This is a genomic window from Blastococcus aurantiacus, assembly GCF_900102425.1.
Classification (GTDB): domain Bacteria; phylum Actinomycetota; class Actinomycetes; order Mycobacteriales; family Geodermatophilaceae; genus Blastococcus; species Blastococcus aurantiacus.
Window position 1 is genome coordinate 448,315 of sequence record NZ_FNBT01000002.1, and the last position, 57,671, is coordinate 505,985.

Here is a 57,671-nt window from a genome sequence, read left to right on the forward strand (position 1 = left end):
GGTTGTCGCGCTGGGCGACGTCGTGGGTGAGCACCACCCGCGAGCCGGCACCCAGCCTGGACAGCACGGTCAGCAGCACGCCGCGCTCCAGGGACTGCGCCTCGTCGACGATGACGAAGGAGTCGTGCAGCGACCGCCCCCGGATGTGCGTGAGCGGCAGCACCTCGATGAGCCCGCGGTCGGCGATCTCGTCCAGCACGGCGGGCGAGACCAGCGCGCCCAGGGTGTCGTAGACCGCCTGCGCCCAAGGCGACATCTTCTCGTTCTCGCTGCCGGGCAGGTAGCCCAGCTCCTGGCCACCGACGGCGTACAGCGGCCGGAAGATGACCACCTTCTTGTGCGCCCGGCGCTCCATCACCGACTCCAGCCCCGCGCAGAGGGCCAGCGCCGACTTGCCGGTGCCCGCGCGCCCGCCGAGGGAGACGATGCCGATCTCCGGGTCGAGGAGGAGGTCGAGGGCCACCCGCTGCTCGGCGGAGCGGCCGTGCAGCCCGAACGCCTCGCGGTCGCCGCGCACCAGCCGCACGTGCTTGTCCGGCAGCACCCGGCCCAGCGCCGACCCGCGCGAGGACAGCAGCACCAGCCCGGTGTGGGTGGGCAGCTCCGCGGCCGCAGGCAGGAAGGCCTGGCCGCTCTCGTACAGCTCGTCGATCTCGGCGTCGTCGACCGAGATCTCCGCCATCCCGGTCCAGCCGGTGTCGACGGCGTCGTGCACCCGGTACTCGTCGGTCGCCAGTCCGACCGCGGCCGCCTTCACCCGCAGCGGCACGTCCTTGGTGATGAGGCAGACGTCCCGGCCCTCGGCGCGGAGGTTGAGCGCGACGACCATGATCCGGCTGTCGTTGCTGTCGTTGCGGAAGCCGGCCGGCAGGACCGACGGGTCACTGTGGTTGAGCTCCACGTGCAGGGTGCCGCCGGCCTCCCCCACCGGCACCGGGGCGTCGAGCCGGCCGTGGCGGACGCGCAGGTCGTCGAGCATGCGCAGCGACTGTCGGGCGAACCAGCCCAGTTCGGGGTGGTCCCGCTTGCCCTCGAGCTCACCGATGACGACGAGCGGGAGCACCACGTCGGAGTCGCCGAACCGCAGCAGGGCGCCGGGGTCCGACAGCAGGACGGAGGTGTCGAGGACGTACGTGCGGCGAGGATTCACGTGTCGGCTCCCGTGGGGCGCACAGCGCGCCCCGTCTCAGTGGCGGCCGGGCCCCGGCTCGGAGGCCGGGTGCCGGCCCCCCTGGTCGACGAACTCGTCAGCACCAACCGGGCCTCCCGTGCACGGCCCGGGCAACTCCGGGCCGAACACCTGCGACGGTAGGACCGACCTACGACGAAAGCTCCGCGACCACCCCGAAGGGAACACAACGTTCACCTGGAGGGGTCACATCTGCCACGCCCATCCCACCCTCCGGAGCGGGGTGGTCGGCCCGCCCCGGTCAGCCGCGCCGGCGGCCGTCCCACTCGTCGTACCCGGAGGGACGGCGCAGCGCGGGGCGTTCCACGGTGTCGGTGCGTTCCGCCGGGCGGGGACCGGGTGGCGCGTCCCGATGAGGGGGCGCGGCATCGTCGTCGGCCCAGTCGTCGTCGTCCCAGTAACCGGGCTCCTCGTCGTACCCGTCGTCGACGGTCGCCCCGCGCCGCCGCGGACGGAGGGCGAGCAGCGCCCACAGCAGGGGTACGGCCAGCACCGGCCACTGCACCGACGGCTCCCCCAGCCACAGCATGCCGACGACGAGGAAGACGGCCAGCCAGCCCGCCGTCCACAGCCCGAGCACCCGGGCGCGCTGCGGGTCGCGGCGGGGCACGGCGCTCAGGCCGCCGCGAGCTCGCCGGCGACGGCGGCCGGGGTCAGCGGCTCGTCGAGCAGCCGGAGGAAGCGGTCGGCGACGGGCTGGTCGGCCGGCCGGGCGTCCAGCCACCGCGACAGCAGCCCGTAGCCCTCGACGTAGGTCGAGATGTACGCGCGCCACAGCGGGTCGGTGAGGAAGCGGATCTGCTGGCGGGCGCGGTCGCCGGCGACCAGCGACCAGCGCTGCAGGTAGGCGGCCACCTCGTCGGCGTCGGCACCGCGGTCGTGCAGCAGGATGGCCGCGTCCTGCCGCACGCGGTTGAGCGGCGCCGCCGCGGCGGCGATCCGCTCGGCCAGGTCACCGTCGAACCGGAGCCCGAGGTCCCCGAGGATCTCCGCCCCCCACGACCCCCACCCGTCGCCGATCGCGGCCTCCACGCCGAGGTCGGCCAGCCCCTCGGCCATGAGGCACTCGGGGGTGTTGACGAGGAAGACGGTGTGCTCGGCCCGGCCGGACCGCTCGACCAGCCCGCGTTCCTTGCGGCAGTGCTCGGTGTGGTGGCCCGGGTAGGACTCGTGCGCGACGAGGTGCGCCAGCTGGGAGAGCCGGTGCGGGAGGTCGGCGTTGATCGCGACGCGCGACCGGTAGCCGCCCTCGTAGTAGTTGAAGCCCGACCACGGCTTGTCGGTGACCACCTCGTAGCGGACGGTCTCCACCTCCGGCAGCCCGTACTGCCCCCGCACCCGGTCGCGCAGTGCGCTGGACAGCGCGTGGACGGCGGCCTCGAGCCGGTCCGGCGGGCACTCCTCCCGGCGCCGGTGGGCGGCGTACCGCTCGGTCAGCGACCCACCCCCGGGCAGCAGCGCGTCCAGTTCGGCGTGCGCTGCGGCGTAGTCGGCCTCGTCGCCCAGCGTCACGCCCACCTGGAAGTAGCAGGACACCTCCTCGACGAAACCCACCGGCTCGCCGCTCAGCTTCCGGGCGCTGCACTCCAGGCCGGTCAGCTGACCGCGCAGGAACTCCGTCCGGTCGGCGGCGAGACCGGCGGCGTCGAGCTCGCGGAGGAGGTCGCGGGCGCGGTCGCGCAACTGCTGCGGGGTGGGTGCGGGCTCGTCCTGCACCTGCGCTCGGGTCCGCGGATCACCGGTGTAGGCATCGACGAAACCGGGCTCGAGCCGGTCGAAGCGCAGTCCCAGCCGCACGTACTCGGCGGGGAGGTCGAGGGCTCCGGCGGTCATGCGCGCAGTCTTCCAGCCGCCGGCTACTCGCCGAAGCGGCGGTGCCGGGCGGAGTAGTCGCGCAGCGCGCGCAGGAAATCGACCCGGCGGAAGTCGGGCCAGTAGACGTCGGTGAAGTGGAACTCGGCGTTCGCCGTCTGCCACAGCAGGAAGCCGGACATGCGCTGCTCGCCGCTGGTGCGGATCACCAGGTCACAGTCGGGCTGGCCCCGGGTGTAGAGGTGCTCCGCGATGTGCTCGACCTCCAGCACCTCGACGAGGTCTTCCAGGGAGGTGCCGCGGGCGGCGTGCTCGGCCAGCAGAGAGCGCACCGCGTCGGCGATCTCCCGCCGTCCGCCGTACCCGACGGCCAGGTTCACCGTCGCCCCCGGGCGGTCCCGGGTGTCCTCCTCGGCCTGCTTGAGGACGGCGACGGTCTCCGGCGGGAGCACCTCGGACGCCCCCATGGAGTTGACCTTCCACCGGCGGCCGGGGCCGGACAGGTCGACGGCGACGTCCTCGATGATCCGCAGCAGCGCGCTGAGCTCGGGCTCGGGACGGCGCAGGTTGTCCGTGGACAGCATGAACAGGGTGACCACCTGCACGCCGGCGTCGTCGCACCAGCCCAGCAGGTCGACGATCTTGCTGGCGCCCCGACGGTGGCCGTGCGCGACGTCCTCCAGCCCGATCGAGCGGGCCCAGCGCCGGTTGCCGTCCATGATCACGCCGACGTGGCGCGGCACGTCGGCCCCGACCAGGGCACGGGCCAGCCGGCGTTCGTAGACGCGGGTCAGTGCCTCCCGGACACTCCGCCGCACCCCCACGGGCGTCACCCTAGGCCCCGCCCGTGCGCCCGGCAGAAGCCGGCACCGCGTGCCTGGCAGGAAGCTCACAGGCGGTGCGGATGACGCCGAAGCCACGGCTCCTTAACCTCGGGGCATGAGCCTTCCCGACCGATCCGCACGCGAGCCCGTCCGGGTGGAGGTCGACAGCGCCGAGATCGAGGCACCGCGCCAGGAGGCCGTCACCGCCGTCCTCGAGGAGGGCGAGCACGTCGACCGCGCGTGGACCGCCGAGGACTTCGCCGACAAGGACTGGACCCACCCCGACACCCGTCCGCGCATGCGCGGCTGGCTGCACCTGTTCTCGTTCTTCGGCGCCATCGTCGCCGGGGCCGTGCTGGTCCCGCTCGCCTACGTGGAGAGCGTGCGCGCCGGCCTGTCGGTCACCGTCTACTGCCTGACCATCTGCGGGCTGTTCGGCGTGAGCGCTCTCTACCACCGCCGCCGCTGGTCACCGCGCGGCTGGCGGATCATGAAGCGGCTCGACCACTCGATGATCTTCCTGTTCATCGCCGGTACCTACACGCCGTTCGCGTTGCTCGCCGTCGACGAAGTCACGGGCTTCTGGGTGCTGGCCGTCGTCTGGATCGGCGCGCTCGCCGGGGTGACGCTGAAGATGACCTGGCCGACGGCGCCGCGCTGGGTCGGTGTGCCGCTCTACATCGCCCTGGGCTGGGTCGCGGTCTTCGTCCTGACCGACATCCTGCACTTCGCCGGCGTCACCTCCCTGGTGCTGCTGGCGGTCGGCGGCGTGCTGTACACCCTCGGCGGGGTCGCGTACGGCATCAAGAAGCCCAACCCCTGGCCGGGCACCTTCGGCTACCACGAGGTCTTCCACGCGATGACCGTCGTCGCGGCGATCTGCCACTACATCGCCGTCTACTTCGCGATGTACAACTCCCCGTTCACCTGACCGGCGCCCCTCACGGGGCGGGCTCCACCGCCGGACCGGGGAACGGCTCGGGCGCCGGACCCGGGAGCGGCGGGACCGAGGGTCCCGGGAACGGCTCCACCGGGGCCCCGGGCACCGGGCTCGGCGATGTGGACGGCGCCGCGGGCGCCGACGGCTCGGCGGGCGTGGAGGGGATGTCGGGAGTCGGCGTCTCCGTACCCGGGGTGGTCCACACCGGATTGCCCGAGTCGTCGTAGGTGAGGACCCGCTGCTCCTGCGGGAACGCGTTGGCCGGTGCCGGCGGGTCCGTGTCGAGCCGCTGGACCTCCCTGCCCTCGGACGGGTACGGGCCGTCGGTCGTGTACGTGGCCAGGTTGTCGATCGGCCGGCCGTCCTGGTCGTAGAGCAGCACACCCTCCAGCGGCTCCCCGGCCGAGGAGTACGGGTGGATGTTGGTGATCGGCGCCCCGTCGTCGTGCGCCAGCGACGTGGGGCCCGGCTCGGAGTAGGAGTACGCGATGGCCGGATCCGGCTGGTTGCCGATCGCGACGAGGGCGACGAGCGCGAGCACCGCGAGCGCCCCGTTCACCGCGACCGACAGGCGCGGGTCGGCGAGAGCCGGGTCGCGGCGCACGCGCAGACCACGCCGTACCGACCAGGTGATCGCCGCCCCGGTGAGCACCAGCCCGACGAGCGGGCTGAGGCCCAGCGAGGGCACCGGGAACGACGTACCGCCGAAGAGGACGGCGTCGACGGCGACCAACGGTGCCCAGGCGCGCAGCACCCACCAGGCCGGGCGCAGCTCGGGCAGGAAGTCGCGCACCGCCGCGTACTGCGGGGACGCGTACACCGCGTCCAGGCGGGAGGAGAGATCGGTGCGCCAGGAGGGCTCGACCGGGGATGCCTGCCCCTGCGGCTCGGCAAGACCGGCCGCGTGGCGCAGCTCGGCGGCGTACTCCGCCGGCGGGCCCAGGCGGACGGCGAGGGGCTCACCCCCCTCGGCGGCCACCTCCACCAGGTGCTCCTCCAGGTCGTCGAGCAGCTCGGTCAGCCGCTCGGCGGGGACGTCGGCCAGCGCGGCGCGCACCTGGCGGGCGTAGGCCCGCACCTCGACGTCCGGCTCGGCCTGCTGCGGAGCGGTCATGCCGCCACCTCCTTCCGAGCGGCCAGGAGGGCCGCCATCGTGTCGGCGAACCCCGACCAGGTCTTCGTCGAGCTCTCGAGCTCGGCGCGCCCCGATGCGTTCAGGCCGTAGTACTTGCGGTGCGGACCCTCCACGGACGGGAGGACGTAGGACGTCAGGTGCCCGGCGGCGAACAGCCGGCGCAGAGTGCCGTAGACCGAGGCGTCCGCCACGTCGTCGAGCCCCGCAGCGCGCAGCCGACGGACCACGTCGTAGCCGTAGCCGTCCTCGTCGTCGAGGACGGCCAGGACGGCGAGGTCCAGCACGCCTTTGAGCAGCTGCGTCGTGTCCATGCACACCTCCGGGTCGGTGGCGTGCACAGTACTGCTCATTGCGCAGTAGTGCACGTACACCGGCACCGGCCGTGTCGCGCGGTGGGGTTCAGCTGAAGGGCGGGCGGTCGTCCAGCCGCACCGAGAGCCGGCCGGCGGTCCGCCACAGCCGGGCGGTGAGGTCGCGGTCGGAGTCGGTGACCAGGTTCCCCATCACGCGCAGCGCCACCGTCATCAACGGCCGGGAGCGCATCCCCACCGGTCCGGCGGCGGGCAGGAAGCGCGGGATCGTGAGCAGCCCCGCCAGCCGCCGGGCGATGGAGAACGCCTCGCCGTAGTGCCGCCGCAGGGTGGCCGGCCACGCCGTCGACCAGTCGGGTTCGTCGAGCAGCGCCGCGACGGACCGCCCGGTCTCCAGGCCGTAGTCGATCCCCTCGCCGTTGAGCGGGTTCACGCAGCCGGCCGCGTCACCGATCAGCGCCCAGTTGCGCCCGGCCACGCCCGACACCGCACCGCCCATCGGGAGCAGCGCCGAGGCCGGCAGCCGGACGTCGCCCTCGATCCCCCACTCGCCGCGGCGGGCGTCGGTGTAGTTCTCCAGCAGCGGCTTGAGCTGCACCCCCGCGGGCCGGCGGGCCGTCGCCAGCGTGCCGACGCCGATGTTCACCTCACCGGCCTCTGCCCCGAGCGGGAAGATCCAGCCGTAGCCGGAGAGCAGGTCGCCCTCGACCCCGCGCAGCTCCAGGTGCGAGGAGATCCACTCGTCGTCGCTGCGGCTCGAGCGCACGTAGCCGCGGGCGGCCACCCCGTAGGCGGTGTCGCGGTGCCACTCGCGGCCGAGGACCCGGCCCAGCGGGGACCGGACGCCGTCGGCGACGACGAGCCGCCGGCAGGTGACCGTCGACCGTTCGCCGTCGGGGTGCTCGAAGACGACGGCCCGCACCCGGTCGCCGTCCCGTTCGACGTCGATGGCCCGGGCGCTGTCCACCGCGGTCGCGCCGGCGTCCAGGGCCACCTGCCGGATCCGCGCGTCCAGCTCGGTGCGCGGCACCGCGCTGCCGTGGTCGGGGAGGTCGCCACCGGGCCAGGGCAGCTGCCACTCGCGCCCGAAGCCGGCCGCCCGCAGGCCGCGGTTGCGGGCCCGGCTGCGCGACCAGTCCCCCAGCCCGAGCCGGTCGAGCTCGGCGATGGCGCGCGGCGTCAAGCCGTCACCGCAGGTCTTGTCGCGGGGGAAGAAGGCGGCGTCGGCGAGGACGACGTCGCGCCCGGCGCGTGCGGCCCAGGCCGCGGCCGCGGAGCCGGCCGGGCCCGCCCCCACCACCAGGACGTCGGTCGCGGCGGGGACGGAGCTGGCAGGCACGGGGCCCAGTGTCCCTGGTCGGCGCGAGCGGCCGGTGACCACGCTCAGCCGAACAGCGGGAACGCCTCCGCCGCGGCGCCGAGCTGGCGGAGGTCGGCCTCGTCCAGCGGCTCCCGGCCGGTGCCGCGCCGGGCCGCCGTGACGTCGTCCCAACGGGCGGGCAGCGGCCCTCCGAGCAGGCCCTGCAGCACCCGCCGGACCTCCGCCAGCGGTCCCGCACCCGGGCCCGGGCGGTCCAGGTGCGCCACGAGGTCGAGATGGTGGACGGCCGCCTCGACCACGAGCGTGGAGAGCACGTGGTCGACCTCCATCACCCGGTCCTGCGTACGGACCAGCTGCCCCGCGGGCACGCGCGCAGCGGTCACGAGCACCGCCGCGGTGCTCTCGGCGTAGGCGGAGGCCAGGTCGGCGGACGCGATGGCGGTACTGGCCACCGCGCGGGTGCGGCGCAGCGCCTCGTCGTCCCCGGGGCCGGGCGGGCGCCACCCGCGCCAGTACGTCACGGCGTCGTGGTCCGCAGGGCCGGGCGCCGGGGTGTTGAGGCCGACGAGGGCCCGGCGGGTGTCGCCGAGCAGGTGGAACCCGAGGTCCAGCACCGTCCACCCGCGGCACGCGGTCGGCGACCACTCCTCGCCGGCCGCGGCGACCTCGTGCAGCAGCTCGACGAGGTCGCCGTAGGCGGTGCGCAACAGCAGCAGGCGCGCGGTCACCAGCGCAGCCTGGCAGATCAGCCGGCCTGCGGCCCCCGGGCCCGGATCTCCTCCACCGATGCCATCGCGGCCCGGAGCTCGGCCAGCCAGTCCTCGGCGTTGCGGCCCACGAGGCGTACCGCCCAGACCAGCGCCTCCGACCGGGACCGCGCGACCCCGGCGTCCACGAGGGTGTCCAGCACCAGCCGCTCGGGCTGCCGCAGCCGGGTCATGACCGGGATCGACACGGTGGTGAACAGCTCGCGCGTGCCCCCGCAGGCGGCACCCCAGGCCACCGAACGGTTGTAGCGCTGCTGAGCGGCGTCCGCGATCGCCATCCGCTCGCGCCGGGTGTCCTCGCGGAAACGCGCGATGCGCCCCGCCTGCGCGGCTGCAGGGTCGCCCTCACCGGCGGCGGGCTCGGTCAGCGTGCCCACCACGGTGATCTCGTCCCGGTCGATGACCAGCTCGACCGGTCCGGTGAACCAGCCGTCGGGCAGCCGCCCGGCGAACCAGCCGGCGACCTCGCTGCGCTCCACGGGCGGCGGGACGTCCTGGCCACGGCCCCCGGGGCCCCGGCCCCGGCCCCGGCCGCGACGGAAGCCGGCTCCCAGATCTGCGTCGGCGAATCGGTGTGCGTGCATGGCAGCCTCCCGGGTTGCGGTGATTACACGCTTACACCGTATGCCTGTGTCAGGCCGTCGGACAGCTCCCGCCGTGCGCCCTCAGCGGACAACCGACCCACGGTGAGTCGACGACTCCGTTGGCGACACGAGCCAGGAGCCGCGCCGTCGAGCGTGGTGGGGCGGGTCAACAGTTGCCGATCGACACGCCGATGGTTCGACAATGCTGGGCATAGCTGACCCATGGTGCTAGCGGGCGTGTCGGCGGGACTCTTCAGGCGGCCACAACACCCACCAGGAGGCCCGTCATGTCCCGTCACTGGATCCGTCGACTCACCCTCACCGCGACGGTGGCGCTCGCCGCCTCCGCCCTCCCCGCCACCGCGCAGGCCGCGCCGTACTGCGGCCTCGCGTGGGGATCCCTGCCCGAAGTCGGCGCGGGGGCCGCCGACACGGACATGGTCGTGGACGTGCGCTCCGGTCGGCACGCCTGCTACGACCGGCTGGTGGTCGACCTGCTCGGCCAGGACACCACCTTCGGCTCCTACGACGTCCGCTACGTGCCCCGCGTCGTCGAGGACGGCTCTGGCCGGACGGTGCCCGTGCGCGGCGCGGCCGATCTGCAGATCACCCTGCAGGCGCAGGCCTACGACGGCGACGGCAACGCCACGTTCACCCCCGCCGACCGTCGCGAGGTCGTCGGCGTGGGCGGCTACCGGACCTTCCGGCAGGTCGCCTGGGCCGGCTCGTACGAGGGCTCGACCACGCTGGCCCTCGGTGTCCGGGCGCGACTGCCGTTCCGGGTGATGGTGCTGCCGGGCGTCGCGCAGTCCGACTTCGGTCCACGACTGGTCATCGACGTGGCGCACCGCTGGTAGGCGCACCGGCCGGCCGGGGTCAGCCCTGCGCTGCAGGGCCCTCCGGCCGGCTCCCGTCGTTCCGGGGTGGCTCGATGGCCAGTGGCCGCCGGCGCAGGCTGTCGAGCAATTCCTCCCCGGGTGCGGGATCGACCAGCTCGGCCGGGGTGTCCGGCACCTCGGGCACGGCGTCGTGGGGGTCGAAGCTGCGGGGCACCTTCTTCAGGTGGCCCGCCATCGACTTCACCAGCAGGGCCACGGCGATGAGGAGGACGACGATCAGGAGCAGGCCCAGAGGGCCGGCCTTGCCGATGTCCTCCGGCAGCTCCTGCTCCGCGGCGGCGAGAACGGTGACGACGTCGGTGCTCATCGGACCCCCACCTCGCTGCGCAGCCCGGCGAACAGGTCGTCCTCGGGCGTCGGGGCGTCGATCAGCGAGCGGGCGAGCTCGTAGTCCTCGGTCGGCCAGATCTCCCGCTGGGTGTCGATCGGGCAGGCGAACCAGCGGCCCAGCGGGTCGATCTGGGTGGCGTGCGCGATCAGGGCGGCGTCGCGGACCTCGAAGTACTCACCGCACGGCACCCGCGTGGTCACCCGGTGGCTCAGGTCGCGGGCGGGGTCCCAGTTGGCCAGCCACTCGGTGTAGGGCGACTCGGCGCCGGTGGCCAGGATCGCCTCGTGCAGCGCCTTCGTCCGGGGCAGCGTGAAGCTCATGTGGTAGTAGAGCTTGCTCGGCTGCCACGGCTCGCCGAGCTCCGGGTACCGGTCCGGGTCACCGGCGGCCTCGAAAGCGTGCACCGAGATCTCGTGCGTCTTGATGTGGTCGGGGTGGGGGTAGCCGCCACGCTCGTCGTAGGTGGTGATCACCTGCGGCTTGAACCGGCGGATGAGCTCCACGAGGGGCGCGGCCGCCTCCTCGAGCGGCACGAGCGCGAAGCACCCCTCCGGCAGCGGCGGCAGCGGGTCGCCCTCGGGCAGCCCGGAGTCGACGAAGCCGAGGAACTCCTGCTCGATCCCGAGGATCTCGCGGGCCCTGGCCATCTCTTCCACGCGGATCTGGGGCAGCCGCTCCCAGACCTCGGGACGGTCCATCGCGGGGTTGAGCACGGAGCCGCGCTCACCGCCGGTGCAGGTGGCCACCATGACGCGCACGCCTTCGGCGACGTACTTGGCCATGGTGGCGGCGCCCTTGCTCGACTCGTCGTCCGGATGGGCGTGCACGGCGAGCAGGCGCAGCTGGTCGGGTCGGGTCACCGGTGCATTGTCCCCCGTCCCCGGCGGGAGCCGCCGGGCCCCGCCGACGGCCGTGGCGCAACGGTGCAGGTCGGTGCCCCCGGACGGGGGACATGTGTGCCTCGTCACTCCGGGGCCGCTACGGTTCCGTATCCCGGGGAGCGTGTTCGGCTCGTGCACGCGGCCCGGCCGCGGTGTTAGCTTGGCCGTTCGACCAGCGGCCGTCCCCGATCGGGGGCGGCCTCCCGAATTTTCAGGAGTAGTCGTGTCCACCCCCACTGACCAGCAGGACCAGGGCGTCTGGCTGACCCAGGACGCCTACGACCGGCTCAAGGGCGAGCTCGACCAGCTGGTGGCGAACCGCCCCGCGATGTCCGCCGAGATCAACGCCCGCCGCGAGGAGGGCGACCTCAAGGAGAACGGTGGCTACCACGCCGCCAAGGACGAGCAGGGCAAGCAGGAGGGGCGGATCCGCCAGCTCACCGATCTGCTGCGCAAGGCGCGGGTCGGCGAGCCGCCGGCGACGGCGACCAACGCCGCGCTGGGCACCGTCATCACCATCAAGTTCGCCGGCGACGACGAGACCGAGAAGTTCCTGCTGGGCTCCCGCGAGATCGCCGGCACCACGGACCTGGCCGTCTACTCCCCCGAGTCGGCGCTGGGCGCGGCGATCATGGGCGCCGCTCCCGGAGCCACGGTCACCTACCAGGCCCCCAACGGCCGCGACATGACCGTCGAGGTCGTGGGCGTCGAGCCGTTCGTCCCCTGACCCCTCGGTGACCCGCTCCCGTCAGGCAGAGAACACCGGGTTCGCCTGCGTCCACTGCGCCTTCCCGGTGCCCGCCAACACCGACGGGCACTACCGCAACCACTGCCCCTACTGCCTGTGGTCGCTGCACGTCGACGAGCTCCCGGGCGACCGGGCCAGCGAGTGCCGGCAGCCCATGGAGCCCATCGGGCTGGTGGAGAAGTCGGGCAAGGGCTGGCAGGTGGTGCACCGCTGCACGGCGTGCGGCCACCGCCAGCCCAACCGGCTGGTCCGCGACGGCCACGCCCCCGACGACCTGGACCTGGTGCTCGCCCTTCCCTGGCTGTGACGGACGCGGGCCGTCTCTCGAGCACGCGGGCGGAGATGGTCCCCGCGCGAGCGCGGACGCGGGTCGCCGAACTGCTCCAGGACGCCGTGGGGAGTGCATCCCCGGTGGCAGCACATGACCTCGTGGCGTCCGTACCCGCTGTGGTCCTGTACATCGACGACGAACCGGTTGCTGCAGCGATCGGGCGCGAGACCGTGGACGGCTTCGTCATCAAGGCGATCGCGGTGGCGGCGCCGCTGCGCGGCCACGGGCTCGGGCGCCGATTGCTCGAGGAGGTCTCGCGCATCGGGAGAGACGTCCTAGCCTGCGCGCATGCCTGCGCTCGTCCCGCCCGTGCTCTCCGGACTTCCCGAGCAGCAGCCCACGCTGCCGGCCGGCGACCTGGTCCTCCGTCCGTGGCGCGACGACGACGCGCCGGCCCTGCTCGACGTCTACGCCGACGAAGCGGTCCAGCGCTGGCACTGCGAGTCCCTCGATGCCGATGAAGCCGAGGGATACGCCCGGCGATGGGCGGACCTCTGGCGCACGGGTTCGCGGGCCGGTTGGGCGGTCGTGCGGGACGACGTGCTGGTCGGTCGCGTCACGCTGAGCCGGCTGGTGCTCGAAGGCGGTCAGGGCGAGATCACCTACTGGACGGCTCCCTGGGCGCGCGGTACCGGTGTGGCGCCGGACGCCGTCCAGGCGGTGTCAGCCTGGGCCTTCGACCTCGGTTTCCAGCGCCTCGAACTCCAGCATTCGACCCACAACCACGCCTCGTGCCGGGTGGCCCAGAAGGCCGGTTTCGCGCTCGAGGGCACGAAGCGGCGAGCCGGACTGCACCAGGACGGCTGGCACGACATGCATCTCCACGCCCGCCTGGCCTGACCGATGCCGGCGCGCGACATCCGTAGGTTGGACGCCGTGCCGAGGACCGTGGTGACCGTGCTCGCCCTCGCGGCGGCGCTCGGCGCGAGCGGCTGCTCCCCGCAGGAACGGGTCTGCAGCTCCGGCGAGTACCCGGTCCGCACGGTGGAGTCCACCGACGGCGGTATGGCGTGCGTCCCGGACGGCGAGGAGCCACCGGCCGGCTACGAGCGCTTCCCCGCCGGAGAGGTCCCGGAGTTCGTCGACGACGTCTACCCCGACTGAGGGCGCTCCGCCCGGACCCGGCTCAGGCCGGGGCCAGGCCTCGGCGGCGGAGCAACGGAGCCGGGTCGGCGTCCCGACCGCGGACGGCGCGGAACGCCGCCAGCGGATCGACCGAGCCCCCGACGGCGAGCAGCTTCTGCCGGAAGGCGTCACCGTTGGCCCGGCTCAGCCCACCGTTCTCCTTGAACCACTCCACCGTGTCGGCGTCGAGCACCTCCGACCAGATGTAGGAGTAGTAGCCGGCCGAGTAGCCGCCCGCGAAGACGTGGTTGAAGTACGTCGTCCGGTAGCGGGGCGGCACGAGGTCCGACGCGACACCGGCTTTCTCCAGGGCGGCCCGCTCGAACTCCGCCGGGTCGGTGATCGAGGCGTCGGGCGTCACCCGGTGCCAGGCCTGGTCGAGCAGCGTCGCGGCCAGGTACTCCAGGGTCGCGAACCCCTCGCCCCAGAGGCGGGCGGCGTCGACCGCCGCGACGACCTCGGCTCGCAGCGGCTCACCGGTGTCGACGTGCCGCGCGTAGTGGCTCAGGACCTCCGGCCACATCGCCCACATCTCGTTGACCTGGCTCGGGAACTCGACGAAGTCGCGCGGCACGCTGGTCCCGGCGAAGCGCGGGTAGGTGACCGACGAGCTCAGCCCGTGCAGCGCGTGCCCGAACTCGTGGAACAGCGTGTCGACCTCGTCGAGGGTCAGCAGGGCCGGCTGACCGTCCGGCGGACGGGACACGTTGAGGTTGTTGACGACGACGGGCGAGGTGCCGAGCAGCCGCGACTGCGTCACGAAGGAGTTCATCCAGGCGCCGCCGCGCTTGCCCTCGCGGGCGAAGTAGTCGCCCAGGTACAGGCCCAGCGCCGTCCCGTCGGCGTCGGTGACCTCCCACACCCGCACCTCGGGGTGGTAGCCGGCCAGGTCGGGGCGCAGGGTGAACCGGAAGCCGTAGAGCAGCTCGGCGGCGTGGAAGACCCCGTCGACCAGGACCCGGTCCAGCTCGAACCAGGGGCGCAGCGCGGCGGTGTCGACGGAGTAGCGCTCGGCCCGCACCTGCTCGCTGTAGAAGGACCAGTCCCACGGCGCCAGCTCGACGCCGTCCCGCGCGGCGTACTCCGCGAGCACCGCCGCCTCGGCCTCGGCGTTGGCCACCGACGCCGGCACCATCGAGGCGAGCATCGCGTCGACGGCCTCGGTGGTGCGGGCGGTCTGGTCGGCCAGCACGACGTCGGCGTGGGTGTCGAAGCCGAGCAGCCGGGCCCGCTCGGCGCGCAGGGTCGCGATGCGCAGCGCCACCGGCCCGTTGTCGTGCTCGCCGGAGGCCGCGCGGTTCACCGACGCCTCGTGCACCCGGCGGCGCAGGTCCCGGTTGCGCAGCTTGGTCAGCACCGGCTGGCGGGTGGGCAGCAGCAGCGGGAGCAGCCAGCCCTCGAGTCCGCGGTCGGCCGCGGCGGTCCGCGCCGCGGCGACCTCCTCGGCGCCCAGCCCGTCGAGCTCCGCGACGTCGTCGACGTGCACGGCCGCGGCCTCCATGGCCAGCTGGACGTTCTGCCCGAACGTCGTCGTCAGCCCGGAGAGCTCCTGGTTGAGCTCGGTGAGCCGGCCACGACCCGCGTCGTCGAGCTGCGCGCCCGACAGCAGGAAGTCCAGGTGGTAGCGCTCCACCAGCCGCACCGACTCCTCGTCCAGGCCGAGCTCGTGGCGCTGGGCGTGCACGTCGGCGATGCGCCCGAAGAGCGCCGGGTCCAGCCGGAGCGCGTCGGAGTGGGCGGCCGCCAGCGGTGCGATCTCGCGCTCGATCTCCCGCAAGCGCGGCGAGGACACCGAGGAGGTCAGGTTGCCGAAGACGCTCCAGGCACGTGCCAGCAGCCGCCCCGAGCGCTCCAGGGCGACGACGGTGTTCTCGAAGCCGGGCGGAACGTCTGCGCCCACGATGCTCGCCACCTCGGCGCGCTGCTCGGACATCCCCGCCAGCAGAGCCTCACGGCAGTGCTCGGGCGTGATGTCGCCGAACGCCGGCAGCCCGAAGGGCAGCGGCGAGGGCACGAACAGCGGGTTGGCAGGGGTCACCGGCGAGCTCTCAACGGCACTCATCGCCGCCCATCCTGCGCCATGCCGCTCCGACCCACCGGGCGTCGGTCAGTGGCCGGCCGTGCGGCGGTAGGTCCGTACCGACAGCGGGACGAACACCGCCAGGATCCCCACCACCCAGATCAGGGTGTAGACCACCGGGTTCTGCAAGGACCAGGCCTCCGGAGCCGGAGCGAGCGGGGAGGTGTTCCCGAACAGCTCGCGCGCCGCCTGCACCACCGAGGAGACCGGGTTCCACTCCGCGAAGGTGCGCAGCACGGTGGGGAGGCTCTCCAGCGGGACGAACGTGTTGGCCACGAACGTCAGCGGGAAGATGACGATGAAGCTGGCGTTGTTCACCACCTCCGGCGTCCGGACCAGCAGCCCGACCATGGCCATGAGCCAGGAGATCGCGAAGGCGAAGGCGAGCAGGATCAGGAAGCCGGCGACGGCCTCGCCGAACGACGAGTTGATCCGCCAGCCGACGACCAGCCCGGTCAGCGCCATCACGGTGATCGAGATGACGTTGAGGCCGGCGTCGGCGACCGTCCGGCCGATGAGCACCGCCGACCGGGACATCGGCAGCGAGCGGAACCGGTCGATCAGCCCCTTCTGCAGGTCCTCGGCGAGGCTGGCGCCGGTCGTGGTGCTGCCCAGAACGATCGTCTGGGCGAAGATCCCCGGCAGCAGGAACTCCCCGTAGCTCGTGCCTTCGGGCAGCGCGATCGCGCCGCCGAAGACGTACCGGAACAGCAGCACGAACATGATCGGCGACAGGGTCGCGAACACGACGATGTCCGGCACGCGCTTGACCTTGATCAGGTTCCGCTTGGCGATGACCGCGCTGTCGGACAGCGTCGCGGCGATGCTGCTCATCGGGCTCCTCCGGTGGGAACCGGCTCGGCCGGCTGCTCGTCGTCGGTCGGGACGTCGTCGGCCACGCGCCCGGTCAGGGCGAGGAAGACGTCGTCCAGGTCCGGCCGGCGCAGGCCGACGTCGAAGATCTGGTGGATCGAGCCGTCGAGCCGGCGCAGCGCCTCGGCGAGCACCTCGGCGCCGCCGCTCACCGGGAGCGAGAGCCGCTTGGCCTGGACGTCGACCAGCGGCTCGTCGACCGCCAGCGGGCGCAGCGCCTCCACCATCGCCGGGAGCACCGCCGCGTCGGTGACCGTGAGCTCCAGCCGCTGGCCGCCGACCTGCGCCTTGAGCTCGTCGGCGGTGCCGCGGGCGATGACCTGCCCGCGGTCGATGACCACCATCCGGTCGGCCAGCCGGTCGGCCTCCTCGAGGTACTGGGTGGTCAGCAGGATCGTCGTGCCGCCGTCGGCGAGCTCGGCGATGAAGTCCCACATCGCCAGCCGGCTGCGCGGGTCGAGACCCGTGGTCGGCTCGTCGAGGAACAGCACGCGCGGCCGGTTGATCAGCGAGGCGGCGATGTCCAGCCGGCGGCGCATGCCACCGGAGTAGGTCTTGGCCGGGCGGCCGGCCGCGGCGGCCAGGTCGAACCGCTCCAGCAGCTCGCCGGCCCGGCTCCGCGCCTCGGCCTTGGAGAGCCGGTAGAGGCGGCCGACCATCTCCAGGTTCTCGTAGCCGGTCAGGTACTCGTCGACCGCGGCGTACTGGCCGGTGAGCCCGATGGCGGCACGCACGGCGTCGTCGTCGCGGACCACGTCGAGCCCGACCACCTCGGCCCGGCCCTCGTCGGGCACCAGCAGGGTGCTGAGAATGCGCACCACCGTGGTCTTCCCCGCGCCGTTGGGGCCCAGCAGCCCGAGCACGGACCCCTCGGCCACGGTCAGGTCCACCCCGGCGAGTGCGGTGGTCGCGCCGTAGCGCTTCACCAGCCCCTCGACCACGATCGCGTCGCTCATGCCGGCCACGCTAGGACCGGGTACCGACAGTTCGGGGACGGCCGGCGCGGCCGGCGCGGGCTCGGAGGCGGGGCGGTGCGCTGCGGTTGCATGCCGACCACGACCGGGACCGGACCCGGGAGTCATCGGTGCCCTTGTCCGGGCAGGGCGGTGAGCAGCTCGAGCCTCCCGTTGCCGCCGTGGTCGTCGTACCGTTCCTGGGGTGACGGACACCGCCGGCGTCGCAGCCGGACCGACCACCCCTTCCCCCGCTGCCACGACGTTGGGCGAGCTGCGCGCGAGCGGCGCCGTGCCCCGCCCCGTCAAGGCCGAGATCCGCGCCAACCTGCTCGCCCGCCTCGGCCGCGGCGAGCCCAGCCTGCCCGGCATGGTGGGCTTCGAGGACACCGTGCTGCCCGAGGTCGAGCGGGCCCTCATCGCCGGCCACGACCTCGTGCTCCTCGGCGAGCGCGGCCAGGGCAAGACCCGCCTGATCCGCACGCTCGTGGGGCTGCTCGACGAGTGGACGCCCGTGCTGACCGGCAGCGAGCTCAACGAGCACCCGCTGGCGCCGATCAGCGTCTGGGCCCACCGGCAGATCGCCGAGCACGGCGACGCGACCCCCGTCGGCTGGCTGCACCGCAGCGAGCGCTTCGGGGAGAAGCTGGCCACCCCCGACACGAGCGTCGGCGACCTCATCGGCGACGTCGACCCGATCAAGGTGGCCGAGGGCCGCACGCTCGGCGACCCGGAGACCGTCCACTACGGCCTGGTCCCCCGCACCAACCGCGGCATCTTCAGCGTCAACGAGCTGCCCGACCTGGCCGAGCGGATCCAGGTCGCGCTGCTCAACGTGCTCGAGGAGCGCGACATCCAGATCCGTGGTTACCGCGTCCGGCTGCCGCTGGACCTGCTGCTGGTCGCCAGCGCCAACCCCGAGGACTACACCAACCGCGGCCGGATCATCACCCCGCTCAAGGACCGCTTCGGCGCCGAGGTGCGCACCCACTACCCGATCGAGCTCGCCGACGAGATCCGCCTGCTGCACCAGGAGGCGCAGACCTCCACCCTGGGCGGAGACGGCCTGACCGCTCCCCTCGTCCCGGAGCACCTGGTCGAGATCGTCGCGCGCTTCACCCGGCTGGTCCGCGAGTCCACGCACGTCGACCAGCGCTCGGGCGTCAGCGCGCGGTTCGCGATCGCCGGCCTGGAGACCGTGGCGGCCTCCGCCGTCCGCCGCGCGGCCATCGCCGGGGAGACCCGGCCCGTCGCCCGCGTGGTCGACCTGCCCAGCGTCGTCCCGGCCAGCCGCGGCAAGGTCGAGTTCTCGGACTCCGGCAGCGACAACGACGACGACCGCGAGCTGGAGATCCTCGACCACCTGCTGCGGCAGGCCACCGCGCAGACCTTCCGCGCGCGGTGCGCCGGGCTGGACCTCACCGGCCTGCAGGAGCACTTCACCGGCGGGGAGACCGTCGAGTCCGGCGAGCTGGTGAGCGCACCGGCCCTGCTCGGGCAGCTGGGCACCATCCCGAAGCTGGCCGAGCTGCTGGGCCGCCTCGGCGTCCCCGAGGGGGACCAGTCCGCCGAGCAGGCCGCGGCCGCGGTGGAGTTCGCGCTGGAGGGCCTGTACCTGACCCGGCGGCTGGCCAAGGACACCGACGGCGGCCGCACGATCTACGGGGCCTGAGATGACCACCCGGCGCGGACCCAAGGGGTACCGCTACGGACGCTGGCGCGGCGGGCCCGACCCGCTCGCGCCGCCCTACGACCTCGGCAACGCCGTCGACGAGATCGGCGACTCCGTCCTGGGCGGCAGCGGCGTGCGCGAGGCGCTGCGCGAGCTGTTGCGCCGCGGGGCGGAGGGCCGCCGCGGCCTCGACGAGCTGCGGCGTTCGGTGCGCGAGCGGCTGCGCAAGGCGCGGACCGCCGGCCGGATGGACGGCACGCTGCAGGAGGTCCGGGAGCTGCTGGACAAGGCGGTCGAGGCCGAGCGCCGGGCGCTGTTCCCGGACCCGGACGACGCCGCCCGGCTGGCCGAGGGCGAGCTCGACGCCCTGCCCGAGGACACGGCGGGTGCGGTGCGAGCGCTCAAGGACTGGCAGTGGCGCTCCGACGAGGCGCGGCAGGCCTACGACCAGATCCAGCACCTGCTGCGCAAGGAGGTGCTGGACAGCTCCTTCGCCTCGATGAAGCAGGCCCTGGAGAACGCCGGCGAGCAGGACATGCAGGCGATCAAGGACATGGTTGCCGACCTCTCCCAGCTCGTCGACGCGCACAACCGCGGCGAGGACACCGACGAGCGCTTCGCCGACTTCATGGAGAAGCACGGCCAGTTCTTCCCCGACGATCCGCAGACGGTGGAGGAGCTCATCGACTCCCTCGCCCGCCGGGCCGCCGCCCAGGAACGCATGATGGCCGGCCTGTCGCCGGAGCAGCGGGCCGAGCTGGCCGACCTCATGGCCCAGACCATGGAGGACATGGGGCTGGCCAGCGAGATGGCGCACCTCGGCGACGCGCTGCGTCAGGCCCGCCCCGACCTCCCGTGGGGCCGGCGTGGCCAGGTGCCCGACGGTGAGCAGGCCCTCGGCATGGGTGACGCCACGTCCGCCGTGGCCGAGCTCGCCGACCTCGAGGCGCTGTCCAACCAGCTCTCCCAGGGCTACGCGGGCGCCTCCCTCGCCGACATCGACGAGGAGCTGCTCGAGCGGGCACTCGGCCGGCCCGCCGTCGACGACCTCGCCGCCCTGCGGCAGATGGAGATCGAGCTCGAGCGACAGGGCTACCTCAACCGCTCCGGCGGCAAGCTGGAGCTCTCCCCCAAGGCGGTGCGCCGGCTCGGGGCGACGGCGCTCAAGCGGGTCTTCGCCCAGCTGGAGTCCGCCGGCCGCGGCGACCACGACGTCGCCGACGCGGGCTCGGCCGGCGAGCTCACCGGCAGCTCGCGGGAGTGGCGGTTCGGTGACGAGCAGCCGCTCGACGTCGTCCGCACCGTGAAGAACGCCGTCCTGCGGACGGCGCACGAGCCGCGCGGCGAGCACGACCGCCGCGTCCGCATCGCCGTCGAGGACTTCGAGGTGGTGGAGACCGAGCGGCGCACCGGCGCGGCGGTCGCCCTACTGGTCGACCTCTCCTACTCCATGGCACTGCGCGGCACCTGGGGCGCGGCGAAGTCGACGGCGATGGCGCTGCACTCGCTGGTCACCACCCGGTTCCCGCAGGACGCCATCGAGATCATCGGGTTCGCCTCCACCGCCCAGGTGCTGGCGCCCTCGACCCTCGCGGAGCTCTCGGTGGACACGCTGCAGGGCACCAACCTGCAGCACGGCCTCATGCTGGCGCGGCGGTTCCTGGCCAAGCACCACGACGCCGAGCCGGTCGTCCTGGTGGTCACCGACGGCGAGCCGACGGCGCACCTGGAGGACGACGGGACGCCGTTCTTCTGCTGGCCCCCGATGCCCGAGACGATCGCCCGCACCGTCGCCGAGGTGGAGCGGGTGGCCCGGTCAGGGGCGACGGTCAACGTGTTCGCCCTCGACCCCGACCCCGGGCTGGTGCACTTCGTCCACGACCTCACCGAGCGGGCCGGCGGCCGGGTGTTCACGCCCGACAGCGACCGGCTCGGCGAGTTCGTGGTGGCGGACTACCTCCGCGCGCGGAAGGGACGTCGCAGCCGCTGAGATCCGGCGCCGCGCGCGGTCTGCAGCACATGACCGAGCACGTGCAGGCCCCCGACGGCACCCGGATCGCCTTCGACCGGGTGGGTGCCGGTCAGCCGCTGGTGCTGATCGGCGGCGCCGGCCAGTTCCGCGCCGTCGATCCGGACACCCGGGAGCTGACCGGCGAGCTCGCGCGGCGGGGCTTCGAGGTCGTGCACTACGACCGGCCCGGCCGGGGCGACAGCGGCGGCGAGCCACCCTTCGGCCTGGCCCGGGAGGTCACGGCGATCGGCGCGCTCGTCGACGCCGTCGGTGGGCGGGCGTGGCTGCACGGCAGCTCGTCCGGCGGCGCCATCGCCCTGGCCGCCGCCGCCGCGCTGCCCGGGGTCGAGCGGCTCTCCCTGTGGGAGGTGCCCCTCGGCGAGGAGTGCGGCACCGACGGCGCTGCCTACCTGGACGCGGTCCGGGCGTGCGTCGGTACCGGCGACCCGGAGGCGGTCTGGCGGCTCTACACCGACGGCATGCCGCCGGAGTGGTTCCGGTCCATGCGCAGCGGCCCCCGCTGGCCGCTGTACGAGCGCATGGCCCCCACCCTCGAGGCCGACGCCGAAGCGCTGGCCTGGACCCAGTCGGCTCCCCGGGCGGAGCTGTGGGCGGCGGTCGACGTCCCCGTCCTCGTGCTGCTGGGCACCGACACCTTCCCGTTCATGGCCGACGCCGCCGACGCGCTGGTCCGCGCCCTCCCGCGTGCCGCGCGCGGGCACGTCCGCGGGAGCGGGCACCGGTGGGAACCCGCGGACCTGGCCGAGCGGCTCGCCGCCGATCTCCCGGCCGCGCTCAGCGGGCCCTCGGCTGCTCCCCGCTCGAGCTGATGCCGGGGATGGCGCCAGCCCGGAAGGCGTCGACGAAGTGGCGGTGGTCCTCCTGGGTGCGCCGCGCGTAGCCGTGCGCGAACTCGACCAGGTCCGCGACGAACTCGTCCCGGCGCCCCGCGAGCATGGTCACGATCGCCTCCTCGGTCTGGAACGGGACCAGCGTGTGGTCGCTGTCGGCGTCCCCGACGCAGTGCAGCTTGGCCGTCGCCCGGCCGAGCTGCTCGAGCACCGGCCGGATGTCGGCGGGCTCGGTGAGGTCGTCCCAGTCCAGGTCGAGCTCGTAGGGCGACAGCTCGGCGACGACGAAGCCCCTGCCGCGGATCACCGTGTGCCCCAGGAACTGGGAGGCGTGCGACTGCAGCGCCCGGCGGCTCACCGCCGTCCGGTGCCCCTCGTGCTCGAAGTACCCGCGGACCTCCGGGTCGTCCACGATCCGGCTCGGCGCGGCGACGGCGCCCTGCTTCAGCGAGAGGACGACGTCGTTCTCCAGCGCCTGGTCGTAGCCCTCCAGCAGCACGTTGTACGCGGGCAGCCCGGCGCTGCCGATGCCGAAGCCGCCCGTGCCGATGAGGTCCTTCACGTCGTAGGCGACCTCCCGCCGCCACGGGCGGGGCGGCAGCGTGGCCTTGTAGCGCTCCAGGGCGTCGAGCACCTCGGCGCGCTCGTCGTCCTCGAGCCGGCGGTTGCGCCTGTTGTCCGCGAAGCGCCGCTCGCCGTCCTCGACGACCGTCATCCGGTCCAACAGCCCCAGGCGGGTGCGGCCGGCCGTCGCGCGGATGAGCTCGTGGACGGCGCCCTCGGTGTTGCCGGCCACGAGGGCGAAGTCCCGGTCGGCGTCCGAGCGGGTGAACGCATCCACCTGGTCCAGCCAGGCGTCGAGGTACACGGTGATCAGCTCGCCGATCACCTCGTCGGAGAACGCCTTGCGCCAGGCCAGCAGGGCGAAGCTGGCCGCGAACCGCCGCAGGTCCCAGCTCACGTGGCCCAGGTAGGCCTCGTCGAAGTCGTTGACGTCGAAGACGATGCGGCCGGTCGCGTCCATGTAGGTGCCGAAGTTCTCCGCGTGCAGGTCACCGTGGATCCACACGCGCGACGTCCGCTCGTCGCTCCAGCGGTCCTCGGTGGTCGCCATGTCCGCGTAGAACAGGACGGCGCTACCCCGGTAGAAGGCGAAGGGGTCGGCGGCCATCTTGCGGAACTTCGTGCGGAAGGCGTCGGCGTCGGCCTCCATCAGATCGGCGAAGGCCTCGACCAGGACGTCGACGATCGTCCGGGCCCGCTCGTCGAGGTCTGTGGACTGGGTCACACCTAGGGGGGAGAGGGCCACAGGTTGCACCGTAGGCGGTCGATAACCTCGGTGGACGGAACCGCGGACGACCTGGACGACGACCGGAGGGAGGCACCGTGACCCGAGCGAGCACAGCACGCCGGCTGGCGACCGGTGCTGCCTACGGCGGCGGCGGGGTGGGCCTCGCCGGAGCCGCCCTGGTCGCGCTGCTGCGCGAGGAGGCTCGGGCCGCGCGCCGCCGGGTGGACGCCCGGCGGCAGCCCGACCCGCCCTCGGGCGACGGCGTCTACGGCCGGGGCCGCGGCACACCCATCTCCTTCACCGTTCTCGGCGACTCCAGCGCCGTCGGCCTGGGCGTCGACCGCGCCGCCCGGACTCCCGGGGTCCTCATCGCCTCGGCACTGGCCGAGCTCGCCGAGCGCCCGGTCCGGCTCACCCGGCTGGCCGTCTCCGGTGCCAAGTCGCCCCAGCTCGACGCCCAGGTCGACGCCGCGCTGCTCGAGCGGCCCGACGTCGCGCTGATCATGATCGGGGCCAACGACGTCACCAGCCGCACCCGGCCCGCGGTGTCGGTCCGCCACCTCGGGGACGCCGTCCGCCGCCTGACCGCCGCCGGCGCCGAGGTGGTCGTCGGCACCTGCCCGGACCTCGGCACGATCCGCCCCATCGGCCAGCCGCTGCGCACCCTGGCCCGGCGTTGGAGCCGGCAGATGGCCGCCGCGCAGACCATCGCCGTGGTCGAGGCCGGCGGGCGCACCGTCTCCCTGGGCTCGGCGCTCGGTCCCACCTTCGCCACCGACCGCAGCCTCTTCAGCCGGGACGAGTTCCACCCCAGCGCCGCCGGCTACGCGCACGCCGCCGCGGTGCTCCTGCCGTCGGTCGCCGACGCGCTCGGGGTGTGGCCGGCATCCGCCGACCGGCGCCGCGGCACGCTGCGTCGCGAGACCGTGCGACCGGTCGCCAGCGCAGCGGCCCGTGCCGCCAGCCGTACCGGCAGCGAGGTGCAGCCCGCCGAGGTGCCCGGTCCCGGCGCGGAGCCCTGGGGCGGATGGGCGCTGCTGCGCCGCCGCCGTCCCCCGGAGATCGCCGCCGTCGGGCAGGCCGAGCCCGCGCAGCAGGAGCCGGCCACCACCTGAGACCACCGTGACGCGGGCCACAGACCGGCGGCCGGTGTGCCGCGGCTCATAGCGCCGCGAGACGCGGGGGTAGTTTCAGGGGTGACCCGACGTCCGGCGACCGCGGCCGGACCCCCTCATCGTGGAGGATTCATGCCCGAAGCAGTCATCGTCGCCACCGCTCGCTCCCCCATCGGCCGCGCCTTCAAGGGCTCGCTGAAGGACCTGCGCCCCGACGACCTCGCCGCCACCATCGTGCGCGCCGCGCTCGACAAGGTGCCCGCACTCGACCCGCGTGACGTCGACGACCTGATGCTCGGCTGTGGTCTCCCCGGCGGCGAGCAGGGCTACAACATGGGCCGCGTCGTCAGCGTCCTCCTGGGCATGGACCACCTGCCCGGCACCACGGTCACCCGCTACTGCTCCTCGTCGCTGCAGACCACCCGCATGGCGATGCACGCCATCAAGGCCGGCGAGGGCGACGTGTTCATCTCCGCCGGCGTGGAGATGGTGTCCCGCTTCGTGAAGGGCAACAGCGACGGCCTGCCGGACACGAAGAACCCCTTCTTCAACGAGGCGCAGGCCAAGGCCGCCAAGGCTGCCGAGAGCGGCGCCGACACGTGGGTCGACCCGCGCGAGAGCGGCGACATCCCCGACGTCTACATCGCCATGGGCCAGACGGCCGAGAACCTCGCCCTGATCAAGGACGTGTCCCGCCAGGAGATGGACGAGTTCGCCGCCCGCAGCCAGCAGCTGGCCGTGGAGTCGATCGACAACGGCTTCTGGGAGCGCGAGATCACCCCGGTCACGACGCCGGACGGCACCGTGGTCAGCCAGGACGACGGCCCGCGCCGCGGCACCACCGTCGAGGGGCTGTCCGGCCTGAAGCCGGCCTTCCGCCCCGACGGCCGGGCCACCGCCGGCAACGCCTGTCCGCTGAACGACGGGGCGGCCGCCGTGGTCGTCATGAGCGACACCAAGGCCGCCGAGCTGGGCCTGACCCCGCTGGCCCGCATCGTCTCGACCGCCGTCACCGGGCTCTCCCCGGAGATCATGGGTTACGGCCCGGTCGACGCCTCGAAGCTGGCGCTCAAGCGCGCGGGCATGAGCATCGACGACATCGACCTCGTCGAGATCAACGAGGCCTTCGCCGCTCAGGTCATCCCGAGCTACCGGGACCTGAACATCGACATCGACAAGCTGAACGTCAACGGTGGCGCCATCGCCGTCGGCCACCCGTTCGGCATGACCGGTGCCCGTATCACCGGCACGCTGATCAACGGCCTGCAGACCCGGGACAAGACCTTCGGTCTGGAGACCATGTGCGTCGGTGGCGGCATGGGCATGGCGATGGTCATCGAGCGCCTGTCCTGACCCAGCGCTAGACCGGCAGTGGCCCGGCCCCTCAGGGGGCCGGGCCACTGTGCTGTGCGGGGTCGGTAGCGCCTGCCGCACGTACGACAGTGGCCCGGCCCCCTCGCGGGGACCGGGCCACTGTCATGTGGTGCTGGGTTACTCGCTCTGCAGGTAGGACAGCAGGCGCAGGATCTCCAGGTACAACCAGACGACCGTCAGGAGCAGGCCGAAGGAGATGTACCAGGCGAACTTCGCCGGGGCGCCGCGCCGGATCGCCTCGTCGGCCATGTCGAAGTCGAGCAGCAGCGTGAACGCCGCGACGCCGATGACGACCAGGCTGAAGAGGATGGCGATCGGGCCACCGTCACGCAGGCCCAGGCCACCGTCGGTGAAGAAGCTGGCGACCAGGTTGACGAGCATCAGTGCCAGGACGCCGAAGAGCGCGCCGACGATCCAGCGGGTCAGCTTCGGGGTGACGCGGATGGCGCCGGTCTTGTAGACCACCAGCATCCCGAAGAAGACACCGAAGGTGCCGATCACCGCCTGGGTGATGAGGTTGTAGCTGAAGTTCTCGGCGTAGAACTCGCTGATCGCCCCGACCAGGACACCCTGGATCGCGGCGTAGGACAGGGTGGCGACCGGGTTGGCGATCTGCTTGAACGAGATCACCAGGCCGAGGATCAGACCGACGATGACGGCCGGGAAGAGCAGGCCGATGGCCACCTCGTCCGGCACGGCCATCCAGGTCGCCGCGGCCGTCAGGACGGTCACCAGGAAGGTGAGGCCGGTCTTGGTGACGACGTCGTCCATCGTCATGTACTGGGTGCCGGTGGCCGCGTAGGGCGAGGGCGCCGCGTAAGGGTCGGCCGGGGCGCCGTACTGCGGCTGGGCGTTCCAGCCTGCGTACTGCTGGCCGTTGCCGGCGCCGCCGAGGCCCTTGAACGCCGGGTTGCTGCTGGGCATCGTCATCTCCTCGAGGTGACCGCTGGATCGTGGGGTACACGGTGGTGCACTCCACTCAGTCTGGTCAACGCTCCGGGAGGCCCGGTAGTTCCGGCGTGTCGAGGCGATCCGCGCTGGTCGTGCACAGGGTCCTGCGCGTGCCCCCGGTGGGATTCGAACCCACACTGCAACCCTTTTAAGGGGTCTGCCTCTGCCGGTTGGGCTACGGGGGCCGAACGTCGGCGCTGGCCTGCACGCTAGCGCCGCCGGGTCAGGGCGCCGAGCGGGCCAGGTGGGTGGCGCGGGTGAGGACGGCATCGAGCATCGGCTCGGTCAGCTTGCCGGTGAAGGTGTTCTGCTGGCTGACGTGGTAGCTGCCGAGCACCGTGAGCGGGCCGCGCGGGCCGGTCAGCTCCACCTCGGCGCCGTGACCGAACGCCGGGCGCGGCCGAGGGATCGCGTAGCCGGCCGCGCCGAGCACCGGCCACAGCGCCGTCCACCCGAACCCGCCGAGCACCACCACCACGCGCAGCCGCGGCAGCAGGTCCAGCTCGCGGGCCAGCCACGGTGAGCAGGTGTCGCGCTCTTCGGGGGTGGGGGCGTTGGCCGGCGGGGCGCACCGCACCGCGGCAGCGACCCGTACGTCGGTGAGCTCCAGGCCGTCGCCGATGTGGGTGGACGTCGGCTGGTTCGCCAGGCCGGCCCGCCAGAGCGCCGCGAAGATCCAGTCGCCGCTGCGGTCGCCGGTGAAGACCCGGCCGGTGCGGTTGCCCCCGTGGGCGGCCGGCGCGAGGCCGACGACGGCGATGCGTGCGTCCGCGGGCCCCATGCCGGGGACCGGCCGGCCCCAGTAGTCCTCGTCGCGGAACGAGGCGCGCTTCACCCGCGCGACCTCCTCGCGCCAGGCCACCAGGCGGGGGCAGGCGTAGCAGCCGGAGATCCGCTGGTCGAGGACGGCGAGCTCGCGGGTGGCTCGCGCCGCCCGCACCACCCCGGCCGGCGTCCGGGTGACGGGGAACCCCCCGGCGTCCACTGCCATGGCACGAAGCAGAACACGCACGAGGGCGCGCACGGGCAGCGGGGCCTCGACGGCGACGTCGCTGGCGCACCCCGACCGGGCCTGCCATCCTCGCCGCGTGCGGCCACCGGACTTCTGGGCAGGGCACAGCCACCTGTGGGACGAGTGGGTGCGCGACCACGGGCTGCCCGAGCCGCTGAGCACACCCGTCGCCCTCGGGGAGTCCGTACCGGTCGCGTACTGGGTGGGGCCACGGACGGCGGCGGTCCTGCACCTCCACCGCTCGCAGGACGACGGGGCTCCCGAGCCGCACACCGGGACCGACCTCCGGCTCCTCGCCCGCGTTGGGGACGGCTGGGAGTACCGGGGCGGTTCCAGGAGCTGGTCGGCGGACGAGTTCCCGGAGAAGCCGGTACCGGCCCGCGACGTGCGCCTCGACGGGAGCGCGTGCAACTGGTGGACACCCGACGACGACGGGCGCAAGGCGCTCTACCTCGTGGTCTGCGTCGTCGCCGACGCGCCATGCACGATCCGCGTCCTGGATCGCGACGGTGAGCTGCTTGCCCGGATCGACGAGCCCGCCGGGGTGGAGGGCGTGCCGCGGCGAGCGTGAGCCGGTCAGCCGCGGGCGAGGCGCAGCGCGATGCCGTCGAGGATGTCGTGCTCGCTGACCACGACCTCGTCCATGCCGAACTCGTCCACGATCGCCCGCAGGATCAGCGCGCCGGCGCCGATGACGTCGACCCGGCCGGGGTGCATGACCGCGAGCGCGGCCCGCTCCTCCCGGGGCATGGCCAGCAAAGTCTCGCTGACCCGGCGGACGTCGGGCGCGGCGATCCGCGAGCCGTGGATGGCGTCCGGGTCGTAGGCGGGCAGGTCGAGGGCGAGCGCGGCCACGGTGGTGACCGAGCCGGCCAACCCGACGAGGCTCACCGCCTCGGCGACCGGCACGTCCTCGGTGACCAGGGCCAGCGCCGCCCGGATGTCGTCGACGGTCGCCTGTACCTCGACCGACGACGGCGGGTCGCCGTGCAGCCGCCGCTCGGTCAGCCGCACGCAGCCGATGTCGACCGAGCGCGCCGCCCGCAGCCCGGACCCGTCTCCCAGCACGAACTCCGTCGAGCCGCCCCCGATGTCGACCACCAGGAACGGCGCCCGGGGCGCGGCGGTGCCGTGCGCCGCCGCGGCCGTCTCCAGGGACGCCGTCGCGCCGAGGAAGGACAGCTCGGCCTCCTCCCGCCCCGGGACGACGTCGGGCAGCCGGCCCAGCGTGGTCAGCACCATCTGCTCGAAGTCGGCCCGGTTCGCGGCGTCGCGGGTGGCGCTGGTGGCCACCATGCGGACGTCCTCGGCCCCCAGCTCGCGGGCGATCTGCGCGTACTCGGCCAGGACAACGCGGGTGCGCTCGATGGCCTCGGGGGCCAGCCGGCCGGTCGCGTCGACGCCCTGGCCCAGCCGGACGACCTCCATGCGGCGCACCAGGTCGGTCGCCCCGCCGGTGGGCGGGACGTCGGCCACGAGCAGCCGGATGGAGTTGGTGCCGCAGTCGATGGCGGCGACCCGCGTCACTCGCCGTCCCCCTCGGGGAGGGCGCAGGGCCCCTTGGCCCACCACTCCCCCATCCCCTCGACCGCGCGGTCGCCGATCGGGTTCACCCCGGGCCCGGCCGCCAGTGCGTGCCCGGCCAGGGCGTGCAGGCACTTGACCCGGTCGGGCATCCCACCGGCCGTCGCCCGGGTGGGCAGCACGTCCTTGGCGTCACGCTCGGCGAGGTACGCCTCGTGCGCCGCCCGGTACGCGGCGGCGAGCTCCTCGTCGGTGCCCAGCTCGTCCTGCCACTCGCGCATCCGCCCGGCCGACTCGAGCCGGCTAGCAGCGGCCGACGCCCGCGGGCAGGTGAGGTAGTAGAGCGTCGGGAACGGCGTGCCGTCCTCGAGCCGGGGCGCGGTCTCGACGACGTCGGGCTGCCCGCACGGGCAGCGGTGCGCCACCCCCTCGAGGGCGCGCGGCGACCGGCCCAGCTGCCGCTCGACGACGTCGCGGTCGGCCGGGGTGATCGGCTCGCTCACTCCTGGGACTCCTCGGGGACGTCGCCGTCGGCACGGGCCACCGACTCCATCAACCCCTGGAACCACGGCTGCGGCTCCGCGGGGGCGGCCGCCTCGTCCAGGGTGCCGGCGTCGCCCTCGACCGCCTCGCCGTCGACGACGACGACCAGCCGGTCACCGGGCAGCACGTAGGTGAGCCGCTCCCGGGCCTGGCGCTGCGTCCACTCCGGGTCGCCCTGCAGCTCGAGCTCGGCCGCGAGCTCCTCGGCCCGCCGGTCGAGGGCCTGACCCTCGGCGGTGAGCTCGGCCAGCTCCTGCTGCCCGGCCAGGTACTGACGGAGCGGGCCGGCCAGGGTGAGGGCGAGCAGCAGGACCAGCGCCCCGAGGAGTACCGCCCGGCCGGTGAACAGCGGGCGACGGCGCGCGGTAGGCGCCGCGGTGGAACGCGCCGGCCGGCGCGCGGCCCGGCGCTCCCCCGGACGTCGCGTCGGGGGGGTCCCGCTACTCCGCAGCCCGGCGCGCACCGGACGGGTCGTGTGGACCCGCGGGACGCGACCGGTGCTGCGGGAACCGGGTGGCGGGGTCCCGCCGCGCCGGCCGCGGACGCTGCTCATGATCGACCGATCAGCTCCGGCCCAGGCGGGGGAAGGCAGCGGCGCCGGCGTAGCGCGCGGCGTCGTCGAGCTCCTCCTCGATGCGGAGCAGCTGGTTGTACTTGGCCACCCGCTCGCTGCGGGCCGGGGCGCCGGTCTTGATCTGCCCGCAGTCGGTGGCGACGGCGAGGTCGGCGATCGTGGTGTCCTCGGTCTCGCCCGAGCGGTGGCTCATCATCGAGCGGTAGCCGCTGCGGTGGGCCAGGTTGACCGCGTCCAGGGTCTCGGTGAGCGTGCCGATCTGGTTCACCTTGACCAGCAGCGCATTGGCCGCGCCCCGGTCGATGCCGTCGGCCAGCCGGGTGGGGTTGGTGACGAAGAGGTCGTCGCCCACGATCTGCACCCGGTTGCCGAGCGCCTGGGTGAGCGAGATCCAGCCGTCCCAGTCCTCCTCGTCGAGCGGGTCCTCGATCGAGACGATCGGGTAGGCGTCGACCAGGCCCGTGTAGTACTCGGCCATCTCGGCCGAGGACAGCTGCTTGCCCTCGAAGGCGTAGGAGCCGTCGGAGTGGAACTCGGAGGCGGCGACGTCGAGGGCGAGGACGATGTCGCTGCCCAGGGAGTAGCCGGCCTGCTCGACGGCGGTGGAGATGAGGTCGAGCGCCGCCCGGTTGCTCGAGAGGTTGGGGGCGAAGCCGCCCTCGTCGCCGAGCCCGGTCGCCAGGCCCTCCTTCTTCAGGACGGCCTTGAGCGCGTGGTAGGTCTCGGTGCCCATGGCCAGCGCCTCGGCGAAGGTCGCGGCTCCGATCGGCGCGATCATGAACTCCTGGACGTCGACGTTGCTGTCGGCGTGGGACCCACCGTTGAGGATGTTCATCATCGGCACGGGCAGCAGGTGCGCCGACGGGCCGCCGACGTAGCGGAACAGCGGGAGGCCGGCGGAGTCGGCGGCGGCCCGGGCGACGGCGAGGCTGACGCCCAGGATCGCGTTGGCGCCGAGGCGCGACTTGTCCGGCGTGCCGTCGAGGTCGATCAGCCGCTGGTCGACCAGGCGCTGCTCGCTGGCCTCGAAGCCGAGCAGCTCGGGACCGATGACGTCGAGGACGCCATCGACGGCCGTGGTCACGCCCTTGCCGCCGTAGCGGCTGCCGCCGTCGCGCAGCTCCACCGCCTCGAAGGCTCCGGTGGAGGCGCCGCTGGGCACCGCCGCGCGGGCGATCGTCCCGTCGTCGAGGGCGACCTCGACCTCAACGGTGGGGTTTCCGCGCGAGTCGAGGATCTCCCGCGCGCCTACGGCATCGATGCTCGGCACGGGGGGCAGCCTAACCAGCCGATCCCTCGCGTCACGACAGCCTCGCCCGCCGCCGGTACCCGACCGGGTGGTCAGCGGCCTCCAGCCCGCGCCTCGGCCGCGGCGTCGAGCTCCCCGGCGTAGCGGCGCACCGCTTCGCGCAGCGCGTCCTCGACGTCCCAGCCGCGGCCCTGCGCCGCCGTCACGACGCCCAGGAGCTGCTCGCCCAGGGCCTCCGGGCTGTCGACCGCGAGGTCGGCCGCCTCCGGCGTGGGCAGGCCCGCCCGCCCCGCGCGCCGGACGAGGGCCGCACCCCAGGAGGCCGCCGGCTGGGACCGGGAGACCCCCTCGGTCGGCGAACGCCGCTGCTTCTCCTGCTGCTTGATCTCGTCCCAGCCCGCCTCGACCTGCGCCACGTCCCGAGGGCCCGCGTCGCCGAAGACGTGCGGGTGCCGGCGGACCAGCTTGTCCACGAGCTCATCGGCGACGGCGTCGACGTCGAAGCGCCGCTCGGTCGCGGCCTCGGCGGCCACCCGCGCGTGGAAGACCACCTGCAGGAGCACGTCGCCCAGCTCCTCGCGCATGGCCACCGGGTCGTCGTCGACGATCGCGTCGTAGGCCTCGTGCGCCTCCTCGAGCAGGTAGCCGCGCAGCGAGGAGTGGGTCTGCTCGGCGTCCCACGGGCAGCCGCCGGGCGAGCGCAGCCGGTCCATCACGCGCACGACGTCGAGCAGGCGTGCTCCGGGCGGTTCCGGCGGGCCCTGGACGACCTGGACGCCGGAGAGGTCGTCGGTCCCGTCGGCCAGCAGGACGACGGCATCGGGCCGGGCCTGCGCGGCCGCCACGTCGGCGACATCCCCGACGTGCCACCCGTCGGCCCGGAGCGCCTCCGCGGTCGCGGCGGCACCGGGCACGGCGACCACCGGCCGGTCCGCCAGCGCCCGCCAGGCGGCGGGCCCGAGCAGGCCGGGGAGGCGGGGGCTGACGACGACGGCGAGGGCGACGGGCACGTGCTCAGTCTCCGGGACCGCTCCCGGACGCGTCGTCGGGCCCGTCGAGGATCTGGACCACCCCGCCCTCGCCGCGCACCAGCCGTCCGTCCTCGTCCAGGACGCCGTACCGCGGGTTGACGGTGACGTCGAGGTCGTCGCGCACCTCGGTCACCCGGGCCGCGGCCGCCTCCTGGGCCTCGGCCTCCGCCTGCGCCTCGAGCTCCGGCCGGGCGTCGTCGAAGGTCGGCGTCACCTCGCCGGCGGTGAAGCCGACCACGACGCCGCCCGCCGCCTCCAGCGGCTGCACGAATCCGCTGCCCGCCGGCGCGGCCTCGAGCTGCTCGGCGAGCACCGGGACGATCTCCTCCGGGTCGCCCCGGACGAGCTCCGGCAGCGTGGACGAGCCCGCGTAGCGGGCGGCCACCGCCGGGTAGGCGGCGGGGTCCGCGGTGAGCTCGGCGAGCACGGCCTCCGCCTGGGCCTCGTCGGGCGCGGTGATGACGCCGAACTCCAGCCCGGTGAGGTCGTCGCGCACCTCGTCGTAGCGCTGGCGCAGCTCCTCCTCGTCCGGGGCGCCGGACTCGGCGAGCTCCTCCAGGACCAGTTGCTGGCGGATGTTCTCGGCGGCGTCGGCCCGGCTGACGCCCTGCTGCGCGAGCTGGGCGTAGACGTCGTCCGGGTCCTGCTCCCCGATGAGCTCGTCGATGCGGGACCGCACCGCGGCATCGCCCACGGTCACGTCGTTGCGCTCGGCGACGGCCGCCAGGAGCTCCTGCTCGACGAGGAAGCCCAGCACCTGCCGGGTGTAGCCGGCCCGGTCGGCCTCCGCGAACTGCGCGATGTCCTCGTCGCGCATCCGCTCGTCGACCGCCCGCTCCAGCTCGGCGACGGTCACCTGCGCGTCGCCGACGTACGCGGCGACGTCCGGGGAGCTCCGGCACGAGGTGAGGGCGGGCAGGGCGAGGGCGAGCAGGACCCCGGTGGCCACCACCCGGGGAGCGCGAGGCATCAGCACGTCCGGAGACTCCCACACCCGGGCGGCAGGATGCCGTCAGGAGGCGGCAGCCGCCACGGGCTGGTCGAGGACGGCGGTCAGCGTGGCCCGCAGGTTCTCCAGCAGCGCGATGTCCCGCAGCGGCGTCCGCCGGTCGGGACCGACCGGCATCTTCAGCGCGATCGTCTCCACCGCCGCCTTGTAGGACGCACCCTCGGCCAGCCGGGCCAGGCGCATCTGCTTGGACTCGGGCAGCACCACCGGGCTGATCCGGATGGCGCGGCCCTGCAGCGACACCTCGGTGATGCCCAGTGCCCGCATCGCCACCCGGAACCGGGCCACGGCCAGCAGGTTGAGCACCGGGGCCGGCGGGGCGCCGTACCGGTCGGTGAGCTCGTCGAGGACGGCCTGCGCCTGGTCCTCGTCCTGCACCGAGGCGACCTTGCGGTAGGCCTCCATGCGCAGCCGCTCGCCCGGCACGTAGTCGTGCGGCAGGTGGGCGTCGATCGGCAGGTCGACGCGCACCTCGACCGGCTCGGCCGGGGCTTCCTCGCCGGTGACCTGCGAGCGGTAGTCCGCCACCGCCTCGCCGACCAGCCGGACGTAGAGGTCGAAGCCGACGCCGGCGATGTGACCGGACTGCTCGCCGCCGAGCAGGTTGCCCGAGCCGCGGATCTCCAGGTCCTTCATCGCCACCGCCATGCCGGCCCCGAGGTCGGTGTTGTTGGCGATGGTGGTCAGCCTGTCGACCGAGGTCTCGGTGAGCGTGCGGGTCGGGTCGTAGGTGAAGTAGGCGTAGGCGCGCTCCCGGCCACGGCCGACCCGGCCGCGGATCTGGTGCAGCTGGGAGAGCCCGAAGGTGTCCGCGCGGTCCACGATCAGGGTGTTGGCGTTGGGGATGTCCAGCCCCGACTCGACGATCGTCGTCGCGACCAGGACGTCGTACTCCTTCTCCCAGAAGCCGACCATGATCCGCTCGAGCTCGTGCTCCTTCATCTGCCCGTGGCCGACGGCGACGCGGGCCTCGGGCACCAGCGCCCGGATCTTCGCCGCTGCCTTGTCGATGGACTGCACCCGGTTGTGGATGACGAAGACCTGGCCGTCGCGCAGCAGCTCGCGGCGGATCGCGGCGGCCATCTGCTTGTCGTTCCAGGCGCCCACGTAGGTGAGCACCGGGTGCCGCTCCTCGGGCGGGGTGAGGATCGTCGACATCTCGCGGATGCCGGTCAGGCTCATCTCCAGGGTGCGCGGGATCGGGGTGGCCGACATCGACAGCACGTCGACCGCCGTCCGCATCGTCTTCAGGTACTCCTTGTGCTCGACCCCGAAGCGCTGCTCCTCGTCCACGATGACCAGACCGAGGTCCTTCCACCGCGTCGTGGGCTGCAGCAGCCGGTGGGTGCCGACCAGGATGTCGACGTCGCCCGCGGCCAGCTGCCGCAGGATCTCGGTGGTCTCCTTGTCCGACTGGAAGCGGGAGAGCACCTTGACCGTCACCGGGAACTGCGCGACCCGCTCGGAGAAGGTCTTGAAGTGCTGGTTGGCCAGCAGCGTCGTCGGCACCAGGACGGCGACCTGCTTGCCGTCCTGCACCGCCTTGAACGCCGCCCGCACCGCGATCTCGGTCTTCCCGTAGCCGACGTCGCCGCAGATGATCCGGTCCATCGGGACCGTCTGCTGCATGTCGGCCTTCACCTCGTCGATGGCGGCCAGCTGGTCGGGCGTCTCCTGGAACGGGAAGGCGTCCTCGAGCTCGCGCTGCCACACGGTGTCGGGGCCGAACGCGTGCCCGGCCGTGGCCATGCGCGCCGAGTACAGGCGGATCAGCTCGCCGGCGATCTGCTTGACCGCCTTGCGCGCCTTGCTCTTGGTGTTCTTCCAGTCCGCGCCGCCGAGCTTGGACAGGGCCGGCGCCTCGCCGCCGACGTAGCGGGTGAGCTGGTCGAGGGAGTCCGTCGGGACGAAGAGCCGGTCCGGCGGCTGGTTCCGCCGGCCCGGCGCGTACTCGACGATCAGGTAGTCGCGCTGGCCGCCGTTGACGGTGCGGCTGATCATCTCGATGTAGCGGCCGATGCCGTGCTGCTCGTGGACGACGAGGTCGCCCGGCTGCAGCTGCACGAGGTCGACCGCGTTGCGCCGGCGGGCCGGCATCTTCTGAGCGTCGCGCATCGAGGTGCCGCGCTGGCCGGTCAGGTCGTGCTCGGTGAGCAGCGCCAGGCCGACGCCCGGGAAGGCGAAGCCGGCCTCGAGGTTGCCCTGCGTCACCGAGGTCAGCCGCGGCTCGGGTGCGGTCTCGATGCCGGGCACCAGCGCGGCACCGAGCTCGGCCTCGGCGAACTGGTCGGCGGCGCGCTGGGCGGGGCCGGGCCCGGCGAAGGTGACGACCACCCGCCACCCGTCGCGCTGCCAGCCGCGCATCGTCTCGATCGCCTTGGGCACGTCACCGGCGAAGCGGTCGACGATCGTGGCGTCGAGGTTGATCACGCCGTCGTCCGCCGTGTCGTCAGCTGTGACCGTGAACGACCCCGTCGTCCACCACGGCAGCCCACGGCCGCGCGCGGCGGCCTCGACGTCGGCCAGGTCGCGGAAGGTCGAGGCGCCCAGGTCGAGCGGGGCCTCCCCCGCCTCGGCGGCCGTGGCCCAGGACGCGGCGAGGAACTCCTCTGCGGTGCGCACCAGGTCGGCCGAGCGGCTGCGGACCCGCTCGGGGTCGGCCACCAGCACGTGAGTGCCGGTGGGCAGCAGGTCGGTGAGCAGCTGCATCGCCTCGTCGCCGATGAGCACGGGGGTGAGCGACTCCATGCCCTCGACCGCGATGCCCTCCGCCAGCTTGCCGAGCACCTCGATGAGGCCGGGGTGCTCGACCGCCAGTGCCGCGGCCCGGGCCCGCACCTCGTCGGTGAGCAGCAGCTCGCGGCACGGCGGCGCCCACAGCCGGTCGGGGCGCTCGTCGAGGGAGCGCTGGTCGGCAGCGGAGAAGTAGCGCAGCTCGTCGACCTCGTCGCCCCAGAACTCCACGCGCACGGGGTGCGGCTCGGTGGGCGGGAAGACGTCGAGCAGACCGCCGCGGACGGCGAACTCGCCGCGCTTCTCGACCAGCTCCACCCGGGTGTACGCGGCGTCGGCCAGCGCCCGGGCGACGTCGTCGAGGTCGGCGGCGTCCCCGGGCTTCAGCTCCACGGGGACCAGGTCGCCGAGGCCGGGCGCCAAGGGCTGCAGGACGCTGCGCACCGGGGCGACCAGGACGTCGATCGTCCCGTTCTCGCCGGGGTGGGTCAGGTCGCGCAGCACGGCCAGCCGGCGGCCCACGGTGTCGGCGCGGGGGCTCAGCCGCTCGTGCGGCAGCGTCTCCCAGGCCGGGAACGTGGCGACGCGGTGCCCGGGCAGGAAGCAGCGCAGGAGCTCCGCCGCGACGTCGGCGTCCCGCTCCCCCGCCGTGACCAGCAGGACCGGCACACCGGCGCCGGGGGCACCGCCCTCTTGTCGAGCGGCGAGCACAGCGGCGACCAGCGGCTGCACGGGCGGCGGAGCGGTGACGGCCAGCTCCGCGCTCCCGGCCGCCGCCACGACGCGGGCCATGCCGGGATCGCTGAGGACGACGTCGAGCACGCCGCGCAGAGTCACGCTGTCTCTCTCCTGGGATGCGGGGGCCGCACCGCTGCCGCCGAGTGCGGCACGGGGCCCGATCCCAGTGTAAGGACCCCGGGGTCCGGCGGCCGGGGACCGCCGGGGGCGGGTCAGGAGGTGAGGGCCCGGGCCACGCGCCCGACCGGCTCCTCGGCGTCGATCGCGGTCAGCGCCTTGCGCAGCAGCGTGCTGGAGGTGTGCACCGTGTACGGGAAGTACTTGACCGTGACACCGACGGCGGCGAAGTCCCGCTCGAGCTGCTGGCCCTTCGGGGTGCCGCGCCAGTCGTCACCCTTGAAGATCACGTCGAACCCGACCTCGCGCCAGGTGTCGATCTTGTTCGGCACGGTCTCGGCGTGGACGGCGTCGACGAACCGGAGGCTGCGCACGATCTCCATGCGCTCCGCCAGCGGGACCACCGGCGGGCGCCCCTTGGCCAGTGTCAGCATCTCGTCGGAGACGACACCGGCGATGAGGTGGTCGCAGTGCTCGGCCGCGTGCCGCAGCACGTTCAGGTGGCCGACGTGGAACAGGTCGTACCCACCGGGGGCGTACCCGATCACCGTCATGCCTCCCCCTCTCCTCGTCGCCGAGCCCGAACGTAGCCCGGCTCAGGAGCCCTGCACCCGGCTCCGCGGCCACGCTCACCCGAACTGGCGAGCCCGTCGCGCAGGGCCGGAGAACAGCGCCGTCAGGGCGTCAGCGCGGCCGCGACCACGGTCACGGACGCCCGCAGCTCGGCCAGCGCGTGCGCGTAGACGGGGGCCGCCTGCCCGTAGGGGTCGTCGACGTCGTCGTCCGGACCGGAGGTGCGCAGCCCCCGGTACCGGGGGGCCAGCCGGACGAGGTCCGTCAACCGCTCGCCCGGTCCGGTGTGCGGCACGGCTCCCGCCTCCTCGGCCAGCTCCACCAGGGCGGCGAACTCCCGCAGCGTGAACGTGCGCCGCAGCGCCGCCGGGACGGCCGACACGACGGCCGCCCGGTGCGCGCGGGTCATCGTCAGCACCAGGCCGGCCTCGCGGGCCGCCTCCGCCGCGAACTGCCGGGCGCGCACCGTCTCGGCCGGCACCGACAGCAGGCGGGCCATCTCGGGCGCCATGGGCTCACCCACGCGCGCGCGCAGACCCGCGCTCCCGACGGCGATCCGGCTCGCCGGCCCGAGCGCCGCCCGCAACAGGACCTCGGCCGCGGGCGACCGGCAGACGTTCGCGGTGCAGACGACCAGGATCGAGGGGTCCGGGGCCCGGTCGTCCCGGGGTTCGGTCACCTGCGGCTACCGGCGCACCGGGTCGTCACCGTCCGCCACGACCGACGGCCTTGACCGGCTTCAAGCTCCGGACGGCGGGCATGACCGGCAGCGGCACCGCGTCGGGCGCCGGGCCGGACGAGCGCTCCTCGCCGGTCTGCCGGTAGGCGTACACGTCGTCGGGACGGGACACCTGGTTCAGCACCAGGCCCAGCACCCTGCCCTTGACCTGCTCGAGGGTCTGGAGGCTCTCGGCCAGCTGCGAGCGGCGCACCCGGGTGACGTTGGCGAGGACCAGCATCCCGTCGACCGCGCGCGAGAGGATCGCGGCGTCGGCCACCGGCAGCAGCGGCGCGGTGTCGACCACCACGAAGTCGTAGTCGGCGCGGAGTTCCGCCAGCAGGGCCCGCATCGCGGGCGATCCCAGCAGTTCCGCCGGGTTCGGCGGGGTGCGGCCGGACGCCAGGACCTGCAGGCCCCGGGAGCCCCAGTCCTGGACGACGTCGGCGGCCGACGCCCGGCCGATGAGCACGTCGGTCAGCCCGACAGCGCCCTCGATGCCCAGCAGGCGCGCCACAGCGGGCCGGCGCAGGTCGGCGTCCACGAGCAGGACGCGGTCACCGGTCTCGGCCAGGCTGGCCGCGAGGTTCGCCGCCACGGTGGACTTGCCCTCGCCCTGCAGCGACGAGGTCACCGCGATCACGCGCGCCTCGCGGGAGCCCGCGCCGTCGGAGGGCACGGCGAGGAACTGCAGGTTCGTGCGCAGCATCCGGAAGCTCTCCGCCTCCGACGCGTGCGGGTCCGCCTCCACGACGATCGGCGGGGCGCCACGCCTGCTGCGGGTCGGGATGGACCCGACCACCGGCAGCGTGGTCAGCTCCGCGGCGACGCCGGCGTCGCGGACCCGGTTGTCCAGGGCGTCCCGGGCGAGGGCGGCCGCCAGGCCCAGCAGGATCCCGGCGACCAGGCCGGTCGCGAGATCCAGCGGCAGGTTCGGTCCGACCGGCCCCGAGGGGACCTCGGCTGCCGCCACCGGCAGGGACCGCACCGTCGCCTGCCCGGTGTCGTCGTCGGGGGCGATGTCCTCGACCACGCGGGACAGGCTCGCGACCACCGCGTCGGCGAGCGCCGCGCTCCGCTCCGGCGACGGGTCCGTGGCCGACAGCTCGATGATCGCGGTGTCCAGGGGGACCCGGGCATCGAGGCTGCGCGCCAGCTCGGCGGGCGTGGCGGTCAGCTCGAGCTCGTTGATGACGGGCAGGAGCACCGCCGGGGTGGTCGCCAGCCGGGCGTAGGAGGTCACCTGGTTCTTCGTGTAGGTGGAGCCCTGCACCAGCTCGGAGGCGGAGTCCCCGTACTCGGGCGAGAAGAAGACGGTCGCCGTCGACCGGTAGGTCGGGGTCTGCCCGTTCGACCAGACCAGCGCCGCCAGCAGCCCGAGCATGCTCGCGGCCACCACCCAGCGCCAGCGACGGCGCACGGCGGTCAGCGGTCCTCGGGCCCCCATCTCAACTCCCCCTCGTCGCCGCGCCGCCGTGGTGCGTGGTCGGCGCGGGGCGCCGTGTGGCGCAACGGGGCCCAGTCTGCGGGCCGCTCCGGGCCGACCGCCCCGCCCGGAACGTCCGCGCCACCCTTTCGGGTCACGGCCGGCCGCGACCTGCGCCGGAGATGGCCTGGTCGGGCAGCGGGTGGGGGACGATGGCCACTCGACCCGGGGGGAGGCACGTCGGTGGAGCCGAGACAGTACGCGGCAGCCGTGTGGCACCGGTCCCTCTGGATCGGGGCCACCGGGTTCACCGTGGCCGCGCTCGCCGTGATCAGCGGCATGGCGGCCTCCCCCAGCTACACCGCCACCAGCTCCCTGTACGTCGGCGTCAGCGAGGTGGACGCCGGCCAGGGGCTGGCCTGGAGCTCGCTCCTGGACGACGAGCTGCTGCCCTCGATCGTCCGGCTCGGGACGTCCCCGGCGGTCCTGGGCCCGGTCGCCGAGGAGCTGCCCGTCGACCGGACCCCGGCAGAGCTCGCCGCGGACGTCGACATCGCACCCGTGCCGGACACGTCGGTCCTCGTGGTCACGGCCCGGGCGGCGAGCGCCTCCGGGGCGGCCGACCTGGCCGACGCGGTCGCCGAGAGCCTCTCCACGGTGGCGACGGCGGCGCACGCCGACGCCGACGGCGGCTCCTACCTGCGGGCCGACGTCGTCGGGCCCGCCCGCGAGCCCCGCTTCCCGTCCGGCACCGCGGCCCGCACCGGCGCGGTGCGCGGGCTCGCCGTCGGCCTGCTCCTCGGCGTCGTGCTCAGCGGCCTCCTCGAACTGGCGCGGCCGCGGATCCGTGATCTGGCCACGGCGGCCGCACTCACCACCTCACCGGTCCTGGCCGGGCTGCCCGCCGCGGGACGGGGAGGTCCGCGCGGCGGTCGCCGGACCGGCCTCGACCGGCTCGCCTGGCTGCTGCGTTCCTCCCCCGCGGTCCCGGACCTCCGGCGGCTGGTCGTCCTGGGCACGGATGCCCGGGTCGCCCGGCGGTTGGCGGACGACCTCGGACAGGTGCCGGGCACGGGCCTGGCACCCGTGCCGATGTCCGCGGCCGGGCTGCGGGACGTACGCCCGGCGGAGCACGACGGACTGCTCGTCGTCGCGACCGGGCGCACCACGCACCGGTCCCTCACCGCCGCCGTGGCAGCCGCGGAGGCCTCTGGCATCCCCGTCCTCGGGGTGGTCCTGGACGGAATCCTCCCCCCTGCGGCACGGTGGCGTGACCGGCTGCTCGCCGCGGTGCGCGGGAACGCGCCGCTGCCGCGGCGGGTCAGCGCCGCGCCGGGCGCCGTCGACGGTCTCCGCCCGCCGTGGCTCACCTCGAGCCGGATCGCGGCCGCCGGTGCCCTGTTCGCCGTCGGCCTGGCCATGCCGACCCCCGGGTCCACGACGACCGCTTTCGTCGCGGGCCTGGTGCTGCTGCCGTTGTGGATCGCGGCGGTTCCCCGCTTCCGGGGCGCGGGCCTGCTGTGCGGGCTCGCGGTCCTGGCCCTCGTCTCCGGGGCGCTGCTCGCCGGCTGGTCCGCGGTGGAGCGCGACTTCTCCGTCCGGGCCGCCACGGAGATACCGGTCCTGCTGCTGACCGGCCTGGGCGCGGTCGGGCTGGTCCTGTGGGCACGCGGCGTCCTGCCGGTCCCGGCGATCGGGGTGGCGTACGGCCTCGGCCTCCTGGTCCACGGCCTGCTCCGGGCCGACCAGTCGATCAACGCCTTCAAGTTCGAGCTGTCGCTCCCCCTCACCATCGTCGTCCTCTCCCTGGCGGGAATGCGGCAGGGCCGGGCCGCCGCCGTGGTGGCCCTGGCCGGGCTGGGGATCGCCAACGTCGCCAACGACGCGCGCAGCGCCTTCGGCTTCTGCGTGATCGCGGCCGGCCTGGTGCTCTGGCAGCTCCGCCCGGTGGCCCGCGCCGGCCGGTCGAACGCCTGGGCCGGCATCCTGCTGCTCGGCGCGACCGCCGTCGGCGTCTACCTCGCGGCCACCGAGCTCATGATCGCCGGGGCACTCGGCGAGGAGGTCCAGACCCGCACCACGACGCAGATCGAGCAGTCGGGGTCCCTGCTGCTGGGCGGCCGGCCGGAGTGGACGGCCACCTGGGCGCTCATGCAGGACCGGCCCCTGGGGTACGGGCTGGGCATCGTCCCGGACAGCCACGACCTGGACGTCGCCCGGGCCGGTCTCGCGGTGACCAGGATCCCGACGGTCGAGGGCTACCTCGAGAACTTCATGCTCACCGACCGGTTCGAGCTGCACTCGGTGGCGGCGGACCTCTGGTCCGCCCTCGGGCCGGCCGGGCTGGCCTACGGCGTGGCCCTGGCGGCACTGCTCGTCGGGTCGCTCTCCCAGCTGCTCGCGCGGCGGCAGGCCTCCGGGCTCGTGTGCTTCCTCGGCCTGACCGCCATCTGGAACGTGGCCTTCGGGACGCTGCCCTCGAACGGCGTCGAGGTCTCCTTCGCCGTGGGGCTGATGCTGCTGGCGCGGACGACCGTCCCCTCGCGGGCCGCGGAGCCGGCCGGCACGGCGCCGGTCCCGGCCGTGCCCGCCGAGGTCCTGCGGTGACGCCCCGAGCCGACGGTGCCCCGGTGGTGCGGGTGCTGCAGTCCTTCCCCGAGCCCCGCCCCACCACGAACCCCTACCTGGTCCTGCTCCGCCGCAGCCTGGACGCGCTCCCGTCGGTCGAGCTGCACACCTTCGGCTGGCGCCGCGCCCTGCTGGGCCGGTACGACGTCTTCCACGTGCACTGGCCCGAGGTCCTGCTGGACGCGCAGACGCCGGTCCGCGTGCTGCGGCGGCGGGGGCTGGTCGCCCTGCTGCTGATGCGCTTGCGGCTCACGCGCACCCCGGTGGTCCGCACCCTGCACAACCTCCGTCCGCACGAGGGCGTCGCCCGGGTGGACGCCGCACTGCTCCGCGCGCTGGACCGGCGGGCACGGGCGTGCATCCGGCTCAACGAGGAGACGCCGGTACCGGCGGGCACCACGGCGGTCACCGTGCCCCACGGCCACTACCGGGACTGGTACGCCGGCTACGAGGTGCCCGACCGGATCCCGGGCCGGGTCGCCTTCGTCGGCCTCATCCGCCCGTACAAGCACGTCGACGGACTCGTCGCGGCGTTCCGCGCCACCGCCGACCGCGCACCGGACGCCGGCCTGCACGTCGCCGGCGGGGTTCCGGCCGACGGCACGGCCGAGCGGCTGCAGGCCGCCGCCGCCGGCGACCCGCGCATCTCGCTCACCCTCCGGTTCCTCGACGACGCCGAGCTGGTCGACGCCGTCGGCCGGGCCCAGCTGATCGCCCTCTCCTACCGGGAGATGCACAACTCCGGTGCGGCGCTGCTGGCCCTGTCGCTGGGCAGGCCCGTCCTCGTCCCGCGCAACGCGACCAACGCCCGCCTGGCCGACGAGGTGGGCGCGGAGTGGGTCCAGATGTACGACGGCGAGCTCGGGCCGGAGCTGATCCTCCGCGCACTCGACCGGACCGCGCTCCTGGGCCCGGGCGAGCACCCCGACCTGGGCGCGCGCGAGTGGGGGGCCGCCGGCGTCCGGCACCTCGAGGCGTACCGGGCGGCCCTCGCCTCCCGCTGACCTCGCCTCGCGCTGACGCGAGGGCCGGCCGGTCAGCTGCCGGACAGCTCCCGCACCGGCGTCCGCGCCGTGGTGCCCGCCGCTCCGTCGACGTCGCCGTCCGCCGGCCGCAGCGCCCGCGGGTCGCCCACGAGGACGGCGTAGAGGGCCGACATCGCGAGGAACGACGTGACGATCACTGCCGGGTGGTCCATCGGCGTGCCGAGCTGGCTGACCACGCCCACCAGGAACCAGTGGTAGGCCAGCAGCACCCAGCCCCAGACCGCCCGGGCGCCGCGCAGCCGCAGGACCAGGACGACGACCGGCAGCAGGAAGACCAGGTCGTGCACCAGGTGCTTGAAGCACAGCAGCGAGATCACCGAGGCGATGCCGAGGACGAACACCCAGTCGCCGCTGCGGATCTGCCGGCGGGCGAGACCGGCCAGCAGCACCGAGCCGCCGACGGCGAGGGCCGTGACGAACAGGTCGTTGCCGTCGAGCCACGGGGTCAGGCCCGCGACGGTCATCAGGTCGGCCGCCCCGTCGCCGACGGCCGTCCGGCTCACCTCGAACGGCGCGAGCAGCGCCTCCAGGAGGTCGGTCGAGGTGACGACGGCGAACACGACGGCCGCGGCGAGCAGCACCACGCCGGCCACCACGACGGTGCGCAGCCGCCCCGCGACCAGCAGGACCAGGGCCAGCGGCGCGAAGGAGTACTTCGTCAGGCTCACCGCGAGCGGAGCGCCCGCCCAGGGCCTGGCGGCAGCCGCGAACGCGATCGTGGCGAAGACCAGCAGGAACACCGCGTGCTGCCCGTAGCCCAGGCCGAGCCTCATCGGCGTCGAGGCCAGCACCATCGCCACGAGCAGGAGGGTCCCGGTCCGGCCCAGCGATGCGGTGCGCGCGTAGAAGACCGCGAGACCGATCGCGAGGACGACGGTGAGGACCAGCCAGACGATGGACGCGGTCCGGAACGGCATCGCACCGAAGGGGACGAGGAGCTCGTAGAGCAGGTGCAGGTAGTTGGGCGACTGCGTCAGGATGATCTCCGGCGAGCCGTCCAGCCGCGCCTGGTAGGGATCCACCCCCTCGAGGAAGAGCCGCGCCGGGCTCCACTGGAAGTCGCTGCTGCCGAAGCCGCCCTCGGGCGAGAGGGCGCGCCGGGCACCGATGGCGACCGAGCCCACCGCAGCGAGGACCGCGACCAGGAGGGCCACCGTGCGCAAGACCTGCGGTCGCGTCGCCCGGGCGACGATCGACGGCGCGTTCACGCGGCGGCCTTGCGGCGGTACTCGGCGTAGACGACGCCGACGGCGCCGGCCAGCATGCCGGCCCCACGGGCCGCCGTGCGCGCGCCCCGAGCCTCGTGCGTGGACGACCGCAGGGTCGCACCGAGCAGCCAGCGGCCCAGGCCGACGGCGACCCGCGGCAGCCCCTGCGCAGTGGCCTTCAGCCGGGCGGCGAGCCGGCCGGGGCCGGTCGGCGCCAGCACGAGCGCGACCCTGGCCGCGGTGTTGCCGTAGCGGAACGACCGCCGGACGACCCAGTCCCGGGACATGCGCGGAGCCGGCACGCGGTCGGTCACCACCGCCTCGTCGCACCAGACCATCAGGGCGCCGGTGTCCGTCAGCTGCCGGGTGAAGAGCGTGTCGCTGCCGCCGGTCAGCCCGAACCCGCCGTCGAAGCGGACCCCGGTGGAGCGGACGACCGCGAGGTCGAGCAGCAGGTTGTTCGTGGCCGCCACCGTGATGGGCGTGCCCGTGGCCAGCCGTCGCCGCTCGAAGAACCCCCCGGCCCCCACCCACGGGTCGAGGTCGCCGTCGAAGTCCGAGACGACCGCGCCCACCACCGCCGCGGCGGAGGTGCGGGCCTGGGTCTCGAGCAGTCGCGCCAGCCAGCCGGGGTGCGGCCGCTCGTCGTCGTCGATGAAGACGAGGAAGGCGCCGCCGGCCTCCTCCAGCGCCCGGTTCCGGGCGGCGGAGATGCCCGGCGTCTCCTCGACCACGTAGCGGATGCGCTCGTCGCCGAGGGCCGCCACGACCGGCCGGCCACCGGCCGCGGCGTCGTTGTCGACCACCAGCACGTCCACCCGCCGTCCGGCGCCCTCGTTCTCGGCCGCCTGCGCCAGGAGCAGCGGGAGCAGCTCGGCGAGGTCGTCCGGGCGCCGGAAGGTCAGGACGGCGATGGTCACCAGGATCTCGGGACCGGCAGTCATCAGCGGAGTCCTTCTCTCGGGAGGTCGGGGACGAGGGCGCGCGCGGGCGGGGTGACGGGGCGGGCGTCGTGCCCCGCCGGGGGCCGCAGGAGTGCGGCCGCGGCCGTGCGGAGGCCGGCCGCCGAGCCACGCACCGCCGCCCAGGCCAACGACGGCCGGTACAGCAGCTGGCGGCGGCCGCCGCGCAGCAGGATCTCCCTGCTCACGGCGGGGGTCGCCCACATCCACCGCACCAGCTGCCGACGCGGGAGCAGCAGTGCGGCGAAGAGCAGCCGGTTGCGGCAGTTGAAGTAGTAGTAGAGGGCCGACTTGGCCTCGCCCCGCGTGGGGCCCTGCGTGCCGCCGGCGTCGTGCACCGCGGTCAGGTCGTCCCGGACGACGAGGGTGCCGCCCGCGGCCACGCAGCGGACGCTCAGGTCGACGTCCTCCCAGTACAGGAAGTAGCGCTCGTCGAGCGGGCCGATGCGCTGGAGCAGGTCGTCGTGGACCACCACGCAGGCGCCGCTCACCCACTCGTGCGCCGGTCCCGACGCGGCCCGGGCCCGCCGCCCCGGCGCCACCGGCAGTGCGCCGTCCGAGCGACCCCCGCGGATGCGGCCGCTGTCGAGGAAGACCCGGGCACCGGCGAAGTAGACGTTCCCCGCCGGGTCCACGACGCGCGGGCTGATCAGCGCCGCGGGCTCGCGCAGGCTGTGCCGGCGCAGCTCCTCGATCACGTCGGCCGCGACGACGGCGTCCGGGTTCAGCAGCAGGAACGCGACGCACCCGTGCGCCCGCGCGGCCTCGATCCCCGCGTTCACACCGGCGGCGAACCCACCGTTGCTCGGCAGGGCGACGAGCTGCCAGCCACGAGCCGCCGCGAGACCGGCGATCTCGTCGCGCGCCCGGTCGGTGGAGAAGTTGTCGACCACGACCACCCGGACCGGCAGGCCGGCGAGGTCCACGGAGCCCAGGTTGCGCTCGATCAGCGCGGCCGAGCCGTAGTTGACGACGACGATGCCCAGGGCGCCCCCGTGCACCGCGGCGCCGCTCACGCGCCGGCCCCGGCGGCGGCCAGCCGGCGGCGGACCTGGACCAGGTTGGCCAGCACCTCGAAGACGGCGACGCCGACGACCGAGCCGACGACGGGACCGGCCGCCCCGAGCGGGCCGGTCAGGTACCAGGACAGCCCCACGTTGACCGGCAACATGATCACGATCATCAGCGCCTGGTAGCGGAGGCCCGGCGCGTCGGTCAGGTACATGCCCAGCGGGTACTTCACCGCCTGCAGCACCATGAGCACCGCGAAGGCAACCACCACCGGGACGCCCAGGGAGATCTCCCCTCCCGACGCCAACTGCGCGAGGAGCGGGGAGGCGAGGCCGACGGCCAGGGAGAGCGCGGCCGCGCAGGCGCCGAAGGCCAGGGCCATGGGCACCGGGGAGCCCGGGGTCCCCGCCGCGCGGGCGCGCGCGAACACCGGCCAGAGGGCGATGCCGCCGGCGCTCACGACCGCCCAGATGGGGATGAACATCTGCGCGGCGAGGCTGTACTCGGCGAGGACGCCGTCGCCCGCGCGGTGGCTGAGCACGAGCCGGTCGGTCTGCATCGCCAGCGGGACGGCGACCATCTGGACCAGCATCGGCCAGGCCACGTCCATCACCTGACCACCGCGGTGCGTGCGGAGCCGGAACGCCTGCCACAGCGCCACCCCGACGGCCGGGCGGACCGACCGGGCTGCGACCAGGGTGCAGACGACCGACAGGAGCAGGGTCGCGGCGTAGGCGAAGCAGGCGACCACCGCGCCGGCGGGCAGGTCCCACCAGAGGCACAGCAGGACGGCGGCCAGCACCAGCGGCGTCTGCAGGCCCTGGACCGCGATCGACACGTGGTTGCGGCGCAGCCCGACGAGGATGCGCTGGCCGATGCTCAAGGGCACCGAGAGCGCGAACAGCACGACGCAGGCCGTGGCCACGGCCGGGCCGGTGTCGCCGTCCAGTCCGCCGCCCAGCAGCGCCGGCCACAGGCCCAGGCCCAGCAACGCCACCGCGGCCAGCGCCAGCAGGGTCGCCGAGACGGCCAGCAGGCGCAGGACGGTGACGAGAACGCGCCGGACCTGCTCGTCCCGCGCCGGGGCGTCGGAACCCGAGACGGCGTTCATGACGGCAGCCGCGAGGCCCAGGTCGACGAACGGCAGCAGGGCCGCGAGACCGACCAGCAGCGTGTACTGCGCGTAGGCGGGCGTGCCGTAGTTCTCGATGACGAGACGGGTGACGACGATGCCGAGCACCGCGGAGACCGGGAGCACCAGCATCCGGGCGCCGGCGCTGCGCAGCGGCCCCGTCCACGCGCGCTGCACCGGCGGGTCGGCGACGGCGCCCACCGCACCGGTGGCCTCCACGGAGGGACGTGCCGGAGCTCCGGTCGTCATCAGGCCCCCTCCCCCGTTCGCCGCGCACGGCGCAGCCGGCGCCTCGGCGAGCCGCCACGTGCCAGATTGCCAGCTCAGAGGGCTGTGGAGCCCTCCGCGGACGGCCCCCTCACACCGATGAGGGAGGGCACCGGCCGGAGCCGGGCCCTCCCTCATCAGGTGGAGCTACGAGGTGTTCGTCAGCGCGCGATCGGGGCCGTCCCGGCCGCACCGGCCCACAGGTCGTCGACGTTCACCCGGACGGGCGCGGTCGCCGAGCCGGCGACGTACACCGACACCCCGATGCCGCCCGCGCCCTGCAGCGCCGCGTTCGCGCCCGTGTCGGTGGCGCTGAGCTGCCAGCCGGTGGGCTCGACCGTGCCCGAGGTCCAGGCCTTGGCCTGGAGCGTCGGCGTCTCGGCGCCGGTGACGTCGAAGCGCACCTGGAGGACGGTGCCGGGCGTGTAGGTGCCCGGCAGGGTGATCGTCTTCAGAGCCGTCTCGGTGCCCGCAGCGGTCCGCAGGAGCGCCATGACCACCTTGCCGTCGGCCTGGAAGCGCACCGACACCCGGTAGACGTTGTTGCCCGCGGTGCGGCGTGCCATCAGGTAGACGAAGCTGCCGCCCCCGGTCGGCGCCCGGTCGAGGGAGAGCCCGGCCTGCACCGCCACGTCGCGCGCCTGCACGGAGTTCAGCAGCGCCGCTGCCGACGCCCCTCCCGTGGCCACGTCCAGGTGACCGACGCCGCCGGAGACCGACGCGGCGCCACCGGACAGGGTCCACGCGCCGCCGACCTGGGCGACGCCGAACCCGCTGGCGACCTCCCGCTCGAAGGCGTCCATCGCCAGCGGCGGCGCCCCGACGAGGACCGCACGCTCGACCACGGCGGTGGCGCCGTCGTCGTCGGTCACGGTCAGCCGCACCGTGTACGTGCCACCCGCGGTGTAGGCGTGCGACGCCGTGGCACCGGTGGCGGTCGTCCCGTCACCGAAGTCCCACGCGTAGGACGACACCGTTCCGTCGGGGTCGGCCGACGCGGCTCCGTCGACCACCACGGACAGGTCCGTCGCGGTGGACGTGAACGCCGCCGTCGGCGCCTGGTTCACCCGCGGGGCGGTCACGGTGACCTCCCGCTCGGCGGTGGCCGTCGCGCCGTCGTCGTCGGTCACGGTGAGCCGCACGGTGTAGGTGCCCGCGGCGGTGTAGTCGTGCGACGCCGTCGCACCGGTTCCGGTCGACCCGTCGCCGAAGTCCCAGTCGTGGGAGACGACGGAGCCGTCGGCATCGGCCGAGCCGGCGCCGTCGACGTCGACCCGCAGGTCGGCCACCGACGAGGTGAACGCGGCCGTCGGCGCCTGGTTCGGCGGTTCGGGGCTCACCTGGACCAGGCGGCTGCTCGTGCTGGTGGCACCCGCGGCGTCGGTGACCGTCAGGCCGACGACGTAGGTGCCGCCGGCGCCGTAGGTGTGCGACACGGTGCGGCCGGTGGCCGTGGTGCCGTCACCGAGGGTCCAGGCGTAGGAGGCGATCGGACCCTCGGCGTCCACCGAGCGGCTCGCGTCGAGGTCCGCCGTCAGGTAGGTGGTGGTCGACGAGAACCGGGCGGCCGGGACCTGGTTCACCGGGGCGCCGCTGACGTGCCCCATGACCTGGGCGGCCGTGAGCGCCTTCGGGTAGTACGCCACCTCGTCGATCCGGCCGCTGAAGGTGTTCGAGCCACCCATCGCGCGGTCGCTGCCCACCCGGAGGTAGCCGTTGTAGGACTCCCCGGACTTCGTGTCGGTGCGCGAGCCCACCAGCGTCCCGTCGACGTACAGCGCCATGCCGTTCGCACCCATCGAGGCAGCGACGTGGTGCCACTTGCCGTCGTTGAACGTCGCGATGCTCGTGACGGTGCGCTGCGTCGTCCAGAACATGACCGGCGCGTTGACCGAGAAGTTCAGCCGGCCCTGGGCGTCCAGGTAGACCTGGCGGTCGTACTTGCTGCTCGTGCCGGACTGGGAGTTGGCGAAGCCGAGCAGCCGTCCGCCGGTGGCCGACGAGGTCTGGAACCACGCCTCCACGGTGAAGACGTTGGGCGCCGCGGTCGCGGTCTGCGTCGCCATGGTGGCCTTGGCCGTACCGGCGAAGGAGTAGGCCGTGTCGGCGTCACCGGGCACGGCGCCGGCGACGCCACGGGTGACCCCGTTGCCGACCGTCATGGGCCGGGAACCGATGGCGTCCACCGCGTTGCCCGAGCGGTCACCCAGCCGCCAGTGGGACTGCGCACCGTCGGCGCGGACCCGGTCGGCGTAGGGGACGGTGCCGGTGGTCGCGGGCGCGACCTGGACCGGCACCCAGTCGGAGCCGACGGTGTTGCCGAAGGGGTCGGTCGCCGTCACGCGGTAGCGGAGGGAGCCCGAGACGCCGACGTCCGTGGCGGTCAGCTGGCTGTTCTCCCACCAGGTGGAGGCGTTGACCGACTCGGCGACCGGCAGCGCCTCGCCCTCGCGGTACACCGCGTAGGTCAGCTGCGAGTTGTCCCGGTCGTTCGTCGTCGTCCAGCTGATCCGGGCCTGCCCGGGGGCCGGGGAGGTGACGGTCGGGGCGGACGCGAAGGTGTACGGGCCGACCTTGTTCGGGGCGATGTCAGGGCGGGCGTAGCGCACCAGCCCCTGCTGGCCCACGCCGTTGACCTGCGGGAACTCGCCGCCGTAGACGACGTAGCTGTCGTTGCCCGTGACGGTCCAGCCGGCCTGGGCCTGGCCGGTGAAGGTGCCCGGGCTCATGGTCGGGAACCAGTTCTGCAGGGCGGGGGCCGGCTTGCCGGCGAAGTTGCTGTTGGTCAGCGTCTTGGACCCGACCACGCCGGCCGGCTCGAGGCTCACCGCGGTGGCGAACTTGTTGACCCGGGGGCTCTGCTCGGGGAAGCCGCCGATGTTGGCGCAGTCGTGCGGGTGCCCGGCCATGTAGAGGGCGCCGCCGGTCGCGAAGCTCGAGTAGGTGTCCCCGCGGCAGTCGTTGATCCAGCGGATGGCCCCGCCGTCGGCCGCGGCGGCGAACGAGCCCTCGATGTTGCCGGGGCCGTTGTAGTCGTAGGCCGTGCCGTAGACGGTCGAGCCGTCGGTGCTGAGGCTGTAGATCGCCGAGTTGACGCCCTGGTTGGTGATCAGCTGGTTGATCGCGAAGGGGCGCGTCGCGCCGCTCACCGGGTCGAGCGCGCCCACGCCGGTCGCCTTGGTCCCGTTGAGGGAGTCGAACCGGCCGGCGACGACGATCTGGTCGCCGGCGGTGCGGACCATGGCGAGGACCTCGTTGCTGGTCTTGGTGCTGCCGTCGCGGTTGCCCTTGGTGGAACCGACGCCGGGGACCGGCGCCCAGGGCAGCAGCGCACCGTTCGACGCGGACACGGCGGCCAGCCGGTTGCGGGTGTGGGACCCGACGGCCTGCACGTTGCCACCGAAGTAGACGGTGCTGTCGGTGGCGACGATGGCACGGACCCGGCCGTTGACCCCCGGGCCCCAGTTGGGCACCAGCGCACCGGTCGCGGTGTCGATCGCGGCGATCCGGTAGCGGGTCTGGCCGTCGACCTTGTCGAAGTCGCCGCCCACGTAGAGGCGCTTGCCGTCCGGCGAGGCGGTGATGACGAGGGCCTGGCCGTTGAGGCTCGGCGCGAAGGACCGGACGAGCTCGCCGGTGCGGATGTCGTAGGCGAGCAGGTTGTTGCGGGGGGTCTCGGAGACGCCGGCCGGGGCACCCGCCGGGCGTGCGGAGGTGAAGCTGCCGGCCACGTAGACGGTGTTGCCGACGACGACCTGCGACCACGCGACGCCGTTGATCTGCACCGTGGGCAGCGCATCCGCGGACACCGTCGTGGGCGTCGTCGCGGCGACCGGGGCCGTGTCCGCTCGTGCCGGGCTCACCAGCAAGCTCAGGGAGCCCGCCGCCAGGAGCGTGCTGAGGACGCCGGCCAGAACTCGTCTGGACGCGGGCGCGGTCGATCCGGTCATGTCTTTTCCCCCGTGTGTCGTGCTCCGATGCACCGGTCCCCAGGAGCCCGGGAACCAGGGCATCGCCACTATGCGTGACCGCGCGGGGACGCCACCATCACGCAATAGGGGGATACGCAGGGCAGATACTCACGGTGACGAACCGGCCGACCGCACAGAGTGACGAAGCGCGGGCGCGCAACGCCACGGGCCCCCGCCGGCAGCAGCGTGCTGCCGGCGGGGGCCCGCGGACCCGGGTCCTCGCGCTGGTCCCCGGGATCAGGGAGTCGGGCGCGACGTCCCGGAGGCACCGATCCACAGGTCGTCGACCAGCAGCCGCACCGGGACCGCCGCGGCCGAGCCCGACACGTAGGCCGACACCCCGACCACGCCGGCGGTCTGCAGCGAGGCCGTCGTGTCCGTGGCGGTGAGCTGCCAGTCCACCGGCTCGGCGGTGCCGGTGGTCCACGCCTTGGCCCGGAGCGTGGTGGTGCCCGCACCGGCGACGTCCAGCTTGACCTGCAGCACGCTGCCCGGCGCGTAGGTGCCCGGCAGGGTCAGCGTCCGCAGGGCGACCTCGGTGCCGCCGGCGTTCCGCAGCAGGGCCACGACCACCTTGCCGTCGGCCTGGAACTTGACCGACGTCCGGTACATGTTGCTGCCGCTGGTGCGACGCGCGGTCAGGTAGGCGTAGGTGCCACCACCGGTCGGCGCCCGGTCCAGGGACAGCCCGACCTGGAACGACAGGTCGCGCACCGACACGGCGTTCAGCATCGCCGCCGCCGAGCCGCCGGGCGCCGCGACCTGGAACTGGCCCACCCCACCGGCGACCGAGAGCGCGCCACCGGCCGCGGTCCACGCGCCGCCGACGTCGGCCCGGCCCAGGCCCGAGCTCACCGAGCGCTCGAAGGCGTCGGCGGCCACCGGAGCCACCGCCGGCGGCGGCGCGGTCACGGTCACCGGGTGCTCGACCGAGGCCGTCGCGCCCTCGTCGTCGGTCACGGTCAGCCGCACGGTGTACGTGCCACCCGCCGCGTAGGTGTGCGACGTCGTCGCGCCCGTCGCGGTGCGGCCGTCCCCGAAGTCCCAGGCGTAGGAGGCGAGGGTGCCGTCGGCATCGGAGGAGCCGGACCCGTCCGCCGTGGCGGTCAGCCCGGAGGCGGCCGTGCTGAAGGCGGCGACCGGCGGCTGGTTCACCCGCGGCGCGGTCGCGGTGACGACCTGTTGCACGGAGCTCGTCGCACCGTCGTCGTCGGTCACCGTCAGCTGGACGGTGTACTCCCCGGCCGTGGCGTAGGTGTGCGACGTCGTGGCACCCGTCCCCGTCGTCCCGTCACCGAAGTCCCAGGCGTAGCCGGTCACGCTGCCGTCCGCGTCACCCGAGCCCGAGCCGTCCAGCTGCACCCGCAGGTCGGACACCGCGGCGGCGAAGGCCGCCGTCGGCGCCTGGTTCGCCGGGGGCGGCGGGGGCGTCGAGGTCCCGAGCCGCCAGTGCTCGGCCACCGTGCCCGCCGGCAGCGCGGCCGGGTAGACGGCGACGTCGTCGAGGTCGCCGGCGAAGTAGTTCGCCCCGGCCCAGGTGCTGTCCCCGCCGATGCGCCAGAAGCCCTCGTAGGCCTCGCCGGCGCGGACGTCGTCGCGCTGCGCCACGGGCTGCCCGTCGACGTACAGGGCCAGACCTGCGGGGCTGAGCGAGCCGACCACGTGGTGCCAGCGGCCGTCGTTCAGCCCGGTGCCGCTCTGGACGATGCTCATCGCGCCGGTCCAGACACCGAAGGACAGCCGACCGGACTCGTCCATGTAGAGGTGCCGGTCGTAGTTCGAGCTGTTGCCCGACGACCGGTTGCCGTAGCCGATGATCTTCCCGCCGGCCGTGGAGGTCGTGCGGAACCAGGTCTCGACGCTGAACAGGTCGGGCCCGGGCGCACGGGTCCGGGTGGAGGCCCGCCCCTCACCGCTGCCGTCGAAGGCCGCCGCGGAGTCGGCGTCCCCGACGACCGCACCCGCGATCCCCCGGGTCACGCCCGAGCCGACCTCGAGGTCAGCGGTGCCGGCGAAGTCCAGGGCGTCGCCGGCCGTTTCCCCGAGTCGCCAGTAGTGGCTGGCGCCGTCGGCGAGCACGGCCTCCGAGTAGGGCCCTCCGACGGTGCCGGTCGCGGCGACCGCCACCGACCGGGACGCGGAGCTCGTCGCGCCGCGGTCATCGGTCACCGTCAGCGTCACCCGGTAGCTGCCGGGAGCCGCGTAGGTGTGGCCGACCGAGGCCCCCGTGCCGGTGCTGCCGTCACCGAAGTCCCAGGTGTGGGTGCGGACCGTCCCGTCGGTGTCGGCGGACGCCGAGCCGTCGAAGGTGGCCACGAGACCGGTGGCCGCGGAGGTGAAGGCCGCGGTCGGCGGCTCGTTGTACGTCTCACCCGTGCTGCCGGTGACGAAGTGGCGCTGCACCTGCGCGGCGGTCAGCGGGCCGGCGTAGGTCGCGACCTCGTCGATCTGGCCGTCGAACCACGGGCTCGACCCCGCCCAGGCGGTGTCGCCTCCGACGCGCCAGTAGCCGTTGTAGGCCTGCGCCCCGGTCGCGTCGCTGCGCTGGCCGACGAGCCGGCCGTCCAGGTACATCGTCATGCCGTCGGGACCGACCGAGCCGACGACGTGGTGCCACGAGCCGTCGTTGAGGCCCGGCGCCGTCTGCAGGGTCGCGCCGTAGCCGAGCCAGACGCCGAAGTGCACGCGCCCGGAGTCGTCCATGTACACGTGCCGGTCGTAGCTGTCGCTGGTCCCGGTCGCCCTGCTGCCGAAGCCGACGATCTTGCCGCCGGTCGTGGTGGTCGTCCGGAACCACGCCTCGACGCCGAAGTTCTGCGGGCCGGCGACGGCGCTCGGCGTGGCCGCCGTGCCGTTCGACGAGCCGTCGAAGTCCGCGGCGGTGTTGCCGGTGCCCGCGAGGGCACCGGCGGTGCCCGAGGTGACCCCGGTGCCCAGCGCCAGGTCGTCGAAGGCGGCCTGGTCGTAGCTGCGGGTCGCCCCCGCCGCCTCGCCGAGACGCCAGTAGTGGGTGGGGCTGTCGGCGAGGACCGTCTCGGCGTACAGGCCGCCGGCGGCGGTGTCACCCGAGACCGTCACCGCGGTGGTGCCCCGCGAGGCGGAGTTGCCGAAGGGGTCGTAGGCGACCACCTTGTAGGTGTACCGGCTGCCCGGCGTCAGGCCGCGGTCGACGAAGCCCAGCGTCGGCCGGTCCCAGAACGTGGACGGCGCGGTGGTCTCGAACACCGGCAGCGTCGGGCGGTCGTTGCGGATGACCTGGTAGCGCAGGTTCTGGTTGTCGTCGTCGAAGGTGGCCTGCCACGACACCCGCGCGGCCCCGGCCGACGTCGACGCCACCGTCGGGGTCAGCCCGTCGTTGCTCTTCGGGGCCACCTTGTTCGGGGCGATCGTGGGCAGCGCGTAGCGGACCAGGCCCGCCTGGGGCGTCCCGTTGACCCGCGGGAACTCGCCGCCGTAGACGATGTACTGGCTGTTCCCGGCCACCGACCAGCCGGCCTGCGCCTGGCCGGTCACCTTGCCCGGCTCCATCGTCGGGAACCAGGGCAGCAGCGCCGGCGCGGGCTTGCCGACGAAGTTGGAGTTGGCCATCGTGTTGCCGCCGACGGTGCCGGCGGGCGCCAGGCTGACCGCCGTGGCGAACTTGTTGATCCGCGGGTTCTCCTCGGGGAAGCCCCCGATGTTGCCGCAGTCGTGCGGGTGCCCGGCGAGGTAGAGGGCGCCACCCAGCGGGAAGCTCGAGTAGGTGTCACCGTGGCAGTCGTTGATCGTCTGCACGGCGCCGCCGTCGGCCGTGGCCGAGAACGAACCCTCCAGGTTCCCGGGCCCGTAGTAGTCGTAGCCGGTGCCGTAGACGGTGGTGCCGTCGGTGCTCAGGCTGTAGACGGCCGCGTTGACGCCCTGGTTGGTGATGACCTGGTTGGCCGCGAAGGGCCGCGTCGCGCCGGTGACCGGGTCCAGGGCACCGACACCGGTGGCCTTGACCCCGTTGAGGGTGTCGAACCGCCCGCCGACGACGACCTGCGAGCCGCCGCCGGTCAGCACCATCGCCATGACCTCGTCGCTGGTCTTGTCGTTCCGCGGGTCGCCTTGGGGGTAGAGCGTGTTGCCGTCCGTCGGGCCCACGCCCGGGACCGGCGCCCAGGGCAGGAGCGCTCCGTTGGTGGCGGAGACGGCTGCCAGCCGCGTGCGGGGGGTCGAGCCGATCGCACTCAGCCCACCGCCGAGGTAGACGGTGGTGTCGGTGGCGACGATGGCGCGCACGCGGCCGTTGACGGCGGGGCCCCAGTTCGGTACGAGCGCGCCGGTGGCGGTGTCGTAGGCCGCGACCCGGTACCGGGTCTGCCCGTTGGCGCGGTTGAAGTCACCGCCGACGTAGATGCGCCGGCCGTCCGGGGACGCCGTCACGACGAGGGCCTGCCCGTTGAGGTCCGGGGCGAAGGAGGTGATCAGCGCACCGGTGCGGATGTCGTACGCCAGCAGGTTGTTGCGGACGGTCTCCGAGGTGCCGGGGGCCGCACCCGCGGGCCGGGCCCGGGTGAACTTGCCGGCGACGTACACGGTGTTGCCCACGACCACCTGGGACCAGGCGACCCCGTCGATCTGGACGGTCGGCAGCGCGTCCGCGGTCACCGTGAGCGGCGTCCGCGGGTTCGCGACGTCCAGCGGAGCCGAGTCCGCCGACGCCGTCCCCGGGGCCAGCAGCCCCACCACCGGCACGACCACGAGCGCCAGGCTCACCACCGATGCCACGGCGCGGCGCGCCGAGATCCCCCATGCAGTCATTGCTGTCCCCCGCTCACAGGCGTCCGCGAGATGTCGGACGCTGGTCTCGGCGGATACTAAGCGTGACGATCATGGCCGCACCAGGGGTGAGAGGGTCACTCCATCAGGCGACATGCGCGGCCTGGACGCAGAACGACGCCCCCTCCGCTCACGCAGCGTGAGCGAAGAGGGCGTTCCGAGATCGTCGCCGGAATCGCGCCGACCAGGGGGATCCGGGCTCGTCGTGGTCAGCCGGAGAGGCGCTGCCGCACGTGGTGCCGGCCCAGCCGGACCGCGACGTGCGCGGCGGTGTCCCGTGGGCTCACGTAGCAGCGGGGCAGGGTGAAACGGTCGCCGGGCACGTAGTCCCCCGTGACGCAGGCGTGGTCGTAGCCCGCCGCCTGGACGGCGTCCGCCGCGGCGTCGTCGTAGCTGCCGTAGGGGTAGCAGAAGCCCGCCACTTCCTCCTGGAGGACGTCCTGCAGCACCTGGCGGCTGCCGCCGATCTCCTCCGCGAGGGTGGCCGGGTCCGCTCCCGCCAACCGGGCGTGGGTCATGGTGTGGCTGCCGATCTCGAGGCCGGACGCGGCGACGGCGCGCACCTGGTCGGCGGTCATGAGGCCGAACCGTGGGCCCTCGTCCCACTCGTTGTGCCCGCCGATGCGGCCGGCCACGACGTAGACGGTGCCGGTCATGCCGTACTGCCGCAGCAGCGGGACGGCGTGGTCGAGGAAGTCGGTGTAGCCGTCGTCGAAGGTGAGGCCGACGAGCCTCGCCGCGGTCCCTCGCTCCCGCGCCTGCAGGAGCTCCCCCAGCGACACCCCGCGCAGCCCGAGCCGGCGAAGCAGCCGGAGGTGCCGCTCCAGCCGCGACGGGTGCACGCGGAGCCGGTGCGGATCGGGCTCGGCCGACGGGCTGATCGAGTGGTACATGAGCACGGGCGGGATGCTCACCCGCGTCCCGCGTACGGCGGCGGTCACAGCTCTCCTCGGAGTTCTCGGGTCAGGGCGCGCACCTGGGCGACGAGCTCGGTCCGGTAGCGCGACGACGTGTGCCGCCGCTGCGCCTG

Annotated in this window: 49 protein-coding genes, 1 tRNA gene and 1 pseudogene (2 of these 51 only partly in view); 15 read left to right on the forward strand and 36 right to left on the reverse strand. The window is 74.0% G+C overall.

The window, feature by feature from the left end:
- From phoH2 to BLS70_RS05695, 4 genes are all read right to left on the reverse strand, one after another.
- Positions 1–1,150 carry the 5' portion of an RNA 5'-3' helicase PhoH2 gene (gene phoH2 / locus BLS70_RS05680; RefSeq protein WP_091764657.1) on the reverse strand. It extends 146 nt beyond the left edge of the window, so the window shows 1,150 of its 1,296 coding nt (coding positions 1–1,150); its start codon is at positions 1,148–1,150; the stop codon falls past the left edge of the window.
- Between the two features lie 280 nt (positions 1,151–1,430).
- The gene (locus BLS70_RS05685; protein WP_091764658.1) at positions 1,431–1,799 is read right to left on the reverse strand and encodes a hypothetical protein; all 369 of its coding nucleotides are present in this window, start codon (positions 1,797–1,799) and stop codon (positions 1,431–1,433) included.
- A 5-nt stretch (positions 1,800–1,804) separates the two neighbouring features.
- The gene (locus BLS70_RS05690) at positions 1,805–3,022 is read right to left on the reverse strand and encodes a DUF885 domain-containing protein (protein ID WP_091764659.1); all 1,218 of its coding nucleotides are present in this window, start codon (positions 3,020–3,022) and stop codon (positions 1,805–1,807) included.
- A 23-nt stretch (positions 3,023–3,045) separates the two neighbouring features.
- Positions 3,046–3,825: an isoprenyl transferase gene (locus tag BLS70_RS05695; RefSeq protein ID WP_091764870.1), complete on the reverse strand. Its 780-nt coding sequence runs from the start codon at positions 3,823–3,825 to the stop codon at positions 3,046–3,048.
- A 115-nt stretch (positions 3,826–3,940) separates the two neighbouring features.
- Between BLS70_RS05695 and trhA the strand changes: the two genes are divergently transcribed.
- A complete protein-coding gene (gene trhA / locus BLS70_RS05700) occupies positions 3,941–4,756 on the forward strand; it encodes a PAQR family membrane homeostasis protein TrhA (protein ID WP_091764660.1) in 816 nt (271 codons plus the stop codon).
- Between the two features lie 10 nt (positions 4,757–4,766).
- Here trhA and BLS70_RS05705 read toward each other — a convergent pair whose 3' ends face one another.
- The 5 genes from BLS70_RS05705 to abmR are packed head-to-tail and all read right to left on the reverse strand — an operon-like array spanning position 4,767 to position 8,883.
- A complete protein-coding gene (locus tag BLS70_RS05705; RefSeq protein ID WP_091764661.1) occupies positions 4,767–5,879 on the reverse strand; it encodes an HAAS signaling domain-containing protein in 1,113 nt (370 codons plus the stop codon).
- On the reverse strand, positions 5,876–6,250 hold the full coding sequence (locus tag BLS70_RS05710; protein WP_218122292.1) for a PadR family transcriptional regulator: 375 nt from the start codon (positions 6,248–6,250) through the stop codon (positions 5,876–5,878). The genes BLS70_RS05705 and BLS70_RS05710 overlap by 4 nt, the downstream gene beginning before the upstream one ends.
- Positions 6,251–6,299: 49 nt before the next feature.
- Positions 6,300–7,550, reverse strand: coding sequence for a geranylgeranyl reductase family protein (locus tag BLS70_RS05715; protein ID WP_091764662.1), 1,251 nt, complete (start codon positions 7,548–7,550; stop codon positions 6,300–6,302).
- A gap of 44 nt (positions 7,551–7,594) precedes the next feature.
- Positions 7,595–8,260, reverse strand: coding sequence for a maleylpyruvate isomerase N-terminal domain-containing protein (locus BLS70_RS05720; RefSeq protein WP_218122293.1), 666 nt, complete (start codon positions 8,258–8,260; stop codon positions 7,595–7,597).
- Positions 8,261–8,277: 17 nt separating this feature from the next.
- Complete coding sequence (gene abmR / locus BLS70_RS05725) at positions 8,278–8,883, reverse strand: ATP-binding transcription factor AbmR (RefSeq protein WP_091764663.1); 606 nt, start codon at positions 8,881–8,883, stop codon at positions 8,278–8,280.
- Positions 8,884–9,170: 287 nt separating this feature from the next.
- Between abmR and BLS70_RS05730 the strand changes: the two genes are divergently transcribed.
- Entirely contained in the window at positions 9,171–9,740 is a 570-nt protein-coding gene (locus tag BLS70_RS05730; RefSeq protein WP_091764664.1) for an AMIN-like domain-containing (lipo)protein, read from the forward strand.
- Between the two features lie 19 nt (positions 9,741–9,759).
- Here BLS70_RS05730 and BLS70_RS05735 read toward each other — a convergent pair whose 3' ends face one another.
- Together BLS70_RS05735 and mca are read right to left on the reverse strand one after the other, a co-directional pair.
- Positions 9,760–10,089, reverse strand: a complete 330-nt coding sequence (locus tag BLS70_RS05735) for a hypothetical protein (protein ID WP_091764665.1) — start codon at positions 10,087–10,089, stop codon at positions 9,760–9,762.
- Positions 10,086–10,973, reverse strand: coding sequence for a mycothiol conjugate amidase Mca (gene mca / locus BLS70_RS05740; RefSeq protein ID WP_091764666.1), 888 nt, complete (start codon positions 10,971–10,973; stop codon positions 10,086–10,088). Before mca ends, BLS70_RS05735 begins: the two co-directional genes overlap by 4 nt.
- Before the next feature lie 244 nt (positions 10,974–11,217).
- On the opposite strand from mca, the gene greA reads away from it, so the two are divergent.
- The 5 genes and pseudogenes from greA (at position 11,218) to BLS70_RS05760 (ending at position 13,177) form a co-directional block, all read left to right on the forward strand.
- Positions 11,218–11,721 carry a transcription elongation factor GreA gene (greA, locus tag BLS70_RS05745; protein ID WP_091764667.1) on the forward strand — a complete coding sequence of 168 codons (504 nt, stop codon included), beginning with the start codon at positions 11,218–11,220 and terminating at the stop codon, positions 11,719–11,721.
- A gap of 7 nt (positions 11,722–11,728) precedes the next feature.
- Positions 11,729–12,049, forward strand: coding sequence for an RNHCP domain-containing protein (locus tag BLS70_RS05750; RefSeq protein WP_091764668.1), 321 nt, complete (start codon positions 11,729–11,731; stop codon positions 12,047–12,049).
- 35 nt (positions 12,050–12,084) lie between these two features.
- Positions 12,085–12,345, forward strand: a pseudogene (locus tag BLS70_RS21600) (GNAT family N-acetyltransferase); the annotation flags it as partial.
- 16 nt (positions 12,346–12,361) lie between these two features.
- Positions 12,362–12,913: a GNAT family N-acetyltransferase gene (locus BLS70_RS05755; protein ID WP_091764669.1), complete on the forward strand. Its 552-nt coding sequence runs from the start codon at positions 12,362–12,364 to the stop codon at positions 12,911–12,913.
- 36 nt (positions 12,914–12,949) lie between these two features.
- A complete protein-coding gene (locus BLS70_RS05760) occupies positions 12,950–13,177 on the forward strand; it encodes an SCO0607 family lipoprotein (RefSeq protein WP_218122294.1) in 228 nt (75 codons plus the stop codon).
- Positions 13,178–13,199: 22 nt separating this feature from the next.
- Here the strand turns inward: BLS70_RS05760 and BLS70_RS05765 are convergent, their stop codons facing one another.
- From BLS70_RS05765 to BLS70_RS05775, 3 genes are read right to left on the reverse strand one after another with little or no spacing between them, the layout of a single operon-like run.
- Positions 13,200–15,260, reverse strand: a complete 2,061-nt coding sequence (locus BLS70_RS05765; RefSeq protein WP_091764671.1) for a M3 family metallopeptidase — start codon at positions 15,258–15,260, stop codon at positions 13,200–13,202.
- 45 nt (positions 15,261–15,305) lie between these two features.
- Entirely contained in the window at positions 15,306–16,112 is an 807-nt protein-coding gene (locus tag BLS70_RS05770; protein WP_091764672.1) for an ABC transporter permease, read from the reverse strand.
- Positions 16,109–17,107 (reverse strand): ATP-binding cassette domain-containing protein, encoded by a 999-nt coding sequence (locus BLS70_RS05775; RefSeq protein ID WP_091764873.1) that lies wholly within the window; start codon positions 17,105–17,107, stop codon positions 16,109–16,111. The genes BLS70_RS05770 and BLS70_RS05775 overlap by 4 nt, the downstream gene beginning before the upstream one ends.
- A 202-nt stretch (positions 17,108–17,309) precedes the next feature.
- Between BLS70_RS05775 and BLS70_RS20710 the strand changes: the two genes are divergently transcribed.
- The 3 genes from BLS70_RS20710 to BLS70_RS05790 are packed head-to-tail and all read left to right on the forward strand — an operon-like array spanning position 17,310 to position 21,617.
- On the forward strand, positions 17,310–18,776 hold the full coding sequence (locus BLS70_RS20710) for a sigma 54-interacting transcriptional regulator (protein ID WP_091764673.1): 1,467 nt from the start codon (positions 17,310–17,312) through the stop codon (positions 18,774–18,776).
- 1 nt (position 18,777) lies between these two features.
- Positions 18,778–20,766 (forward strand): VWA domain-containing protein, encoded by a 1,989-nt coding sequence (locus BLS70_RS05785; RefSeq protein ID WP_091764674.1) that lies wholly within the window; start codon positions 18,778–18,780, stop codon positions 20,764–20,766.
- A 29-nt stretch (positions 20,767–20,795) separates the two neighbouring features.
- A complete protein-coding gene (locus BLS70_RS05790; protein WP_091764675.1) occupies positions 20,796–21,617 on the forward strand; it encodes an alpha/beta fold hydrolase in 822 nt (273 codons plus the stop codon).
- Here the strand turns inward: BLS70_RS05790 and BLS70_RS05795 are convergent.
- Positions 21,583–22,926: a DUF2252 domain-containing protein gene (locus tag BLS70_RS05795; protein ID WP_255362256.1), complete on the reverse strand. Its 1,344-nt coding sequence runs from the start codon at positions 22,924–22,926 to the stop codon at positions 21,583–21,585. The genes BLS70_RS05790 and BLS70_RS05795 overlap by 35 nt on opposite strands.
- Before the next feature lie 98 nt (positions 22,927–23,024).
- On the opposite strand from BLS70_RS05795, the gene BLS70_RS05800 reads away from it, so the two are divergent.
- Together BLS70_RS05800 and BLS70_RS05805 are read left to right on the forward strand one after the other, a co-directional pair.
- On the forward strand, positions 23,025–24,044 hold the full coding sequence (locus BLS70_RS05800; RefSeq protein WP_091764676.1) for an SGNH/GDSL hydrolase family protein: 1,020 nt from the start codon (positions 23,025–23,027) through the stop codon (positions 24,042–24,044).
- Between the two features lie 132 nt (positions 24,045–24,176).
- Positions 24,177–25,397 (forward strand): acetyl-CoA C-acetyltransferase, encoded by a 1,221-nt coding sequence (locus tag BLS70_RS05805; protein ID WP_091764677.1) that lies wholly within the window; start codon positions 24,177–24,179, stop codon positions 25,395–25,397.
- A gap of 138 nt (positions 25,398–25,535) precedes the next feature.
- Here the strand turns inward: BLS70_RS05805 and BLS70_RS05810 are convergent, their stop codons facing one another.
- The 3 genes from BLS70_RS05810 to BLS70_RS05820 form a co-directional block, all read right to left on the reverse strand.
- Positions 25,536–26,342, reverse strand: coding sequence for a Bax inhibitor-1/YccA family protein (locus BLS70_RS05810; RefSeq protein ID WP_091764678.1), 807 nt, complete (start codon positions 26,340–26,342; stop codon positions 25,536–25,538).
- A 138-nt stretch (positions 26,343–26,480) separates the two neighbouring features.
- A tRNA-Leu gene (locus tag BLS70_RS05815) sits at positions 26,481–26,554 on the reverse strand.
- A gap of 38 nt (positions 26,555–26,592) precedes the next feature.
- On the reverse strand, positions 26,593–27,360 hold the full coding sequence (locus BLS70_RS05820) for a uracil-DNA glycosylase (RefSeq protein WP_176946297.1): 768 nt from the start codon (positions 27,358–27,360) through the stop codon (positions 26,593–26,595).
- Positions 27,361–27,457: 97 nt separating this feature from the next.
- Between BLS70_RS05820 and BLS70_RS05825 the strand changes: the two genes are divergently transcribed.
- The gene (locus BLS70_RS05825; protein WP_091764679.1) at positions 27,458–27,952 is read left to right on the forward strand and encodes a hypothetical protein; all 495 of its coding nucleotides are present in this window, start codon (positions 27,458–27,460) and stop codon (positions 27,950–27,952) included.
- 5 nt (positions 27,953–27,957) lie between these two features.
- Here BLS70_RS05825 and BLS70_RS05830 read toward each other — a convergent pair whose 3' ends face one another.
- From BLS70_RS05830 to BLS70_RS20715, 10 genes are all read right to left on the reverse strand, one after another.
- On the reverse strand, positions 27,958–28,908 hold the full coding sequence (locus tag BLS70_RS05830) for a Ppx/GppA phosphatase family protein (protein WP_091764680.1): 951 nt from the start codon (positions 28,906–28,908) through the stop codon (positions 27,958–27,960).
- Positions 28,905–29,408, reverse strand: coding sequence for a DUF501 domain-containing protein (locus BLS70_RS05835; protein WP_091764681.1), 504 nt, complete (start codon positions 29,406–29,408; stop codon positions 28,905–28,907). The genes BLS70_RS05830 and BLS70_RS05835 overlap by 4 nt, the downstream gene beginning before the upstream one ends.
- Positions 29,405–30,001 (reverse strand): septum formation initiator family protein, encoded by a 597-nt coding sequence (locus tag BLS70_RS05840; RefSeq protein WP_091764682.1) that lies wholly within the window; start codon positions 29,999–30,001, stop codon positions 29,405–29,407. The genes BLS70_RS05835 and BLS70_RS05840 overlap by 4 nt, the downstream gene beginning before the upstream one ends.
- A gap of 10 nt (positions 30,002–30,011) precedes the next feature.
- Positions 30,012–31,292 carry a phosphopyruvate hydratase gene (gene eno, locus BLS70_RS05845; RefSeq protein WP_091764683.1) on the reverse strand — a complete coding sequence of 427 codons (1,281 nt, stop codon included), beginning with the start codon at positions 31,290–31,292 and terminating at the stop codon, positions 30,012–30,014.
- A 71-nt stretch (positions 31,293–31,363) separates the two neighbouring features.
- Positions 31,364–32,281: a nucleoside triphosphate pyrophosphohydrolase gene (locus BLS70_RS05850; RefSeq protein ID WP_091764684.1), complete on the reverse strand. Its 918-nt coding sequence runs from the start codon at positions 32,279–32,281 to the stop codon at positions 31,364–31,366.
- A gap of 4 nt (positions 32,282–32,285) precedes the next feature.
- Positions 32,286–33,272 (reverse strand): peptidylprolyl isomerase, encoded by a 987-nt coding sequence (locus BLS70_RS05855; protein WP_255362274.1) that lies wholly within the window; start codon positions 33,270–33,272, stop codon positions 32,286–32,288.
- A gap of 42 nt (positions 33,273–33,314) precedes the next feature.
- Positions 33,315–36,881: a transcription-repair coupling factor gene (gene mfd / locus BLS70_RS05860; RefSeq protein ID WP_091764686.1), complete on the reverse strand. Its 3,567-nt coding sequence runs from the start codon at positions 36,879–36,881 to the stop codon at positions 33,315–33,317.
- Positions 36,882–36,994: 113 nt separating this feature from the next.
- Positions 36,995–37,453: an FAD synthase family protein gene (locus BLS70_RS05865; protein ID WP_091764687.1), complete on the reverse strand. Its 459-nt coding sequence runs from the start codon at positions 37,451–37,453 to the stop codon at positions 36,995–36,997.
- A gap of 122 nt (positions 37,454–37,575) precedes the next feature.
- Positions 37,576–38,151, reverse strand: a complete 576-nt coding sequence (locus tag BLS70_RS05870; protein ID WP_091764688.1) for an arsenate reductase/protein-tyrosine-phosphatase family protein — start codon at positions 38,149–38,151, stop codon at positions 37,576–37,578.
- A gap of 25 nt (positions 38,152–38,176) precedes the next feature.
- Positions 38,177–39,637, reverse strand: a complete 1,461-nt coding sequence (locus BLS70_RS20715) for a tyrosine-protein kinase domain-containing protein (RefSeq protein WP_176946298.1) — start codon at positions 39,635–39,637, stop codon at positions 38,177–38,179.
- Between the two features lie 249 nt (positions 39,638–39,886).
- On the opposite strand from BLS70_RS20715, the gene BLS70_RS05880 reads away from it, so the two are divergent.
- Together BLS70_RS05880 and BLS70_RS05885 are read left to right on the forward strand one after the other, a co-directional pair.
- Positions 39,887–42,223 carry a YveK family protein gene (locus BLS70_RS05880; protein WP_176946299.1) on the forward strand — a complete coding sequence of 779 codons (2,337 nt, stop codon included), beginning with the start codon at positions 39,887–39,889 and terminating at the stop codon, positions 42,221–42,223.
- Positions 42,220–43,248, forward strand: a complete 1,029-nt coding sequence (locus tag BLS70_RS05885) for a glycosyltransferase (protein WP_091764690.1) — start codon at positions 42,220–42,222, stop codon at positions 43,246–43,248. The genes BLS70_RS05880 and BLS70_RS05885 overlap by 4 nt, the downstream gene beginning before the upstream one ends.
- Positions 43,249–43,280: 32 nt before the next feature.
- Here the strand turns inward: BLS70_RS05885 and BLS70_RS05890 are convergent, their stop codons facing one another.
- The 8 genes from BLS70_RS05890 to BLS70_RS05925 form a co-directional block, all read right to left on the reverse strand.
- Positions 43,281–44,498, reverse strand: coding sequence for a glycosyltransferase 87 family protein (locus BLS70_RS05890; RefSeq protein WP_091764691.1), 1,218 nt, complete (start codon positions 44,496–44,498; stop codon positions 43,281–43,283).
- Positions 44,495–45,442 (reverse strand): glycosyltransferase family 2 protein, encoded by a 948-nt coding sequence (locus BLS70_RS05895; protein ID WP_091764692.1) that lies wholly within the window; start codon positions 45,440–45,442, stop codon positions 44,495–44,497. Before BLS70_RS05895 ends, BLS70_RS05890 begins: the two co-directional genes overlap by 4 nt.
- Positions 45,442–46,476: a glycosyltransferase family 2 protein gene (locus tag BLS70_RS05900; RefSeq protein ID WP_176946300.1), complete on the reverse strand. Its 1,035-nt coding sequence runs from the start codon at positions 46,474–46,476 to the stop codon at positions 45,442–45,444. The genes BLS70_RS05895 and BLS70_RS05900 overlap by 1 nt, the downstream gene beginning before the upstream one ends.
- Positions 46,473–47,852, reverse strand: coding sequence for a lipopolysaccharide biosynthesis protein (locus BLS70_RS05905; RefSeq protein ID WP_176946301.1), 1,380 nt, complete (start codon positions 47,850–47,852; stop codon positions 46,473–46,475). The genes BLS70_RS05900 and BLS70_RS05905 overlap by 4 nt, the downstream gene beginning before the upstream one ends.
- Before the next feature lie 179 nt (positions 47,853–48,031).
- Positions 48,032–51,820 (reverse strand): PKD domain-containing protein, encoded by a 3,789-nt coding sequence (locus BLS70_RS05910; protein WP_091764694.1) that lies wholly within the window; start codon positions 51,818–51,820, stop codon positions 48,032–48,034.
- 258 nt (positions 51,821–52,078) lie between these two features.
- A complete protein-coding gene (locus BLS70_RS05915; protein ID WP_091764695.1) occupies positions 52,079–56,623 on the reverse strand; it encodes a PKD domain-containing protein in 4,545 nt (1,514 codons plus the stop codon).
- Positions 56,624–56,850: 227 nt separating this feature from the next.
- Positions 56,851–57,582 (reverse strand): polysaccharide deacetylase family protein, encoded by a 732-nt coding sequence (locus tag BLS70_RS05920; RefSeq protein WP_218122296.1) that lies wholly within the window; start codon positions 57,580–57,582, stop codon positions 56,851–56,853.
- Positions 57,579–57,671 carry the 3' end of a glycosyltransferase gene (locus BLS70_RS05925; protein WP_091764696.1) on the reverse strand. 1,107 nt of this gene lie beyond the right edge of the window, so the window shows 93 of its 1,200 coding nt (coding positions 1,108–1,200); its start codon lies beyond the right edge, outside the window — the gene reads right to left on this strand; the stop codon is at positions 57,579–57,581. Before BLS70_RS05925 ends, BLS70_RS05920 begins: the two co-directional genes overlap by 4 nt.

Coding starts and splice junctions, on each gene's coding strand:
- BLS70_RS05690 (WP_091764659.1), bottom strand. CDS start 3,022: ATGACCGCCGGAGCCCTCGACCTCCCCGCCGAGTACGTGCGGCTGGGA.
- trhA (WP_091764660.1), top strand. CDS start 3,941: ATGAGCCTTCCCGACCGATCCGCACGCGAGCCCGTCCGGGTGGAGGTC.
- BLS70_RS05705 (WP_091764661.1), bottom strand. CDS start 5,879: ATGACCGCTCCGCAGCAGGCCGAGCCGGACGTCGAGGTGCGGGCCTAC.
- BLS70_RS05710 (WP_218122292.1), bottom strand. CDS start 6,250: ATGAGCAGTACTGTGCACGCCACCGACCCGGAGGTGTGCATGGACACG.
- abmR (WP_091764663.1), bottom strand. CDS start 8,883: ATGCACGCACACCGATTCGCCGACGCAGATCTGGGAGCCGGCTTCCGT.
- BLS70_RS05730 (WP_091764664.1), top strand. CDS start 9,171: ATGTCCCGTCACTGGATCCGTCGACTCACCCTCACCGCGACGGTGGCG.
- BLS70_RS05735 (WP_091764665.1), bottom strand. CDS start 10,089: ATGAGCACCGACGTCGTCACCGTTCTCGCCGCCGCGGAGCAGGAGCTG.
- BLS70_RS05755 (WP_091764669.1), top strand. CDS start 12,362: ATGCCTGCGCTCGTCCCGCCCGTGCTCTCCGGACTTCCCGAGCAGCAG.
- BLS70_RS05765 (WP_091764671.1), bottom strand. CDS start 15,260: ATGAGTGCCGTTGAGAGCTCGCCGGTGACCCCTGCCAACCCGCTGTTC.
- BLS70_RS05770 (WP_091764672.1), bottom strand. CDS start 16,112: ATGAGCAGCATCGCCGCGACGCTGTCCGACAGCGCGGTCATCGCCAAG.
- BLS70_RS05775 (WP_091764873.1), bottom strand. CDS start 17,107: ATGAGCGACGCGATCGTGGTCGAGGGGCTGGTGAAGCGCTACGGCGCG.
- BLS70_RS05785 (WP_091764674.1), top strand. CDS start 18,778: ATGACCACCCGGCGCGGACCCAAGGGGTACCGCTACGGACGCTGGCGC.
- BLS70_RS05790 (WP_091764675.1), top strand. CDS start 20,796: ATGACCGAGCACGTGCAGGCCCCCGACGGCACCCGGATCGCCTTCGAC.
- BLS70_RS05805 (WP_091764677.1), top strand. CDS start 24,177: ATGCCCGAAGCAGTCATCGTCGCCACCGCTCGCTCCCCCATCGGCCGC.
- BLS70_RS05810 (WP_091764678.1), bottom strand. CDS start 26,342: ATGCCCAGCAGCAACCCGGCGTTCAAGGGCCTCGGCGGCGCCGGCAAC.
- BLS70_RS05820 (WP_176946297.1), bottom strand. CDS start 27,360: ATGGCAGTGGACGCCGGGGGGTTCCCCGTCACCCGGACGCCGGCCGGG.
- BLS70_RS05840 (WP_091764682.1), bottom strand. CDS start 30,001: ATGAGCAGCGTCCGCGGCCGGCGCGGCGGGACCCCGCCACCCGGTTCC.
- BLS70_RS05855 (WP_255362274.1), bottom strand. CDS start 33,272: ATGCCTCGCGCTCCCCGGGTGGTGGCCACCGGGGTCCTGCTCGCCCTC.
- BLS70_RS05865 (WP_091764687.1), bottom strand. CDS start 37,453: ATGACGGTGATCGGGTACGCCCCCGGTGGGTACGACCTGTTCCACGTC.
- BLS70_RS20715 (WP_176946298.1), bottom strand. CDS start 39,637: ATGGGGGCCCGAGGACCGCTGACCGCCGTGCGCCGTCGCTGGCGCTGG.
- BLS70_RS05895 (WP_091764692.1), bottom strand. CDS start 45,442: ATGACTGCCGGTCCCGAGATCCTGGTGACCATCGCCGTCCTGACCTTC.
- BLS70_RS05905 (WP_176946301.1), bottom strand. CDS start 47,852: ATGACGACCGGAGCTCCGGCACGTCCCTCCGTGGAGGCCACCGGTGCG.
- BLS70_RS05910 (WP_091764694.1), bottom strand. CDS start 51,820: ATGACCGGATCGACCGCGCCCGCGTCCAGACGAGTTCTGGCCGGCGTC.
- BLS70_RS05915 (WP_091764695.1), bottom strand. CDS start 56,623: ATGACTGCATGGGGGATCTCGGCGCGCCGCGCCGTGGCATCGGTGGTG.